This window comes from Tranquillimonas alkanivorans, from assembly GCF_900115595.1.
Taxonomy (GTDB): Bacteria; Pseudomonadota; Alphaproteobacteria; order Rhodobacterales; family Rhodobacteraceae; genus Tranquillimonas; species Tranquillimonas alkanivorans.
In genome coordinates this window covers 1-41,084 of the sequence record NZ_FOXA01000020.1, presented here as the reverse complement: position 1 = coordinate 41,084, position 41,084 = coordinate 1, and the positions used below count along the sequence as shown (strand labels likewise).

Annotated in this window: 37 protein-coding genes and 1 pseudogene; 24 read left to right on the top strand and 14 right to left on the bottom strand. The window is 66.9% G+C overall.

Annotated features, from left to right (window positions below; genetic code table 11):
- Window positions 1-279, top strand: a 279-nt coding sequence (locus BM162_RS17505) for an integrase core domain-containing protein (RefSeq protein WP_143096198.1), incomplete at its 5' end; no start/stop codon positions are given.
- A gap of 771 nt (window positions 280-1,050) precedes the next feature.
- Here BM162_RS17505 and BM162_RS17495 read toward each other — a convergent pair.
- On the bottom strand, window positions 1,051-1,899 hold the full coding sequence (locus BM162_RS17495) for a DeoR/GlpR family DNA-binding transcription regulator (protein WP_093424683.1): 849 nt from the start codon (window positions 1,897-1,899) through the stop codon (window positions 1,051-1,053).
- Between the two features lie 161 nt (window positions 1,900-2,060).
- Between BM162_RS17495 and phnD the strand changes: the two genes are divergently transcribed.
- The 4 genes from phnD to phnE (BM162_RS17475) are packed head-to-tail and all read left to right on the top strand — an operon-like array spanning window position 2,061 to window position 5,473.
- A complete protein-coding gene (phnD, locus tag BM162_RS17490; RefSeq protein ID WP_093424681.1) occupies window positions 2,061-3,041 on the top strand; it encodes a phosphate/phosphite/phosphonate ABC transporter substrate-binding protein in 981 nt (326 codons plus the stop codon).
- A 58-nt stretch (window positions 3,042-3,099) separates the two neighbouring features.
- Window positions 3,100-3,885: a phosphonate ABC transporter ATP-binding protein gene (phnC, locus tag BM162_RS17485; protein WP_093424686.1), complete on the top strand. Its 786-nt coding sequence runs from the start codon at window positions 3,100-3,102 to the stop codon at window positions 3,883-3,885.
- Window positions 3,882-4,673, top strand: coding sequence for a phosphonate ABC transporter, permease protein PhnE (gene phnE / locus BM162_RS17480; protein ID WP_093424680.1), 792 nt, complete (start codon window positions 3,882-3,884; stop codon window positions 4,671-4,673). The genes phnC and phnE (BM162_RS17480) overlap by 4 nt, the downstream gene beginning before the upstream one ends.
- Window positions 4,670-5,473: a phosphonate ABC transporter, permease protein PhnE gene (gene phnE, locus BM162_RS17475; RefSeq protein ID WP_093424678.1), complete on the top strand. Its 804-nt coding sequence runs from the start codon at window positions 4,670-4,672 to the stop codon at window positions 5,471-5,473. Before phnE (BM162_RS17480) ends, phnE (BM162_RS17475) begins: the two co-directional genes overlap by 4 nt.
- Before the next feature lie 64 nt (window positions 5,474-5,537).
- Here phnE (BM162_RS17475) and BM162_RS17470 read toward each other — a convergent pair whose 3' ends face one another.
- On the bottom strand, window positions 5,538-6,776 hold the full coding sequence (locus BM162_RS17470) for a glycerophosphodiester phosphodiesterase family protein (protein ID WP_093424677.1): 1,239 nt from the start codon (window positions 6,774-6,776) through the stop codon (window positions 5,538-5,540).
- Between the two features lie 207 nt (window positions 6,777-6,983).
- On the opposite strand from BM162_RS17470, the gene BM162_RS17465 reads away from it, so the two are divergent.
- The 8 genes from BM162_RS17465 (at window position 6,984) to BM162_RS17435 (ending at window position 17,194) form a co-directional block, all read left to right on the top strand.
- On the top strand, window positions 6,984-9,173 hold the full coding sequence (locus BM162_RS17465; RefSeq protein ID WP_143096197.1) for a cyclic nucleotide-binding domain-containing protein: 2,190 nt from the start codon (window positions 6,984-6,986) through the stop codon (window positions 9,171-9,173).
- 148 nt (window positions 9,174-9,321) lie between these two features.
- Window positions 9,322-9,471 carry a hypothetical protein gene (locus tag BM162_RS22930; RefSeq protein ID WP_177215234.1) on the top strand — a complete coding sequence of 50 codons (150 nt, stop codon included), beginning with the start codon at window positions 9,322-9,324 and terminating at the stop codon, window positions 9,469-9,471.
- Between the two features lie 311 nt (window positions 9,472-9,782).
- On the top strand, window positions 9,783-11,681 hold the full coding sequence (locus BM162_RS17460) for an alpha/beta hydrolase family protein (RefSeq protein ID WP_143096196.1): 1,899 nt from the start codon (window positions 9,783-9,785) through the stop codon (window positions 11,679-11,681).
- Window positions 11,682-11,746: 65 nt separating this feature from the next.
- Window positions 11,747-14,086, top strand: a complete 2,340-nt coding sequence (locus BM162_RS17455) for a pyridoxal phosphate-dependent decarboxylase family protein (protein WP_093424672.1) — start codon at window positions 11,747-11,749, stop codon at window positions 14,084-14,086.
- Between the two features lie 28 nt (window positions 14,087-14,114).
- Complete coding sequence (locus BM162_RS17450) at window positions 14,115-15,017, top strand: hypothetical protein (protein ID WP_093424670.1); 903 nt, start codon at window positions 14,115-14,117, stop codon at window positions 15,015-15,017.
- Window positions 15,014-15,832 carry an adenylate/guanylate cyclase domain-containing protein gene (locus BM162_RS17445; protein ID WP_093424668.1) on the top strand — a complete coding sequence of 273 codons (819 nt, stop codon included), beginning with the start codon at window positions 15,014-15,016 and terminating at the stop codon, window positions 15,830-15,832. The genes BM162_RS17450 and BM162_RS17445 overlap by 4 nt, the downstream gene beginning before the upstream one ends.
- A gap of 66 nt (window positions 15,833-15,898) precedes the next feature.
- On the top strand, window positions 15,899-16,600 hold the full coding sequence (locus BM162_RS17440) for a Crp/Fnr family transcriptional regulator (protein WP_093424667.1): 702 nt from the start codon (window positions 15,899-15,901) through the stop codon (window positions 16,598-16,600).
- A gap of 72 nt (window positions 16,601-16,672) precedes the next feature.
- Window positions 16,673-17,194, top strand: coding sequence for a DUF6647 family protein (locus BM162_RS17435; protein ID WP_093424665.1), 522 nt, complete (start codon window positions 16,673-16,675; stop codon window positions 17,192-17,194).
- Window positions 17,195-17,332: 138 nt separating this feature from the next.
- Here the strand turns inward: BM162_RS17435 and BM162_RS17430 are convergent, their stop codons facing one another.
- Genes BM162_RS17430 through BM162_RS17420 form a run of 3 tightly spaced genes read right to left on the bottom strand, consistent with a single transcriptional unit; the run spans window position 17,333 to window position 19,399 of the window.
- The gene (locus BM162_RS17430) at window positions 17,333-17,731 is read right to left on the bottom strand and encodes a RidA family protein (RefSeq protein WP_093424664.1); all 399 of its coding nucleotides are present in this window, start codon (window positions 17,729-17,731) and stop codon (window positions 17,333-17,335) included.
- A complete protein-coding gene (locus tag BM162_RS17425) occupies window positions 17,728-18,150 on the bottom strand; it encodes an acyl-CoA thioesterase (protein WP_093424662.1) in 423 nt (140 codons plus the stop codon). Before BM162_RS17425 ends, BM162_RS17430 begins: the two co-directional genes overlap by 4 nt.
- A 4-nt stretch (window positions 18,151-18,154) precedes the next feature.
- Complete coding sequence (locus tag BM162_RS17420) at window positions 18,155-19,399, bottom strand: acyl-CoA dehydrogenase (RefSeq protein ID WP_093424661.1); 1,245 nt, start codon at window positions 19,397-19,399, stop codon at window positions 18,155-18,157.
- Window positions 19,400-19,721: 322 nt separating this feature from the next.
- On the opposite strand from BM162_RS17420, the gene BM162_RS17410 reads away from it, so the two are divergent.
- The 7 genes from BM162_RS17410 (at window position 19,722) to BM162_RS17380 (ending at window position 27,801) form a co-directional block, all read left to right on the top strand.
- Entirely contained in the window at window positions 19,722-22,010 is a 2,289-nt protein-coding gene (locus BM162_RS17410) for a bifunctional salicylyl-CoA 5-hydroxylase/oxidoreductase (protein WP_093424658.1), read from the top strand.
- Window positions 22,011-22,094: 84 nt separating this feature from the next.
- On the top strand, window positions 22,095-22,835 hold the full coding sequence (locus BM162_RS17405; RefSeq protein WP_093424656.1) for an SDR family NAD(P)-dependent oxidoreductase: 741 nt from the start codon (window positions 22,095-22,097) through the stop codon (window positions 22,833-22,835).
- A complete protein-coding gene (locus BM162_RS17400) occupies window positions 22,832-23,293 on the top strand; it encodes a MarR family winged helix-turn-helix transcriptional regulator (RefSeq protein ID WP_245759322.1) in 462 nt (153 codons plus the stop codon). The genes BM162_RS17405 and BM162_RS17400 overlap by 4 nt, the downstream gene beginning before the upstream one ends.
- Window positions 23,293-24,105 carry an enoyl-CoA hydratase family protein gene (locus BM162_RS17395; RefSeq protein WP_093424655.1) on the top strand — a complete coding sequence of 271 codons (813 nt, stop codon included), beginning with the start codon at window positions 23,293-23,295 and terminating at the stop codon, window positions 24,103-24,105. The genes BM162_RS17400 and BM162_RS17395 overlap by 1 nt, the downstream gene beginning before the upstream one ends.
- A 68-nt stretch (window positions 24,106-24,173) precedes the next feature.
- Complete coding sequence (locus BM162_RS17390) at window positions 24,174-25,313, top strand: acyl-CoA dehydrogenase family protein (RefSeq protein ID WP_093424653.1); 1,140 nt, start codon at window positions 24,174-24,176, stop codon at window positions 25,311-25,313.
- On the top strand, window positions 25,313-26,149 hold the full coding sequence (gene kynA, locus BM162_RS17385; protein ID WP_093424652.1) for a tryptophan 2,3-dioxygenase: 837 nt from the start codon (window positions 25,313-25,315) through the stop codon (window positions 26,147-26,149). Before BM162_RS17390 ends, kynA begins: the two co-directional genes overlap by 1 nt.
- Window positions 26,150-26,178: 29 nt before the next feature.
- Window positions 26,179-27,801 carry an AMP-binding protein gene (locus tag BM162_RS17380; protein ID WP_093424650.1) on the top strand — a complete coding sequence of 541 codons (1,623 nt, stop codon included), beginning with the start codon at window positions 26,179-26,181 and terminating at the stop codon, window positions 27,799-27,801.
- 377 nt (window positions 27,802-28,178) lie between these two features.
- On the opposite strand, the gene BM162_RS17375 is transcribed toward BM162_RS17380, so the two are convergent.
- Genes BM162_RS17375 through BM162_RS17345 form a run of 7 tightly spaced genes read right to left on the bottom strand, consistent with a single transcriptional unit; the run spans window position 28,179 to window position 34,462 of the window.
- A complete protein-coding gene (locus BM162_RS17375) occupies window positions 28,179-29,414 on the bottom strand; it encodes a flavin-dependent oxidoreductase (RefSeq protein ID WP_093424649.1) in 1,236 nt (411 codons plus the stop codon).
- Between the two features lie 4 nt (window positions 29,415-29,418).
- Window positions 29,419-29,865, bottom strand: a complete 447-nt coding sequence (locus tag BM162_RS17370) for a cupin domain-containing protein (RefSeq protein ID WP_218153120.1) — start codon at window positions 29,863-29,865, stop codon at window positions 29,419-29,421.
- 27 nt (window positions 29,866-29,892) lie between these two features.
- Entirely contained in the window at window positions 29,893-30,582 is a 690-nt protein-coding gene (locus BM162_RS17365) for an ABC transporter ATP-binding protein (RefSeq protein WP_093424646.1), read from the bottom strand.
- Window positions 30,582-31,337 carry an ABC transporter ATP-binding protein gene (locus tag BM162_RS17360; RefSeq protein WP_093424645.1) on the bottom strand — a complete coding sequence of 252 codons (756 nt, stop codon included), beginning with the start codon at window positions 31,335-31,337 and terminating at the stop codon, window positions 30,582-30,584. Before BM162_RS17360 ends, BM162_RS17365 begins: the two co-directional genes overlap by 1 nt.
- A complete protein-coding gene (locus tag BM162_RS17355; protein ID WP_093424644.1) occupies window positions 31,334-32,326 on the bottom strand; it encodes a branched-chain amino acid ABC transporter permease in 993 nt (330 codons plus the stop codon). Before BM162_RS17355 ends, BM162_RS17360 begins: the two co-directional genes overlap by 4 nt.
- Window positions 32,326-33,243 carry a branched-chain amino acid ABC transporter permease gene (locus BM162_RS17350; protein WP_093424643.1) on the bottom strand — a complete coding sequence of 306 codons (918 nt, stop codon included), beginning with the start codon at window positions 33,241-33,243 and terminating at the stop codon, window positions 32,326-32,328. Before BM162_RS17350 ends, BM162_RS17355 begins: the two co-directional genes overlap by 1 nt.
- Window positions 33,244-33,271: 28 nt before the next feature.
- Window positions 33,272-34,462, bottom strand: coding sequence for an ABC transporter substrate-binding protein (locus BM162_RS17345; RefSeq protein ID WP_093424641.1), 1,191 nt, complete (start codon window positions 34,460-34,462; stop codon window positions 33,272-33,274).
- Between the two features lie 375 nt (window positions 34,463-34,837).
- Between BM162_RS17345 and BM162_RS17340 the strand changes: the two genes are divergently transcribed.
- The 4 genes from BM162_RS17340 to BM162_RS17325 all read left to right on the top strand — a co-directional run bounded on the left by BM162_RS17340 (window position 34,838) and on the right by BM162_RS17325 (window position 39,608).
- Window positions 34,838-36,604: an Ldh family oxidoreductase gene (locus tag BM162_RS17340; protein WP_093424639.1), complete on the top strand. Its 1,767-nt coding sequence runs from the start codon at window positions 34,838-34,840 to the stop codon at window positions 36,602-36,604.
- Between the two features lie 41 nt (window positions 36,605-36,645).
- On the top strand, window positions 36,646-37,647 hold the full coding sequence (locus tag BM162_RS17335) for a sialic acid TRAP transporter substrate-binding protein SiaP (protein WP_093424637.1): 1,002 nt from the start codon (window positions 36,646-36,648) through the stop codon (window positions 37,645-37,647).
- Between the two features lie 90 nt (window positions 37,648-37,737).
- Window positions 37,738-38,316: a TRAP transporter small permease gene (locus BM162_RS17330; protein ID WP_093424636.1), complete on the top strand. Its 579-nt coding sequence runs from the start codon at window positions 37,738-37,740 to the stop codon at window positions 38,314-38,316.
- Window positions 38,317-38,327: 11 nt separating this feature from the next.
- The gene (locus tag BM162_RS17325; RefSeq protein ID WP_093424635.1) at window positions 38,328-39,608 is read left to right on the top strand and encodes a TRAP transporter large permease; all 1,281 of its coding nucleotides are present in this window, start codon (window positions 38,328-38,330) and stop codon (window positions 39,606-39,608) included.
- A gap of 32 nt (window positions 39,609-39,640) precedes the next feature.
- Here the strand turns inward: BM162_RS17325 and BM162_RS17320 are convergent.
- Together BM162_RS17320 and BM162_RS17315 are read right to left on the bottom strand one after the other, a co-directional pair.
- Window positions 39,641-40,138: pseudogene (locus tag BM162_RS17320) on the bottom strand (CaiB/BaiF CoA transferase family protein); the annotation flags it as partial.
- The coding region (locus BM162_RS17315) for an acyl-CoA dehydrogenase family protein (protein ID WP_093424634.1) at window positions 40,138-41,084 on the bottom strand (947 nt) is incomplete at its 5' end. The pseudogene BM162_RS17320 and the gene BM162_RS17315, both read right to left, overlap by 1 nt.

Here is a 41,084-nt window from a genome sequence, read left to right as displayed (position 1 = left end):
GCCCGAAAGGTCCGTGAATGGATCGAAGCCGTGGGCGCGAAAACTGCCTTCATAGAGCCCGGATCACCGTGGGAGAACGGCTATTGTGAGAGCTTCAACGCCCGCTTCCGCAACGAGCTGCTCGACGGGGAGATCTTCTACTCGCTCCGCGAGGCCCAGATCCTCATCGAACAATGGCGGCGCCACTACAATACCATCCGCCCCCATAGCGCCCTGGGCTACAGACCGCCTGCCCCGGAAGCCATCGTCACCGTCGACCGAAGGAGGGCAATGCATTAACAATCAACCTGGACCACTCGAACGGGGCAGTTCACTGCTGTTCAAGGCGGCGACGACCTTGCTCGGTCGGGTGCAGAAGTTCTCGGCGTTGAAGAGATGGGCGCTTCGACTTGCTGGACGACGGGGATTTGCCAAGGCGGCCGTTGCAACCGCACGGAAGCTCGCGGTGCTGATGCTGACATTGTGGAAGAACGAAACCGAGTTCAAATGGAAAGAGGAGGCCATAGCCTGACCTGGATTCCCGCCCCGGCGGCGGGAAGCGAAGTCCCGAAGGGGCGGAGGTTGGTCGATCTCGCGCGGGCCGATGGGATGCGGAGCATTCTGCACAACCCAATCCATACATCGGAGACGACCGCCACCGGACACCATGCTGAGGCGCAAACCACGCGACCTCGAAGAGAACCATGACCCTGGACGGACGAACTGCTTCCCAACTTGACAAGGCCGCAATCAGAGAACCGGCCCGTGGCGTCATGGAAGGCCACGTTCAGAGGCCTGACACACGTCCGATCGAAGACCCCGCCGAAAGACCGAAGATCACGCCTGCCAACAGGGGGCATCCACACACGTTCTCCAATGATCAACTCATGGAAATGGTGAAACGCCTGCTGGTCGGCCCTCGGTCGCCGGGTGGTCGTGCCCCGGCCGCGCAGCAAGCCGCGGGGGCGCCGGTCACCTCGCCTTCCTGCCGTCGTTGTGCGGAGTGAAGTGCCGGGTCACCCTCAAGTCCGCTTCGTCCGCATGTTGTTTTGCCGCCCGTGCGTGGCCGCTTCACGGGGGCCCTGCCGAGGCTGCAGCGTTCTGCTCTTCCGCTTCAGGGAGAGGATCGTCGCCGGTCGAGATCACATCGACATCGGCCCGGTCCAGCGCTCTGGCCAGTTCGCCTTCCGGATGACGGTCCGAAAGAACCGCCGTCAGCCACTCAAGCCCGTCTACAACCGAGAAGTCCACGCGGGAGAACTTGCTAGAGTCGACAAGGAGATACCGCTGGCGGCACTGACGCAGCATCGCCCGCTTTACCGGCGCGAATTCATCGATCGCCTCGGTCACTCCGGGCACGGCAATCCCGGAGGCGCCAATGAAACAGCGATCGGCGTTGTACCGGCCGATGAAATCGGCCGTTTCGGTGCCGACAGTTGCGGCCTCTTCGACCATGAAGCGCCCGGGTGCGAGGAGTACCCGCGCGTTCGCGTTCCGGCCGAGCGACATTGCCACCTGCACGCTGTTCGTCAGGGCGGTCAGAGACTTCGACGAGTATGCCAACACCTGAGCCAGCGCCAGGGTCGTCGCGCCGGCGTCGATCATCAGCGTTTCGCCCTCTTCGATCAGCGAGGCTGCCGCCCTCGCAATCTCCTCGCGTTCGGCAAGGCGCTCTTTCCGGCGGTCGTCGAGGTGCCGATGGCTGCCGGGAAAGGGTGCCGAGGCGCCTCCGTAGGCGCGGTGCAAAAGGCCATCCCTGCTGAGATCCTCGATATCACGCCGGATGGTTTCCGTGGTGACGCCGAAACGAACGGCGAGGTCCGAAATTCGCACGTGTGGCTGGAGCTTCAGGTCGAGCAGAATCCGCTCGCGCCGCTCACTCTTGCGGAGCCTTCGGTCGAAATTACTGAAGTCAGCCATTCATAACGGTTCTGCGAAACCCCGGGTTCGCGGCGACCATAGTGGGAAAGATGCACGTTTTCCACGCTCGGTTGTTGCAAGTCGCAACATTCGATGCTGTCCTAGCCCGCGAAGGCTGCTTTCGCAGCCGGACAAATCGACAACGGAGGAGGAAAGACCCGATGAAGGACATCATTCTGAGCGGCGGAGCGCTGGCCGCGGCCGTGGCGCTTTCGGCAACGTCGGCGTTCGCGCAGGAAGACTGCGAGCGCGGCCAGCTCGACGCGATGTATTGCGACACCAACGGTGACCTTGTCGCCGACGCGCCCGCGGACGAAAGCGAGCTGCGCGATCCCGGCACGCTGGTCTTCGCATATACCCCGGTCGAGGATCCGGCCATCTATGAAGACATCTGGGAGCCGTTCATCGAGCACCTGGAAGAGGTCACGGGCAAGGACGTGCAGTTCTTCGCCGTGCAGTCGAACTCGGCCGAGGTCGAGGCGATGCGCTCGGGCCGCCTGCACATCGCCGGCTTCTCGACGGGCCCGACCCCCTATGCCGTGAACCTCGCCGGCGCGGTGCCCTTCGCGATCATGGGCGGCGACGACGGCCGCTTCGGCTACACGCTGCAGCTTTACACCCAGGCCGACAGCGACATTCAGGAACCCGCCGACCTGGCCGGCAAGCGCGTGGCGCATACCTCGCCGACCTCGAACTCGGGCAACCTTGCGCCGCGCGCGCTGTTCCCGGACCTCGGCGTGGTGCCGGGCGAGGACTACGAGGTCACGTATTCCGGCTCGCACGACCAGTCGATGCTGGGCGTGGTTGCCGGCGACTATGACGCCGCTCCGGTGGCCTCGGAGGTGGTCGAGCGGATGGCCGAGCGCGATCTCTACGACCCCGAGGACGTACGCCTGGTTTGGGAAAGCGACCCGTTCCCGACGACCTCGTACACCTATGCCCACGATCTGGCGCCCGAGCTGAAGGACAAGATCGAAGAGGCGTTCTTCTCGTTCGACTTCGAGGGCACCGCCCTGGGTGAGGAATTCACGGGCGTGAGTAAGTTCATCCCGATCACCTACGAAGATCAGTGGGCCGTCATCCGCCAGATCCAGAAAGCCAACGGCGTCGAGTACACGCCCGAGGGCCTGGCGGCGGAATAATCCGGCAACGACAATGGGCCCGGCCGGGACAGGCCGGGTCCGCAACAGAGAGATCCAGATGCTGAAGATCACCGAACTGGTCAAACGCTACGGCAGCGGCGACCCGGTCCTGAAAAACCTAAACCTGACGATCGAAGGCGAAAGCGTCGTCTCGATCATCGGCTCATCCGGCGCGGGCAAGAGCACGCTTCTGCGCTGCATCAACCGTCTGGTGGAGCCGAGTTCGGGCAGCATCGTGCTGAACGGCACGGAACTGACCAAACTTCGGGGTCGCGAACTGCGCGCCGCCCGGCGCAAGATCGGCATGGTGTTCCAGGGCTTCAACCTGGTCGACCGCCTGACGGTCATGGAAAACGTGCAGTCCGGACGGCTGGGATACATCTCGACCTGGGCGGCGGTCATGCGGCGCTATCCCAAGGAGGACATCCGCCGCGCCTATGAGTTGATGGAGCGGGTAGGCATCGCACACTACGCAGACAAGCGCGCCGACGAGCTGTCGGGCGGCGAGCGCCAGCGCGTGGGCGTGGTCCGGGCACTGATGCAGAAGCCCGAGATCCTGCTGGCGGACGAACCGACCGCGTCGCTCGACCCGAAGACGTCCGAGCAGATCATGGGCCTGCTGCGCGATCTGGCGGGCGAGCTGAAGCTGCCAGTGCTGATCAACATCCACAACGTGGCGGAGGCCAAGGAATACACCGACCGGATCGTCGGCATGCGCTACGGCCGGATCATCTTCGACGACCTGCCCGAGAAGCTAGATCAGGACGCGATGGACAAGATCTATTCCGGCAGCCCCGCCGCCGACCGCGCGGGCACGCCGGGCGAGATGCGGGAGGCGTCATGAGCACGGCGCGCGACACCTGGCATCGCCCGCCGTTCATCGCCAACCCGATCCTGCGGTGGGCCGTTTATCTGGGCGTCGGGGTTTACGTGCTTTGGACCATCGCGACGCTGCCCATCGACTGGGCGCGGGTGGCCGAGGGCCTGGAGCGTGCCCAACGCATCTTCGGCGGGGCGTTTCCGCCGAGCTTCGCGCGCAGCGGGCTGCTGATCGACGGGTTCCTCGAAAGCCTCAAGATCGCGATCCTCGCCACATTCGGCGGCGTGCTGCTGTCGATCCCGATCGCTTTCATGGCGGCACGCAACATCTCGCCCCTGCCGATCTACTACCTGGGCCGGGCGCTGATCATCATCGCACGCAGCTTCCATCCCGTGATCGTGGCGATCATCTTCGTCAAGGCAGTGGGCTTCGGCCCGTTCGCGGGTGTGCTGACGCTGGTTGTCTATTCCATCGGCTTCGTCGCCAAGATGCTGGCCGAGCGGATCGAGGAGATCGATTTCGGGCAGGTCGAGGCGATGCGCGCCGCCGGCGCGCCGTACCTCTCGACGCTGTTCTACGCCATCTTCCCCCAGATCATGCCGCGCCAGATCGGGCTGACGATCTATCAGCTCGACAGCAACCTGCGGGCCTCGGCCGTGGTGGGCATCGTCGGCGCGGGCGGCATCGGCTCGACCCTGGCCAACGCCTTCGGGCGCTACGATTATGACTTCGCCCTCGCCATCACCATGGTGATCGTCGGCGTGATCCTCGTCTCGGAAGCCGTGAGCGGGCAGATCAGGAAGCGGATATGACACTTTCAGACCTTCACCGGGACGATTGGGCCCGCTTCACCCCGCGCCAGCGTATGCAGCGCTATGCCATGTTCCTGCTGGGCGCGCTTGCCGTGGGCTGGGCGCTCGGCAGCATCGACGTGATCTGGGCCTGGGTCTGGGACGCGCCGGTGCAGATGGGCGACCTGTTCGGCCGGATGATCCCGCCGGACCCGACGAACCTGGACACCATCCTGTGGGTGCTGTGGGAGACGGTGAACATCGCCACCATCGCCACCGCGTTCGCCGTCCTGATCTCGCTCCCCGTGGCCTATCTTGCGGCGCAGAACACCACGCCGAACCGAGCCACGCTGTGGCTCGGCCGGTTCATCCTGGTGTCGTCGCGGTCGATCAACACGATCATCTGGGCGCTGTTGTTCGTGGCCATCTTCGGCCCTGGCATCGTTGCGGGCATCGTGGCGATCATGTTCCGCTCGATCGGGTTCATCGGCAAGCTGCTGGGCGAGGCGATCGAAGAGATCGACAAGCGCCCGGTCGAGGCGCTGGAAGCCACCGGCGCGTCGCGGTTCAAGATCATCGCCTATGCCATCGTCCCGCAGGTCATGCCGACCTTCTGGGCCGTCAGCATCCTGCGCTGGGACATCAACCTGCGCGAGTCCACCGTGCTGGGCCTGGTCGGAGCGGGAGGCATCGGCATCATCCTGCAGGGCGCCATCGACACCTTCAACTGGCCCGAGGCCGCGACCGTGCTGCTGGCCATTCTGGTTCTGGTGATCCTGGGCGAGATCGTCTCGGCCTTCCTGCGCCGCCGCATTCTCTGACCAGCAGGCCGAAGACCTTGTGAAAGAACTGGCGCGGCGCCCTCGGGCACCGCGCCTTTTTTCATCATAGGCCGTGGCAATTGGCGTAGTAGGTCACCGTCGCCGGCCAGTCCGAGAACACGCCGGCCACGCCCACGTCCTGCGCCAGAACGTCGAGCATGGTGAAGTAGTCGGCGTCGCTGTCGATCGCGTCCTCGACCGACTGGAAGTACCAGCCGCCTCCGTTCGCCAGCGGGCCCGAGCGTTCGAGCGTCCAGGTGATGATGTTCAGCCCGGCGTCGTTCGCCGCCTCGGCATAGGCGGAAGGCACAATCTTGCCCGCATCATCCAGCGTCACCAGCATCCACATCGGCGGCGCGATGTAGTTCACGCCCATGTCCGCCAGTTCCTGCATCGAGGGCTGGAACGTCGCGGGATCGTTCGGGTCGACGATCCCACCGTCGCCCTCGGGCACATCGTAGCGGTCATCGAGGTAAACCGCCTGCGCACCGAACTCGGGCTCGTTCTCGATCCAGTAGCGCACGTCGTCCAGGTTGAACGACTGCGGCCAGACGTCGGCGGGCGGCACATCGGCGGCCTTGTACTCTTCGATCAGCTTCTGGGCATAGTCCTCCTGGCTGAAGCCGTCGAAGGGCATCTCGACCGACGGCGACTTGAGCTCGGGGGTGAATTTCGCGCCGAGCGAGCGGAAAAGCTCGATAGATTCGGCGTGGGTCATCAGCTCCGCCCCATCGGTGTAAAGCTCGGTGCGCCACGGAGCGGTGCCGCCTAGGTATTCCTGCGGCGTTTCGGCCGTGGTGTCGGCGGCGTCCATCTTGGGCTGCAACGTGCGGAACTCGGCCAGCGTGATGTCCGAGGTCCGGCACTCGGCCGTGGCGCCCCCGTCGGGCGTGGCGGCGGTGAAGGGCTGGGTGCACCTCTCGGCCAAGTCCGTGACCAGGATGTTGGTCGTGGTGTGGAGGTCGTTCTGCGCGTGGCGGCAGACGAGTTCCTTGTCGGCGGTGAAGGTGACGTCGCACTCCAGAATGCCCGCGCCCTGCCGCGCGGCTGCCCGGTTCGACTGGACCGTGTGCTCGGGGAACATCAGCGGCGCGCCGCGGTGCCCGACCGAGAACGCCGTGCGCTGCGGCGTTTGCCCCATGCAAGAGGCCAGCTTCTCCTTCAGCGGGCCATCCTCCATCTTGTCGATCAGGTAATACGGGCGCTGCCCGTAGCTCATCGCGGTGTCCGGCTGCGGGCCTTGCTCTTGCGCGAAGGCCAGCGACGGAGCGATGGCTGTTGCCACGAATAAGAGTCGCTTCATAAGTTTCCTCCCTAATTGCCGCCGGAGGCCCGGAATGGGGCGCAGTCGCGCGCGGCTCGCCGATGCTCTCACAGCTCCATGACTCGCGCAAAGCCTCCCGCAATTCGTTCGGAGAAAGCGCGGCCATCGCGGTCGCAGGTTGTGCGAACTTCTCCGCGTGGACTACGATCCGGGTCTGCGTGAGTGTCCCTCGTTCCGGGAGGTCCGGTGAGAACGTATCCGCCTGCGCCCTCGGCGCTGTCTTGGCCGATGATGCAGGGCTCCGGCGCCGGCCTCGCCGCGGGAATCGTCATCGGACTGAACCAGATCGGCAGCGCGGTGGCGCTGTCCACGCTCGTGTTTTCCGGGCCGGCCTCGTCGGGCGGCACGACGGGCGCGGCGCTGTTTCTGTTCGCCGGACTTGTGGGGACCGCGGCTGTCCTGCTCGCGCGCGACTCGCCGAAACTGGTCTTCGTCGGAACGCATATCGCGCCGGTGGCCGTATTGATGCCGGCAATCGTCGCGGCGACCGAGGCTTCGGCGTCTCCTGTCGCCGTGTTCACGCTGCTCGGGCTGACGGCCCTCGTTGCGGGGACGGCAATGATCCTTCTGTCCGTCTTCGATCTTGGGCGGATCGTGCGGCTCATGCCTTACCCGGTGGCGACCGGCTTTCTCGCCAGCACGGGGCTTCTGCTGATGATAGCGGCGGTCCGGCTGGTCGCGCCGGATCTTCAGGAAATGCTGCGCGATCCCGCCGGAACAGACGGTTTACGACTCCTGAACGTAGGGGCGGCCGTGGTACTGGCCGGGGCGCTCTTGCTCGCGGGGAGGTGGCGACGCGGCGTGGGGCCCCTCCTTTGCCTCGGCCTGGCGGCGTGCACCTTCTTCGGTGTCCTCGGGCTGAGCGGCATCGGCATCGAGGAGGCGCGCGCCAGCGGCATTTTGTTTCGGCCAGGTGCCGCGCACCCTGATCCCGCCTTCGGTGCAGGCGCGGTGCTGGGCCTGGCGCCGGACCTCCTGATCTCGTTCGGACCTGTCATCGCGGCCGCAGCCCTGGTTGCGGTGATGAGCATGATCCTGAACATGAGCGGGATCGAACTTGTCCTGAGTTCCGACATCGACACCCGGCGCACGCTCTTTCGCACGGGCGTTGCGAACCTCGTTGTGGGGGCACTGGGCGGAAGCGTCTGCTACGCAGCGTCGAGTTCGGCGATCGTCGCCAAAGCCTTCGGCGCCCGAAGCAGGATCGCCCCGATCGCGAGCAGCGGGACCCTGCTTCTGGGCATTCTGGCGGTCGGGCCTGTCATCGCCCTCACCCCGCGCTTCATCGCGGCCGGGCTGCTGCTTAGTATCGGCGCCACCATCTTCTGGAGCTGGTTCGGCGCGCAGAGACGCCTCTTGCCCCGGACGGATTGGTTCCTGAGCGGCTTCATCATCCTGGTTTCGGCGACGTTCGGGATGCTGACGGCGATCGGTTTCGGCCTGCTTGCTGCCATCGCCATCTTCGCCGTCACCTATGCACGGCTCCCGGTGATCGCCGCCGCGGCGGACCTGTCGCGGCGGAGCAGCGCGGTGGACCGGGGGCCGCGCGAACGCGAGTGGCTCGACCTGCATGCCCATCGGGGACAGGTGCTGGCGCTGCAGGGGTTTCTCTTCTTCGGATCGATCGAGCAGGTCATCGCCCGCGCCCGTGGACTGCTCTCGGCGACCCATCCCCCGCGCTACATCGTTCTCGACTTCAAGCACGTGAGCGGCATGGACGCAGCCGCGCTCGCCGGTTTCCTCAAGCTGGAGCGCAACGCCGCCACCCACGGAGCGCGCCTCATCCTCTCCGGCATGAACGCGGCCACGGCGGCCGTGTTCGACCGTCACTCGGACGCGACCGGCAGCCGGGCCTTCCGCCAAAGGGCCGCGTGCGCCGATGCCGCCCTCGAGCACGTCGAAGACGCGCTGCTTGAGGACATGCCCGCCGGTCCCGGCCCCGAGAACGCGGCATCCGCGCTCGCGGCGCTCTCCGGCTCGAAGGACACGGCGCGCCGCTTGCTTTCCACGATGTCGCGGGAACAGGTGAACGGCGGCACGCGCCTGATCCGCGAAGGTCAAACCGACACGGACGTCTTCGTGGTCGATGCGGGCCGGTTCAGGATCGAGACCGCCGGGCCGGACGGCGGCAGGTTCCGCATACGCTCGCTTCGCGCCGGGGCCATACTCGGAGAGATCGCGGGCTACAGCGGCCTGACACGGAGCGCGGACGTGGTGGCCGAAGGGGACGCGGTGGTCTACCGCATGGGTGCGGCGCAGCTGGAGAACCTGTTCCGGATCGACCCGGAACTCGCCGCCCTGTGGCACCGCATGATGGCCACGGAGCTGGCGGGAAAACTCCTGCGCACCAGCGCAATGCTTCACCAGTTCGACTGAAGCCGAGAGCGGCCGCCCGGACCGGGAAGTAAAGTTTCCGACCCGGAGTGTGAGCCGCGTCACAGATCGCACCGGCCTTTCGGGCAACAGTATCTCCATCAGCCGGTCGAGCCCGCACCAGGCACGGCCCCCAGACAGGAGAGGCTCCATGTTCAACATCTATGCCGACAGCTTCATGACCGCGACCCGCACTGACGCCCGCCGCCAATCGCGCAGGAAGGCGCAGCCGGAGCGTGAGGCAGAACACTTCAACCCGGGCCCCATGCGTGCGCTGCCCGGGGTCAAGACGCGGCGCTGACCGTCCCCTCCCCGGCGCCCGCACCGGTCCGAGGCCTTCCCGGGCCGGCCCATTTTATCAGATGAGCCGACGACAAGTGTTGCCGTAACGTAATGATCTGCTTTAGCCTTCCCTGGCGTAAATTTGTTAATCGATTCAGAAAAACTCGTATGGGGCAGGCACGGCAGACACGCGCGTACGGAGAATGGGCGTCACCCATTCCCGCGTCCGCTCTCGCGGAAGGCGCCCGCAAGATTGAGCAGATCTGCCTCGACGGCGATGTCATTACCTGGATCGAGATGCGGCCCGACGAAGGCGGGCGGAGCGCCGTGATGCGCTGGTCCCCGGGCGGCGCGGCGACGGACGTGCTACCGCGATGGTTTGACGCCCGCACGACCGTCAATTCCTACGGCGGCGGGGCGATGGCGTCGCGCGGCGGCGTCCTGGTCTTCACGCAGTACTCGGCCGACGCCTTCCCAAAGACACGAGACCAGCGGGTTCACCGCCAGGACCCCGGCGCCCTGCCGGTGCCAATCACGCCGCCGGTCGCCGCGAGCTACGCCGATCTCGAGATCGATCCGGCCCAGGGTGTCGTCTATGCCGTTATGGAAGAAACCAATGTCGTCACGAACGGTCAGCCGACCCAGTCCCTGATCGCCCTCGACCTGGCCGCAAAAGCGCCACCGCGCATTCTGGCGCAGGGCAGTGATTTCTATGCCGCGCCGCGCTTGTCGCCCGACGGCCGGAAGCTGGCCTGGATCACCTGGAACTATCCGTCGATGCCCTGGGAGGGCACCGAGCTGTGGGTGGCCGACATCGACCCGTCCGGCGCGCTCCGCAATCCACACAAGGTCGCCGGCGCGCCTGCCGCGCACGTCGACCCGATGCTCAACCCGGTGCTGCAGCGCCTCATGCGGTTCTCGGACGAAGCGGTCGTGCAGCCGCTCTGGTCGCCGGCCGGACGCCTCCACGCCGTTTCGGACCGGGTCGAAGTGAACGGCGACCGCTGGGCCAATATCTGCCGCGCCGAGGATGGGCGCCTCGCGCCAGTCACGCGGGAAGCCGCCGAGTTCGCGGGCCCCGCCTGGCAGCTGGGCGGGTCGTCCTACGGCTTCGTCAGCGAGACCGAAGTCGTCGCCGCGATGAGCCGGAACGGCACGTGGACGCTTGTGCGGGTGAACACGGAGACGGGCGAGACGCAGCTTGTCGACACGCCCTTCTCGTCGATCGAGCACCTGCACATCGGCAACGGCGCCGCGGTCTTCGTTGGAGCCTCGTTCACCGCGCCGGCCGCGATCTACCGGATGGACCTGGCGACGGGCGAGACCGAGCTTGTCCGGGCAACGAGACCCGCGCTCGACGAGGACGTGCAGGCATGCATCCGCGCACCGCGCTCCATCACCTTCCGGTCCGGCCCCGACGGAGCCGGCCAGTCGCACGCCTTCCACTACGCGCCCCTTAACCCGCACTTCGAGGCGCCCGAGGAAGAGAAGCCGCCGGTGATCGTCGTCATTCACGGCGGACCGACCGGCGCGGCCAAGCCGGCGCTCGATCTGACGATCCCGTTCTTCACCTCGCGCGGCTTCGCGGTGCTGGACGTCAACTATCGCGGCAGCACCGGCTTCGGCCGGAGCTTCCGGCGCGCGATCTATGGCGGCTGGGGCAAGGTCGATGTCGAGGATTGCCTCGGCGCGGTCGCGGCCCTCGTCCGCGACGGCAAAGCGGATCCCCATCGCGTCCTTTCCCGCGGCGGTTCATCGGGCGGCTACACGACGCTCGCGCTCGCCACCTTCACCGATCTGCTCAGCGCCGCGGCCAGCTATTACGGGATCTCGAACCTCGAGATGATCGCGCGCGTCACCGATAAGCTCGAGGCGCATTACGCCGAGTTGCTGCTCGGCCCGTATCCGTCGGCTTCGAAGCTCTTCCGCGAGCGCTCGCCGCTCTTCCATGCCGAGCGGATCGACTGCCCGATCATCCTGTTTCAGGGGACGGAGGACCCTGTCGTGCCGCCAAAGCAAGCGCGGGTCCTGATCGACGAGATGAAGGCGCGCGGGCTGCCGCACGCCTACGAGTTCTACGAGGCCGAGAGCCACGGCTTCCGCCGAACGTCTTCCATCGTAGGGTCCGTCGAAGAGGAGCTGTCGTTCTACGGCATGATCCTCGGCTTCACGCCGGACGGACCGCTGAAGGCGCCCCAGCTTCGCAACCGGGGAGACGCAGACACCTGACGCCGGCCCCCGGGGGAGAACGCATCGGACTTCCGGCGCCGGGAACGACAAAGAGGGAGGACGCCGTGACCGACCGCCACCGCAGCCACGATCTGCACAGATCGATGGACGCTTTCCGTCGGCGCCATCCCGACAAGCTAAGCCTCGACCGGGTGGTCCCCGTCGGCACGCCATCGGCCTGGTTCCTCGGCCCGAAGGGAGAGAACGAGGCCGTGCTGCGGCAGATGATCGAGCACGCGATCTCCTCGCACCTCGAGGCCCGCCGCGCCTATGCGCCGGACGATCCGAGGATGGCCCCCGATGCCGTCTTCGCCAGAGACAACGATGCCCGCAGGAACGCCATTGGCCTGCTGCACGCGCGGCTGGACGAGGTGCTGGCGCATCTGCGCGGGTCGATCCCTCTGTCGAGCTACCGCAACCAGTCGCACATGTACTGGGACACGACGCTGCCCGCCGTGATCGGGCACTTCGTCGGGCTTCTCTATAACCAGAACAACGTGGCGGCCGAGGCCTCTCCGGTCACGACCCTGCTCGAGATGTCGGTCTGCGACGACCTCTGCCGCATGCTCGGCTTCCGCAACCCCGAGGAGGAGAGCGACCTGCCCCGGCCCTGGGGCCACATCACCTGCGACGGCTCTGTCGCCAACGCCGAGTCCATCTGGGCGGCGCGGAACCTCAAGTATCTGCCGGTCACCCTCGCGGACGCCGTGCGCCACAATGACCGGCTCAAGGCAGCGCGCGGCGTCACGCTCCGCACGCTCGACGGGCGGCGCAGGCGGCTTCTCGACCTCAGGACCTGGGACCTCCTGAACCTGCCCGTGGACGAGGCTATCGGGCTGTCGGAGCGGATCGCCGCAACGGGGGGCATTCCGTCCGACACCATCGCGGCGGCGATGGAGGGGCGGACGGTGGCCGATATGGGGATGATGGACTTTGCGCGGAGATTCCTGCCCGACACGCCGGCGCCCGTGATCCTTGCGCCGGCGACCGCGCACTACTCCTGGCCGAAGGGCGCCTCGCTCGTCGGGCTCGGCCGGACGAGCGTGCTGCCTGTGCGCGTCGACCTCGACGGGCGGATGGACACCGCCGACCTGCGCCGCCACCTCGACCGATGCCTGGCCGAAAAGCGTCCCGTGCTCGAGGTCGTCGCTGTCCTCGGGACCACCGAGGAAAGCGCCGTCGACCCGCTGTCCGAGATTGCTGACATCCGCGACGAGTACCGCGAGATGGGCCTTGAGTTCACCCTGCATGCCGACGGCGCCTGGGGCGGCTACTTCGCCGCGATGCTGCGCCCCTCGGCGCTGGAGCGCGAGATCGAGGCGCGCGGCCTTCGCGGCACCGACGAGGAGGCGCGGTTGCTTTCCAGATACCTGGGTGTGCAGGAAGCGCACGAGGGCTCCGAAGCACGGCCGGACCTCGACGACGTCTTCTTCGCGCACGATGCAGGCATGGGACCGGGCATGATGCTGGGTGACTACGTGACGCGCCAATACGAAGCCTTTCCTCGCTGCGACACCATCACGGTCGACCCCCACAAGGCGGGCTTCGTGCCCTACGCCGCGGGCGCCCTCGTCTACCGGAATGGCGCGATGCGCGAGGTGGTCACGTTCACCGCGCCGGTCGTCTTCCACGGCGGCACCGTGCCGACCGTCGGCGTCTACGGGATAGAGGGGTCGAAGCCGGGCGCCGCGGCGGCAGCCGTCTACCTGTCGCACGCCGTCATTCCGGCCGACCAGGCGGGGTATGGCCGTCTGCTCGCGAAGTGCATGTTCAACTCCAAGCGCTTCTTCTGCGCCCTGATGGCCGCCTTCGGACCAGAGGATGCCGTGACGCTGACGCCGTTCCAGCGCCTGCCGGCCGAGCGTGACGGCGGCACTGCGGCGGAGATCGAGGAGCAGCGACAGCTGATTGCCCGCCAGATCGCCCCGGTCGCCGACGACGCGCTGGTCGAGAAGCTGTTGCACGACGGCGAGTTGATGACGCTGTTCCGCCGCCTCGGATCGGACCAGACGATCTGCGCCTACACGTTGAACTTTCGTACCGGCGACGGCCTGAACCGGGATCTGGAGCTGATGAACGAACTGAACGAAACCTTGTTCAAGCGCCTGTCCGTGCAGGAATTCGGTGGCGACAAGGTCCCCTCGGCGCCTCTGTTCGTGACCGCGTCGAGCTTCGAGCCGGGCACTTACGGACAGGATTTCGTCGACGATTTCGCCACACGCTGCGGTGCCGCTCCGGTGCCCGGACTGCCGGTGCAGTTCCTCGTCTCGACGCAGCAGAACCCGTTCATGACCTCGACGCAAAAAGGTGACCGGACGCCGGAACTGGCAGACACGCTCAAGCGCACCGCGCTCCAGGTCGCAGGCGACCTGCGCCGACGACACGGCCTGCCCGAGCCCGCCTGACGCATCCTCAACGACGGGAAAACGCCCGATGCTCCACAAGCACACCGCACATCATCACGCAAGGCCGTCGGACTTTGTCACAAACGTTCCGCATCAGCATGCCTTCACGCTGGTGGGCGAGAAAGCGGTCTTCGCGGTCCATATGACGCAGTACCACCACGAAGAGCATAAGTACCAGCTGGTGATGAAAATCACGCTGCCGTCAGAGGCGCATTCGAAGCTGGCCTCGGCACGCGCCCGGTTTCCGGCCGATACCTTCATGCTTTGCAACGACGACGGCGACGAGGATCTCTTCATGATCCCGGACCTGCCGGCGCGGCGCGTGCGCAGCTTCCGGGGAAACGTCTTCCAAGGTCTGCCCCCCTTTACCGAGGCCGACGAGGCCGAGCCGCATTTCTTCCCGTGGGACAAGAAGCGGACGCGCCCGCTGATCGCGGACATCGAGGTGCAGGTGGAGCGGATCGTCACCTTCCGTCCCTTTGCCCATCACCTCAGCCAGCCGGACTTCGCGACATACCTGCTTTGGGGCGAACACGGCGAGGCGCACATGACCAGCCTGCAGACCGCACGGCTGAGCACCGGACCTTTCGAAGCCCCCATGTTCGGCCCGGATTACGACCACGTCATGAGCCTGCGCGAGGCGCCGGACTGGCTCGACGCGCCACTGCTCGAGGCCGGGATCGTTGTCTCGGTCCCGGCTCTTCGACTGAAGGACGTTGAGACGGGCGCCCCGACCGTGCCCTGCGGCGTGCCCTTCGCGGACGGTCAGAAGCTCGATCTCCTCTACCGCGGGATGGGTCAGACGCGTGCGGTCACGGCCGGACGCACCGTCCTTGCCGCGACCGCGGTTTGCAACAGCGAGGGCATGGACGTCTGCCCGCCCGAAACGTCGCTGATGATGAGTGCCACGCCAAGGGACCTGCTAAGATGAACATGATACCGGGAACGGGGGAATTCACGCGTGAGGACGGGAACGAGGAACTCTGGTACCAGGTGTTCCAGCTCGGGCACCCGGTGCTGACCGGCAAACAGAGACGCTATTCGCTCCTGCCGGGACGCGGGCGTTGCAAGATGTGCCGTGCGCCGCTCACCGGTCTCGGCGGCTGGATCGCGCGGCGGACGGGACTGGCGCCGTCCTCGCGCAATCCGTTCTACTGCAATGCCTGCGACGGTTTCCTGAAAGCGTTTCCCGGCGGCGCCGAGGTCGACCTGTCGATGCTCTTCTGCGACCTGCGCAACTCGGTCACGCTCTCCTCCTCGATGGCGCCGAAGCAGTTCAAGGAGCTCATCACCCTCATGCGCGAGACGATCGTTCCGGTGCTGTGGCGGTCCGAGGGCTTCGTCCTGCAGTTCCAGGGCGACGCGGTGATCGCCGTCTGGCCGCCGGGCTTCAGCGGGCCGGACTACGCGAGCAAGGCGGTCGAGGGCGGCACGCGGCTGCCGGAGGTGCTGTCGCGGACCCGGTTCGCCGGGCAGGAAATCCCGGTAGGAATGGCTCTGCACACGGGGCGGGCTTATCTCTGCACCGTGGCCTCGGTGAACGGCGACATGCAGGAGGTAAGCGCGTTCGGCTTCGACGTGAACGTGGCCGCGCGGCTCGCTGCGGCTGCCAATGCCGGTGAAGTCCTAATTAGCGAGCGGGCGCTCGAGGCGGCGGGCCAAAGCGTCGAACCGGCCGAGTTGCGGTCCTACGACCTGAAGGGCATTGGCGACCGCGTGCGGGCCGCGCCCCTCCGCCAGGCCTGAGGGCCTCGTCGCCGGCACTTCGCAGCCGGGTGGCGGCACAGGGATATGCGTCGGACGGAGGGATAGATGACCCGCTTGACCGACACTTGCGTCCAGGCGCTCCGGCGCTGCCAACTGTTCGCCGATCTCGACGAACAGCCTCTCTCGTCGCTCGCGAGCTACTGCAGGGCCACCGATCTCCCGGCCGGGCGCTTGCTGTTCGCCCGGGGCGACCCGGCCGACGGACTCCGGGTGATGATGCAGGGATTGATCCGCGTTTGGCTCAACGACGCTGACGGCAACGAGCTCACGCTGGCCCTGCTCGGTCCGGGCGAGGCTTTGGGAGAAATGGCGCTCATCGACGGCGGCCCGCGCTCGGCGAGTGCGACGGCGCTCGGCCCCGGCCGGGCGCTGTATCTCGACGCGCGGGATTTCGCGAGGGTGCTCGAACGGGAGCCCGCGATCGCCCGGCATCTCGTCGAACTGCTGGCCGCGCGGCTGAGAGCGAGCAACGACGCGATGCTGGACATCGCCTTTCTTCCCTTGCGCACGCGGTTGTGCCGCAAGCTGCTCGACCTCGCCGAGCTTCATGCCCGCCCCGCACCGCCGGGCGCCGTTTTCCGACGGATCTTCTCGCAGACCGACCTCGCGCAGATGCTCGGCGTCAGCCGCGAGGCCGTGAACCGCCAACTTAAGGCAATGCGCCACGACGGAGACATCCGGTTCGAAGGCCGTCGCCTCGCGATCTCGGACCTGGCTCGGCTTGAGGCGATAAGCGAGCTGATGTGAAGCGCGTCACAGCCCGCTACGGGGCGATGCGGCATCCTTCTGTTGGAGCGAAGGCCACGAGGAGGAAAGCTGATGCACATCCCGTTTTCGACCACGGCGTGCCGGGCCGCCGGCATCGCCATCGCCGCGATCACCTGCGGGGTGGTCAGTGCAGAGCCCGTCTCGACCGGGTCCGATGCCGAACGCCTGCTGTCTGCACTGGAGGAGTGGCTCGACCAAAACAGCGCCTACGCCCGTCCGCCAAGTGCCCCGACTATCCGGGTAATTCCCCCGGCGATCGCGGCCGACCTCGCCGGAGGGCTGGAGGCCGGTCATCTTGGGCGGCTCCGGGGACTTTTCGATCCGGAAACATCGACGATTTACCTTGTTTCCCCCTGGGACGTGAGCGATCCGGAGGACGTGAGTGTCCTTCTGCACGAACTCGTCCACCACCGTCAGGCCAAGCAGCACTGGTACTGCCCCGCCGAACAGGAGTGGGACGCCTACAAGCTTCAGGCCGCCTGGCTCACCGAACTCGGCATCAAGCCGGACTTCTACTGGCCTGCCATCCTGCTCAGCGCAAGCTGTGGTCCCAGGGACGTGCATCCCGGTTGAGTGAGCCCAGCGCCGTTAGTCGCGAAAACCGCGTCACGTGTGGCCTGTTGTCGGATCTGCCTGCAGCAGTGGCTTCGAGCCGCGATCGGAATTTGCTGATCGCCAGATCGAAGCCTCACTCAGTCCGGCGCGGCCGGACTAGGTCGGCAGAACCGCCGTCGCCTCGATCTCAAGCAGCGCCTCGTCCTCGACGAGCGCACTGACCACGACCATCGTCATCGCGGGGAAGTGGTAGCCCATGACCTCGCGATAGGCGGCTCCGACCTCTTTCTGGCGGGCGAGGTACTCCTGCTTGTCGGTCACGTACCACGTCAGGCGGACGATGTTGGTCACGTCACCCCCGGCCTCGCGCACCACGTCGGCGATGTTGCGCAGCGCCTGCGTCATCTGTCCGATGAAGTCGTGCGTCTCGAACACCTGCCGGGCGTTCCAGCCGATCTGGCCGCCGACATACAGCGTGCGCCCCTCGGCCAGGATGCCGTTGGCATAGCCCTTGGCCGGCTTCCAGCCCTCGGGCTGTACGTTGATCGTGGTCACGCGGCGTCCTCCATGAAACTCTGCAATCTTGCGCGCTTGTCGTCGGGCCAGCGGCGCGACTTCATCCTGTCCAGGTCCACCAGCACCAGCGTCGCCTCGGCGGTCACACGCAGCACCCCGTCCTCGCCGGTGGCCCGGATATCGAGGTCGAGGCTCGCGCCGCCGACACGCCGGATGTCGAGCGACCAGTCCAGCCAGTCCCCCAGGCGCGAGGGCGCCTGGAAGTCTGTGGTGATGCGGCCCATCGGCACGCCCAGCCGCTCTTGCCCGTGCATGATCCGCCACGGCCAATCCAGCGCCTCGTCGAAGAAGTGCTCGATGGCCGCGTTGATCATCTCGTAGTAGCGGGGATAAAACACGATCCCCGCCGGGTCGCAGTGCTGGAACATCACCGCGTTGCGATGGGTGTAGGCCGCCATTCTATTACATGAACGCCTGAAGGCCGGTGATCGCGCGGCCCAGGATCAGGGCATGCACGTCGTGGGTGCCCTCATAGGTGTTCACCGCCTCGAGGTTCAGGACGTGGCGGATCACCGGGTACTCGTCCGAGATGCCGTTGCCGCCCAGCATGTCCCGCGCCTCGCGCGCGATGGTCAGCGCCTTGCCGCAATTGTTGCGCTTCATCAGGCTGATCAGCTCGACCGGCGCGCGGTGCTCGTCCATCAGGCGGCCCAGCCGCAGGCAACCCTGCAGGCCCAGCGAGATCTCGGTCTCGGCATCGGCGAGTTTCTTCTGGATCAGCTGGTTCTGCGCCAGCGGGCGGCCGAACTGCTTGCGGTCCATCGTGTATTCGCGCGCGGCGTGGAAGCACGCCTCGGCCGCGCCCATCGCGCCCCACGAAATGCCATAGCGTGCGCGGTTGAGGCAGCCGAACGGGCCGGCGAGGCCCTGCACCTCGGGCAGCAGGTTCTCTTCCGGGACGAAGACCTCGTCCATCATGATCATGCCGGTGATCGAGGCGCGCAGGCTGAACTTGCCCTCGATCTTCGGCGTTTCGAGCCCCTTCATCCCGCGGTCCAGGATGAAGCCCTTGATCTTGCCGTCATGGCCATCCGACTTCGCCCAGACGACGCAGACGTCGGCGACGGGCGAGTTGGAGATCCAGTTCTTCGCGCCCGACAGCAGGTAGCCGCCGTCCACCTTCTTCGCCCGCGTCGTCATGCCGCCGGGGTCCGAGCCGTGGTCGGGTTCGGTCAGGCCGAAGCAGCCGATGAATTCGCCGCTGGCGAGCTTCGGCAGGTATTTCTTGCGCTGGTCCTCGGTCCCGTAGGCGAAGATCGGGTGCATGACGAGCGACGACTGCACCGACATTGCCGAGCGATAGCCGGAGTCGACGCGCTCGACCTCGCGCGCGATGAGGCCGTAGGAGACATAGTTCGTCTCGGCCCCGCCATAGGCCTCGGGGATGGTGGGCCCGAGCAGGCCGAGCTCTCCGAGCTCAGACATGATCTCGCGGTGGAAGATCTCGTGGCGGTTCGCCTCGACCACGCGCGGCAGGAGCTTTTCCTGGCAATAGGCGTGGGCGGCGTCGCGGATCATCCGCTCTTCCTCAGTCAGCTGATCCTCAAGCAGAAACGGATCGTCCCAGACATAGGCCGGCGCCTTCGCGCGCGCTGATTCCGGGGTGTTCACGTGCGCCTGTTCGGCATTGGCATCCTTGGCGGACATGGCGGTTCTCCTTGGCTATGGCGGTCGCGCCGACGAACTTCGCTGTTTCAGGCGCGGAAAACTCTCTGACGTCTGCGCCGCTCAGGCGCGGGTTTCGACGAACGCGGGCGCCGGGTCAACGATGACTGGCGCGGCATTTCCGAGCGGGCGCCGCGCGCCCCGAAGCCTCCTGCCTTCCAAGATCATTCTCCCGGCCATGATTACCCTCTTCCTTGCCGATACTTTCCTCGCCGGCTCCTGAAATTTCAAGCATAAAGTTTCAGGCTTGAAATGTATGCGGAACGGTGAGAGGCTGCTCGCGACACTCCACGAGGAGAAAGCCATGAAGACCATCTGTCTCGGAGGCGGCCCGGCAGGCCTCTACTTCGCCATCAGCATGAAGCTGCGCAACCCGGAGCACGAGATCACGGTGCTCGAGCGTAACAAGCCCGACGACACCTTCGGCTGGGGCGTCGTGCTGTCGGACGAGACGCTCGAAAACCTCGCCAGGAACGACGCGAAGAGCGCCGAGGCGATCCGCGAGCACTTCGCCTACTGGGACGACATCGCGGTCATCAAGGACAAGCTCAAGATAACCTCGACCGGGCACGGCTTCTGCGGCATCGGGCGCAAGCAGATGCTTATCCTGCTGCAGGAACGCGCGCGCGAACTGGGGATCGAGCTGAAATTCGAGACCGAGGTCGAGGATATCGAAGCTCTGATGAAGGAGTACGACCTGGTCGTGGCCTCCGACGGCATCAACTCGAAGACGCGCACGCACTTCGCCGAGCACTTCAAGCCCGAGATAGATCGCCGCGCCTGCAAGTTCGTCTGGCTGGGGACCCACGCAAAGTTCGACGACGCCTTCACCTTCATCTTCGAGAAGACGGAACACGGCTGGATCTGGGCGCACGCCTATCAGTTCGACGACGACACCGCGACGTTCATCGTCGAGTGCTCCGAGCCGACCTGGGAGGCCATCGGCTTCGACAAGATGGGCCAGGAAGAAACCATCGCGACCTGCGAGAGGATCTTCGCCGACCACCTTGGCGGGCACAGCCTGATGTCGAATGCCAAGCACCTGCGCGGCTCGGCCTGGCTGAACTTCAACCGGGTGCTGTGCGAGAAATGGCACCACGAGAACGTCGTGCTGCTTGGGGATGCCTCGGCCACTGCGCACTTCTCGATCGGGTCCGGCACCAAGCTGGCGCTCGAGTCGGCCATCGCGCTGGCCGAGTTCGTGAACACCGAGCCGACGCTGGAGAAGGCGTTCGAGCGGTATCAGGAGGACCGTCGGCTCGACGTGCTGCGGCTTCAGTCCGCGGCGCGCAACTCGACCGAGTGGTTCGAGGAGGTCGAGCGATACCTTCAACTCGACCCGGTGCAGTTTAACTACTCGCTGCTCACCCGCTCGCAGCGGATCAGCCACGAGAACCTGCGCCTGCGCGACGCCGCGTGGCTGCGCGAGGCCGAAGAGTGGTTCCAGGCCCAGGCAGGCGCCAACGGCGTGCACCGCGCGCCCATGTTCGCGCCGTTCCAGTTGCGCGACATGCGGCTGAAGAACCGCGTCGTCGTCTCGCCCATGGCGCAATACAAGGCCGTGGACGGCACTCCGACCGACTGGCACTTCTCGCACTACGCCGAGCGCGCCAAGGGCGGGGCCGGGATGGTGTATATCGAGATGACCTGCGTCTCGCCCGAGGGACGCATCACGCCGGGCTGCCCGGGCCTCTACAAGCCCGAGCACGAGGCCGCGTGGAAGCGCCTGACCGACTTCGTGCACGCCGAGACGGACGCCAAGCTCTGCATGCAGATCGGGCATTCCGGCCGCAAGGGCTCCACCCAGCTGGGGTGGGAGACGATGGACGCGCCGCTGACTGCGGACAACTGGGCGACGATGTCGGCCTCGGCCCTGCCCTGGGCCGACGCCAACGAGCCGCCGAAGGAAATGGACCGCGCCGACATGGACATGGTGCGCGACCAGTTCGTCGAGGCGGCGAAGATGGCCGACCGCGCCGGCTTCGATATGATCGAGCTTCACGCGGCGCACGGCTATCTGATCTCGTCCTTCATCTCGCCCATGTCGAACATCCGCACCGACGAGTACGGCGGCAGCCTCGAGAACCGCATGCGCTATCCGCTCGAGGTCTTCCGCGCGATGCGCGAGGTCTGGCCCGAGGAGAAACCGATGTCGGTCCGCATCTCGGCCACCGACTGGGTCGGAGAGCGTGGCGTGGACGGCGAGGAGGCCGTGGAGATCGCGCAGATGTTCCGCGACGCGGGCGTCGACATCGTGGACGTCTCGGCCGGACAGACCAGCATCGAGGCGCGCCCGGTTTACGGCCGGATGTTCCAGACGCCGTTCTCGGACCGCATCCGGAACGAGCGGGGCATCCCGACCATGGCGGTCGGCAACATCTATGAGCCCGACCACGTGAACTCGATCCTGATGGCCGGGCGCGCGGACCTCGTCTGCCTTGCCCGTCCGCACCTGGCGGACCCGTACTGGACGCTGCATGCCGCAGCCGCACTCGGCGACGAGGAAACGGCGTGGCCCCTGCCCTATCTGCCGGGCCGCGACCAGATGCAGCGGCTCGCGCAGCGGGGCGAAGGTCTGGGCATCCGGGTCTGAGCGTGTACAAGGGCCGCCTGTACCCCGCGCCGGAGGCCTACGCCGGCGCGGACAGGCGGACCTGAGGAGGCACAAGTGCAGAGTATGGAAGGCAAAAGCGTTCTGGTGACAGGCGGGGGCACCGGCCTTGGCGCCGACCTGGCCCGCGGCTTCGCGGCAGCCGGCGCGCGGGTCTGGGTCGCCGGGCGCACCGCCGCGCGGCTGGAAAGCGTGGCCGCGGAGCACGCCGAGATCCACGCGGTCGAGGTGGACGTGACCGACGAGACCTCGGTCGAGGCGATGTTCGACTTCACCGGCCCTTGCGAGGTGGTGATCGCCAACGCCGGCGCCTCGGCCAGCGCACCCTTCGCCCGCACCGAGCTCGATGCCTGGCGGTCCATGGTGGACGTGAACCTGACCGGCGCGTTCCTGACCCTGCGCGAGGGCGCGCGGCGGCTGAAGGACCCGGACTGGGGGCGGCTGATCGCCGTGGCCTCGACCGCCGGGCTGAAGGGGTACCCGTATGTCTCGGCCTATGCCGCCGCCAAGCACGGCGTCATCGGCATGGTGAAATCCGCCGCGCTGGAGATGGCGCGGTCAGGCGTGACGGTGAACGCACTGTGCCCCGGCTTCCTCGACACCGAGATGACCGAGCGCAGCATCGAGAACATCATGGAGAAGACGGGCATGGACGCCGCCGCCGCGCGGGCCCAGCTCGAGAAGATGAGCCCCCAACGCCGGCTGATCCGGCCCGAGGAGGTGACCGCCGCCGCGCTGTGGCTCTGCGGCCCCGGCTCGGAAGGCGTGACCGGCCAGGCCATCGCCATTGCCGGGGGCGAGGTATGAACGAAATGAAGACGCCCGCCGCCCTTTCGCCGCTGTCCAAGCAGCGGCTGCGGGTGTGGCTGCGTCTTCTGCGGGCCCATCAGGTGATCGACACCCGCGTGCGCGAGGGGCTGAGGTCGGACCACGGCTCGACCCTGCCTCGCTTCGACGTGCTCGCCGCGCTCGACCGGCACCCGGACGGGCTGAGGATGAGCGAGCTGTCGGCCAAGCTGCGCGTGTCGAACGGCAACGTGACGGGCATCGTGGAGCGGCTGGCGAGCGACGGGCTGATCGAGCGGGTCGCCATCCAGGGCGATCGCCGCGCGACGCTGGTGCGGCTGACCCCTGCAGGCAAGGATCGGTTTGCCGGCATGGCCGCCGAGCACGAGCGCTGGATCGACGAGATCCTGTCGGACTACGACGAAGACGAACTCAGGACCATGAACGCGCTGCTCGCGCGGATCGGAGAGGACGACTGATGACCGAGATGGCGGCGCTGAAACCCCAGCACTTCCAGTGGAGCGTCGAGGACCGGATCGCCACGGTGCGGCTGGACCGGCCCGACCGCAAGAACCCGCTGACCTTCGACAGCTATGCCGAGCTGCGCGACACGTTCCGCGCCCTGCCCTACGCCACCGACGTTGACGCGGTGATCTTCGCCTCGAACGGCGGCAACTTCTGCTCGGGCGGCGACGTGCACGACATCATCGGCCCGCTGGTGGGCATGGAGATGAAGGAACTGCTGGCCTTCACGCGCATGACCGGAGATCTGGTCAAGGCGATGATCCACTGCCAGAAACCGATCGTCGCGGCGGTGGACGGCGTCTGCGTCGGCGCGGGCGCAATCATCGCCATGGCGTCGGACCTGCGGCTGGCGACGCCCGAGGCGAAGACGGCCTTCCTGTTCACCCGCGTGGGACTTGCCGGCTGCGACATGGGCGCCTGTGCCATGCTGCCCCGCATCATCGGACAGGGCCGCGCGGCAGAGCTTCTTTACACCGGCCGGTCGATGTCGGCCGAGGAAGGGCGCGACTGGGGGTTCTGGAACGCGCTGCACGGCGCCGACGATCTGGAGGCCGAGGCGCAGAAGCTGGCCCGCCGCATCGCCGCCGGACCGACCTTCGCCCACGGGATCACCAAGACCCAGCTGAACCAGGAATGGAACATGAGCCTGGACCAGGCGATCGAGGCCGAGGCGCAGGCGCAGGCGATCTGCATGCAGACCCGCGACTTCGAACGGGCCTATCGCGCCTTCGTGGCGAAGGAGAAGCCGGTCTTCGAAGGCGACTAACGCGCGGCCGGAGAGGCCGGGACCGCCTCCGGCGGGAGTATTTTGAGCAAGAAGAAGCAGGGGGCGCGATGAGCGACCGTTCCTTTCTAGACTGGCCGTTCTTCGAGGACCGCCACCGCGCGCTTTCCAAGGAGCTCGAGGCGTGGTGCGCGGCGAACCTGCCGGTGGACCACGGCGACACCGATGCAGCCTGCCGGGGGCTGGTGGCGGCGCTGGGGCAGGCCGGGTTCCTGACGCATTCGGGTGCGGCGGCGGGCGAGACACTGGATGTCCGCTCGCTCTGCCTGATCCGTGAGACGCTGGCGCGGCACGAGGGGCTGGCCGACTTCGCCTTCGCGATGCAGGGGCTGGGCATGGGACCGGTCTCGCTCTTCGGCACCGACGAGCAGCGAGCGTGGCTGGAGAAGACGCGCGCGGGCGAGGCGATTTCGGCCTTCGCGCTGTCGGAGCCCGCGAGCGGCTCGGACGTGGCAAACATCACGACCGAGGCGCGGGCGGACGGCGACGGCTTCGTGCTGAACGGCGAGAAGACGTGGATCTCGAACGGCGGGATCGCTGACGTCTATACCGTCTTCGCCCGCACCGGCGAGGGGCCGGGCGCGAAGGGTCTGTCGTGCTTCCTGGTGCCCGCCGATACGCCGGGGCTGGAGATTGCGGAGCGCATCGACGTGATCGCGCCGCACCCGCTGGCCCGGCTGAGGTTCGACGACATGCGGCTACCGGCTTCGGCCTTGATCGGGGAGCGCGGCAAGGGCTTTCGCATCGCCATGTCCACGCTCGACGTGTTCCGCTCGACCGTGGGCGCGGCGGCGCTCGGCTTCGCGCGGCGGGCGCTCGACGAGGCATTGTCGCGCACGCGGGACCGGCACCTGTTCGGTGCGCCGCTCTTCGATCTGCAGATGGTGCAGGGGCACGTGGCGGACATGGCGCTCGGCGTCGATGCCTCGGCACTGCTGGTCTATCGCGCGGCCTGGACCAAGGACATGGGCGCGCCGCGCGTCAGCCGCGAGGCGGCGATGGCGAAGCTGCACGCCACCGAGACCGCGCAGAAGGTCATCGACGCGGCGGTGCAGCTTCACGGGGGCGACGGCGTGCGCTCGGGGCACATCGTCGAGAGCCTCTACCGCGAGATCCGCGCACTGCGTATCTATGAAGGGGCCAGCGACGTGCAGAAGGTCGTGATCGCGCGCCAGACGATGGGGATGTGATGGCCGACGCCTATGATCCCGCCAACGAAGGCGCCCGGATGGATTACCGGGACCGGATGGCCTATGGCGATTACCTGAAGCTCGACGAGATCCTGCACGCGCAGGCACCGCTGTCCGACGCGCATGACGAGCTTCTGTTCATCATCCAGCACCAGACGTCGGAACTGTGGATGAAGCTTGCCATCCACGAGCTGTCGAGCGCCCGGGCCGCCATCGCCGGAGGAGGACTGGAGCAGGCGCAGAAGTCGCTGTCGCGCGTCAGCCGCATCTTCGAGCAGCTCAATGGCGCCTGGGATGTGCTGCGCACGATGACGCCCAGCGACTACACGACCTTCCGCGACCAGCTGGGCGAAAGCTCGGGCTTCCAGTCGCACCAGTACCGGATGATCGAGTACGCGCTCGGCAACCGGAACCCCGCCATGCTCAGGCCCCATGCCCACCGCCCCGAGGCCCTGGCCGCGCTGGAGGCGGAGCTCGCGCGGCCGTCGATCTATGACGTGGCGCTGCGCGTCGCGTCGGAGGCGGGTCTGCCGGTGCCGCAGGAGGTGCTGGGGCGCGACGTGTCGAAGACGCACCAGCCCAGCGAGGCGGTGGAGGCGGTGTGGGAGGCCGTGTATCGCACGCCGACCGAGCATTGGGCACTCTACGAGCTGGCCGAGAAGCTCGTGGATCTCGAGGACTATTTCCGCCGCTGGCGGTTCAATCACGTCACGACCGTGGAGCGGGTGATCGGGCTCAAGCGCGGCACCGGCGGGACGGGCGGGGTCAGCTATCTGCGCAAGATGCTCGAGGTGGTGCTGTTCCCCGAGCTCTGGACCGTGCGCACCCGGCTGTGACGGCAACGAAAGACAGGGAGGAGGCGCCCATGCAACTTGGGCCGACAGGACATACCGACACATTCGCGCGGGACAACCTCCCGCCCGAGGACCAGTGGCCCGACATCATGCTCGACGGGTTCGATTATCCCGAGTGGATGAACGCAGGCGTCGAATTGACCGACCGCATGGTCGAGCGCGGCTTCGGCGACCACACGGCGCTGATCGGCAACGGGCGGCGGCGGACCTACAAGGAGCTGGCCGACTGGACCAGCCGCCTGGCCCGCGCGCTGGTCGAGAACTACGGCGTGAAGCCGGGCAACCGGGTGCTGATCCGCTCGGCCAACAACCCGGCGATGGTCGCCTGCTGGCTGGCGGCGACGAAGGCGGGCGCGGTGGTGATCAACACGATGCCCATGCTGCGCGCCGGGGAACTGGCCAAGATCGTGGACAAGGCCGAGGTGACGGTCGCGCTGTGCGACACGCGGCTGATGGACGACCTCGTGACCTGCGCCAAGGACAGTCGGACGCTGAAGACGGTGGTCGGTTTCGACGGCACCGCCAACCACGACGCCGAACTCGACCGCGCGGCGCTCGACAAGCCGGTGACGTTCGAGGCGGTGAAGACCGGCCGGGACGACGTGGCGCTGCTGGGCTTCACGTCGGGGACGACCGGACAGCCCAAGGCCACGATGCACTTCCACCGCGACCTGCTGATCATCGCCGACGGCTACGCGAAAGAGGTGCTGGGCGTGCGGCCCGAGGACATCTTCGTCGGCTCGCCGCCGCTGGCCTTCACCTTCGGGCTCGGAGGTCTCGCCGTCTTCCCGCTGCGCTTCGGTGCCTCGGCGGTGCTGCTCGAGAATGCCTCGCCGCCGAACCTCATCGAGATCATCCAGCGCTACGGCGCGACGGTCTGTTTCACCGCGCCGACCGCCTATCGCGTGATGCTCCAGGCAATGGAGGAAGGGGCGGACCTGTCGAGCCTGCGCGCCGCCGTCTCGGCCGGCGAGACGCTGCCTGCGCCGATCTACCAGCAGTGGATCGAGAAGACCGGCAAACCGATGCTGGACGGGATCGGCGCGACCGAGATGCTGCACATCTTCATCTCGAACCGCTTCGACGACCACCGCCCGGCCTGCACGGGCAAGCCGGTCACCGGCTACGAGGCGAGGATCGTGGGAGAGGACGGCGCCGAACTGCCGCGAGGAGAGGTCGGGCGTCTGGCCGTGCGCGGCCCCACGGGCTGCCGGTATCTCGCCGACGAGCGGCAGAAGGAGTACGTGCGTGATGGCTGGAACCTGACCGGGGACTCCTTCGCGCAGGACGAGGACGGCTATTTCCACTTCGCCGCGCGCAGCGACGACATGATCCTGTCGTCGGGCTACAACATCGCGGGTCCCGAGGTGGAGGCGGCGCTGCTGGCGCACGAGCTGGTTTCGGAATGCGCCGTGATCGGCGTGCCGGACGAGGCGCGCGGCCAGATCGTCGAGGCGCACGTGGTGCTGGTTCAGGGAGCGTCGGCCTCCGACGAGACGAAGAAGCTGCTGCAGGACTTCGTGAAGGCCACCATAGCGCCCTACAAGTACCCCCGGTCGCTCCAGTTCACCGAAGCGCTGCCGAAGACGCAGACCGGCAAGATCCAGCGCTTCCGGCTGAAGCGGGAAGACTGAGCGCGCGGCGCTCGCTGGTCACGCAATCACCGGTGGAAGCTTGGAGGCGCCCGCCTTGCTGCGGGCGCTTTCTGCAGCAGCGTGGAAACTCGGTTTGTCCTCGCGCAGCACCTCCTTGCTCGACTGGCGTAGCAGAGCCGTCTCGCGGCGCTAGCGGCTCGACCGCCCGACAACGGGTCGAGCGCCTAGTTGGGGAGACGGCCTGCCGATGCTCATTGGTCCGGCACGTCCGACGGGGCGGACCGGCTTCGGCGCACACGGAAAAGACGGGCCAGGATGCCGGCGCCCAGTGCGTCCGGAACTTCCTGCCCGCCACCACGATCTTGCTGCTTTACCGCGTGCCGCCTTGTCCACCGCCCGATGGGCGGAGACGCGGTTCAGCCGCGCCTGACGTTCGCGTATCCGGCCATGGCGGCGTAGCCGCCCACGATGGCCTTGCGGGCTTCGTGTCCGAGCACATGGTTCACGTCCTTGAAGCCCGCGGGCGCGCGTTTCTCGACCTCGTCGATCACGCGCTCCGGCCCGCCGGTACGGTTGTCGCGGACGACCTTTGCCGTCTTGGGCAGCCGCTCCTTCTCGTATGACCAGAGCGCCGCGCGCGGATGCTCGGCCCGGGCGATGTTGTCGGCGAGGCATCGCGCGTCAAGGATTGCCTGGCTCGCCCCGTTCGAGCCCACGGGGTACATCGGGTGCGCCGCATCGCCGAGAAGCGTGACCCGTCCGAAGGTCCAGCGCGGCAGGGGATCACGGTCGGCCATTGGATATTCGTAGATCGTCTTCGTGGCCCGCACGAGCGCGCCGATGTCCATGTTCGGAACGTGGAAGCGCAGCGCGTGGGGCAGCACGCGCGACAGCGGGACCTGACGCGACGAGCTGTCGGGCGGCGGCGGCGATACGGCCGGGTCCTTGATGCGGACGTTGACGACCCAGTTCATCAACTGCCGCCCTTTCGTGGCCGGCGCGATGGGATAGAGCACGAGCTTGCCGCCGAGCCCCCCGCCGATGGCCATGCTCTCGCCGTCCTTCCAGACGGGCCAATCGGTCGCGCCGCGCCACATCACCACCCCCTGCCACGAGGGCGGCCCCTCACCGGGATAGAAAACACGGCGCCCGGCCGAGTGGATGCCGTCGGCGCAGATCAGGACCTCGCCACGCGTGGTCAGACCGGCACCGCCCTCAATGCTGTCGGTGAAGTGGGCGGTCACGCCGCCCTCGTCCTGCACGAAACCGGCAAGGCGCCGGCCCGTCGTCAAGGCGCCGGGACCAAGACGGTCGATCACGGCGTCGTGGAGGACCTTCTGAAGCCGCCCGCGATGGATCGAGAACTGCGGAACCTCGTGCCCGGCATGCGTGCCGCGCAGTTCGGACCAGACCTCCTGCCCCTGCTTCGTCAGGTACGAAAGCTTGCGCGTGCGGATGCCGACCTTGTCGAGCTCGGGCAGAAGGCCAAGCTGGTCGAGTTCCTTGATGGCGTGCGGCAGGACGTTGATGCCGACGCCGACCTCGCGCACCTCCCGCGCGGCCTCGTAAAGCCGCACGGGAACGCCGCGCGCATTCAGCATCAGGGCGGTCGTGAGGCCACCGATCCCGGCGCCCGCGATCAGGATGCTCATGCGGTCACTCTTCCTCGGGCGGCAGGAAGTCGACCTCGTGCTCGGCCGAGACAGCGACCACGTCGGCCGGGTTCGCGTCGGGGCCGAGGTTGTGCAGCGCCCAGAACAGGTCGAAGAGCTTGCGCGTGGGCGAGACCCAGAAGAAGCACTTGATGGTCCGGTCGGTCTTGTTGAAGATCCCGTGCGGGATGCCACGCGGCAGGCGGATCACGTCACCCGGCTCGGCATACGCCTCGACCCCGTTCAGCAAGAGGTCGAACCGCCCCTCGAGGACATAGATGAACTCGTCCTGCGTGGGATGGATATGCGGGGGCACGAAGGTGCCCTTGGGGAGCGTCGCGTGCCACGAGAACGACGCCTCGCAGTTCTGCTTGGGCACGTAGGTCTGTCCGAGGATGTTCCAGGAGATGTCGTCGATCCCCGAGTTCGCCTTGGTTACGCCGGGCAACATGGTCATGCGTCTTGGTCCTTTCCCTGGTCAGACATGAAGGAAGCGATCCTTGACCTCAGGCGTGGCGAGGATCTCGTCGTTGGTGCCGGTCCACACGACCTGGCCCTTTTCGATCACGATGTGGCGGTCGGCGAAGCAGGTCAGCGCGTCGACGTTCTTGTCGATCACCAGGATCGCCTCGCCCTCGTCCTTGAGTCGGGTGAGCACCGACCAGATGTCGGCGCGGATCAGCGGCGCCAGCCCCTCGGTCGCCTCGTCCAGCACGATAAGGCGGGGGTTGGTCATCAGCGCCCGCCCGATGGCAAGCATCTGCTGCTCACCGCCGGAAAGCTGCGAGCCCATGTTCCGCTTGCGCTCGGCCAGGCGCGGGAACAGGTCGTAGATCCGGGCGAGCGTCCACTTGCCCCCTGGCCGAGCGGTGGCGACCAGGTTTTCCTGCACGGTCAGCGTGGGGAAGATCTGCCGTCCCTCGGGCACCAGTCCCAGGCCGGCCAGCGCGATACGGTGCGGCGAGGCTCCGGTCAGGTCCTCGCCCTCGATGCTGACACGGCCGGCGCGCGGCTTCAGCAGGCCGAAGATCGACTTGATCGTGGTCGTCTTCCCCATGCCGTTGCGGCCAAGCAGCGTGACGACTTCACCCTTCTGCACCGAAAGATCGATGCCGAACAGGATGCGGCTGTCGCCATAGGCGGCTTCGAGCGCTTCCACGTGAAGCATCAGGCGACCTCCTCTTCTTCCTCGCCCAGGTACGCGGCGCGGACCTGCGGGTCTGAGCGGACCTCCTCGGGCGTACCGGTGGCGATGATCCGGCCGTAGACCAGGACCGAGACACGGTCGGCGAGCCTGAAGACCGCGTCCATGTCGTGTTCGATCAGCACCATCGTGAAGCGGCTCTTGAGCCGCGCGAGCCCCGCGACGAAGGCATCCGCGTCCTCCCCCCCGACCCCGGCGAGCGGTTCGTCGAGCAGCAGCACCCGCGGCTCGGTCGCGAGCGCGATGGCCAGTTCGAGGCGCCGGTGCTCCCCGTGGCTGAGGGCCGAGGCCTGCACGTCCGCCCGGTCGGCCAGACCGGCTTCCCCAAGCGCCGCCATCGCCCGTGCATTGAGCGCCGCGTCGCCTGCCACCGGCGAGAAGAAGCGGAACGACGAGCCAGACCGCGCCTGCACCGCGACGGCCACGTTCTCGAGCACGGTGAAATGCGGCAGGACCTGCGTGATCTGGAACGAACGTGCCAGACCCAGATGCACACGCTTGGGCATCGACAGCCGCATGATGCTCTGCCCGTCGAGCAGGATGTCCCCGCTGTCCGAAGCGAGCTGCCCGGACAGCTGCGAGATGAAGGTCGTCTTGCCCGCGCCGTTCGGACCGATGATCGCGTGCAGCTCGCCCGACCGCACGTCGAGCGACACGTCGTCGGTGACCTTCAGCGCGCCGAAGCTCTTTTTCAGGTGGCGGATCTCAAGGCTGCTCATGACTTGCGCCCCCTGTTCGCGACCTGCTTCACCAGCCCGGCGATGCCGTTGGGCGAGTAGAGCACCATCAGCACGAGGAAGAGCCCGAACCACAAACGCCAATGCTCGGTCAGCGCTCCCAGCGCCTCTTCCAGCAGGAGCGCGGCGACGGCGCCGCCGATGGCGCCCGACAGCGTGCCGATCCCGCCCAGCACGACCATCACGATCAGCTCGCCCGACCGGTGCCAGGACATGAACGCGGGCGAGACGAACTCGGCCTGGTTGGCCAGGAACACGCCCGCGATCGAGGTCATGCACCCCGAGATCACGAAGGCGGCCAGCTGGAAGCGGAAGGGCGAGTAGCCGATCGCCTCCATCCGGGTCGGGTTCTCGCGGATGCCGGTGAGGACCCGTCCAAAGCGCGAGCCCACGATGCGGTGGCAGGCCCAGAACAGCGCCACCAGCGTCGCGAGCGTTGCGTAGAACAGCGCGAAGTCGTTCTCGAGCATGTCGCTGCCCAGAAGCGTCGAACGCTGAGCGAGTCCGTAGCCGTCGTCGCCGCCATAGGCGGAGAGCGAAATGAAGAAGAAGAACGCCATCTGCCCGAAGGCGAGCGTGATCATGATGAAGTAAACGCCCCGCGTCCGCAGTGAGATCGCACCGGTGACCAGCGCGAAGAGCGCCGAGACCAGGATCGCGGCCGCGGTCTGCAGGAAGATGTCGTGCACGCCATAGCTCGACAGGATCGCCACCGCATAGGTGCCAAAGCCAAGATACGCCGCGTGCCCGAACGACACCATCGCCCCGTAGCCGAGGATCAGGTCCAGCGCCATCGCCGCGATGGCGTAGGCAAGGATGCGCGTGCCGATCAGCACAAAGAACGGGTCGTCCAGCGCCGCGGCGACGGGCGGCAGCGCCGCGAAGATCGCGAAAAGCACCACCGCCGCCTTCACCCGCCCCGCGAGCGGGCGGCGCATCGGGGCCGCGTGGGGTATTGTTGCGTCCGCCATCAGCCGCGCCCTCCGAACATGCCTGCGGGTTTGGCGAAGAGGATCAGCGCCATCAGGATATAGACGAGCATCGGCGCGAGCATGCGGCCCGCCTGCCCCGCCGCGGCCGGGTCCAGCACCTCGCGCAGGAGTATGGGGCCGAACACGCCGCCAAGCGTGTCCACCAGCGCCACCAGGATCGCGCCGAAGAAGGCGCCCTTGATCGACCCGATGCCGCCGATCACCACGACCACGAAGGTCAGGATCAGCACGCTTTCACCCATGCCGGTATCCACCGACAGGATCGGCGCGACGAGCGCGCCTGCCAGGCAGGCCAGCACGGCGCCCAGGGTGAAGACGACGGCGAACAGCCGCCCGATGTCGACCCCCAGCGCCGAGACCATCATCCGGTCGGTGGCCCCGGCCCGCAGCAGCATGCCGATACGCGTATGGTTGATGACCACGTAGAGTCCGGCGGCCACGGCAAGGCCGGCGACGATGATCGCGATGCGGTAGACGGGGTATTGCAGCGGCCCCATGAGCGGGACCGATCCGGACAGTATCTCGGGCATCGGCACCGCAAGCGGCGAGACGCCCCAGATGATCTTGACCGCCTCGCTCGCGATCATCACCAGCCCGAAGGTGGCGAGCACCTGGTCCAGGTGCGAGCGGGCGTAAAGCCTTCGGATCACCACCCATTCAAGGACGAGCCCCACGACGACGGCAGCGGGCAACATGAGGGCGAGCCCCCACCAGAAGCTGCCCGTCGCCGCGGCGAAGGTGGCGATCAGGTAGGCGCCCACCATGTAGAGGACGCCATGGGCGAGGTTGACCACGTCCATGATCCCGAAGACGAGCGTCAGTCCGGCGGCGATGAGGAAAAGAAGAACCCCGAGCTGCACGCCGTTCAGGAGCTGGAGCACGAAAAGATTGGTCATATGCGCGGCCTCCCTCGCCCGGTCCAGCTCACTCCATCGTGCAGTTGGCGGCGTAGTTGTCGACGTAGTCGTCGAAGATCTTCTCGCGCACCGAGGTGCCGTAGAAGCCGTCGTCCCGCTTGACGGCTTCGACGAGGTAGAAGTCCTGCACCGGGTACTGGTTCACGCCGAAGCTGAAGTCGCCACGGGGGCTGTCGAAGTCGGCTTCAAGCAACGCGGCGCGCAGCGCCTCGCGGTCGCTCAGGTCCGCACCGGTCTTGCGGATGGCGCTGTCGATGAGCTGCGCCGCGTCGTAGGCCTGCATGGCATACGTCCCCGGCAATGCGCCGTACTTCTCGATATAGGCCGAGACGAACTCCTCGTTCGCCGGGTTGTCGAGGTCCGGCGCCCAGTTGGCACCGCCCAGCAGCCCAACGGCGGCATCCTGCGTCGCGGGAAGCGTCGTCTCGTCCACGGTGAAGGCGGACAGGAACGGGATCGAGGTGAGCCCGGCCTGGTCGTACTGCTTGACCAGGTTCACGCCCATGCCGCCGGGCATGAAGGTGAACAGCGCGTCGGGCTGGAAGGCGGCGATCTGCGCCAGCTCGGACGAGAAATCGAGCTGCCCAAGTTCCGTGAAGACCTCGCCGGCAAAGCCGCCGGTGTACGAGTTCTTGAAGCCCGCCAGGCTGTCCTTGCCGGCCTGGTAGTTCGGCGCCATCAGGAAGACGTTCTGGTAACCTTCGCTCTCGGCGTAGGCGCCCATCACCTCGTGGTTCTGGTCGTTCTGATAGGACGTGACGAAGAAGTTCGGGTGGCATTCCTCGCCCGCGAAGTTCGAGGTGCCGGCGTTGGTCGAGATGAGGATGGTGCCGGTCTCGGTCACCGGACGGTGGATCGCCACCAGCACGTTCGAGAAGATCGGCCCCACGACGAAGTCCACCTCGTCCCGCGCCACGAGCTCGCGCGCCTTGTCGGCGGCAAGGTCGGGGCGCTGCTCGTCGTCCACCACGACGATCTCGGTCTCGACGCCGCCGAGGTCGCCCACCCGGTCGGCGTAGAGCATGAAGCCGTTGCGGGCCTGCTCGCCCAGTGCGGCGGCGGGACCGGACAGGGTGTAGACAAGGCCGATCTTGAGCGTGTCGTCCGTCGCCGAAGGCAGCGCGTCCTGCGCGACGGCCGCGCCGGCCAGCGCAAGCGGCGCCGTGGTCGCGGCCAGAAGCGTGGTCTTGAAGGTCATTTAGGATTCTCCCGGTTGGTCGGTCTGGTTATTGCGGGCCGCGCCGTCTGTCGGGCGTCGTGCCTTTTGGATCTGCCGTCGGCGGCAAGTCGCGTATCGTGCTCCGGCATCTCCGTTGTCGGCCCGTGTCGCAGAGGAGCGCGGATCGTTCGGCCGGTCAACGGCAAGTCGATCCGGCCACGCCCGCTCCGCCTCTCAAGCATGAAAGCGCGGCGGTGATGTTATTTCAAGCTCAAATATTTTTTGCTTGAAGCAATGAGCAGGAGACGCCGCTTCGCCCCCGCGGCACAGAACCATCCACGTCTTACGAAACGTTAACCTGAGGGCTTGCGCCGCTCGGTATATGATATACCGTGCACTCAGGGAGGACATGACGTGACGGCAGGTGTGGCTGCAGAGGCGCGGATCGAGCGCCAGAAGCTATCGGAACGGGCGCGCGAGGCGATCCGTGACAGGATCGTTCGGGGCGAGTTCCCCCTCGGCCGCAAGCTGCTGGAATCCGAACTCGTCGAGCTTTTGGACATGAGCAAGAGCCCGATCCGCGAGGCGCTGCTCCAGCTCGAGCGCGAGGGGCTGGTCGAGATGTCGCCCAACCGCAGCGCGCGCGTCTTCTCGATGGGCGCGGCCGAGATCGCGGACTTGGGCGAGCTTCGGCAGATGCTGGAACTTCAGGCGATGCGCATGGCGCTCTCGCGCAACCCCGGCCCGTTGCAGGCGGCACTCGAAGAAGTCGTGACGCGGATGGAGGAGGTGCTGCTGGCGGGCGACACCGACGCCTACAAGCTGCTCGACAACGAGTTTCACCACGCGATCTTCCGCAACTGCGGCAACAGCTATCTGGAGGCGAACTTCCGGATGCTGTCTTTCCGCGTGCAGGCGCTGCGCAACCGGCTGTCGCTGGACGACGACCTGAACCGCAAGTCGCTGAAGGAGCACCGCGAGATCCTGACGGCCGTTTCGGCGGGGCAGGCCGACGCGGCGGTGAGCGCGCTGCAGACACATATTGGCGACACGACGCATGCCTACCTCGCCAAGGTCGCGGCCGAGGCGCGGCCGCAGGCGGATGATTTGGCCCCGGTGCGGGTAGACCTTGAAGAGATGGAGAGATTTTCGCGCGCAGCACTGCAGGCAGTGGGCGCAGACAAGTCGACGGTGGACGCGGTGACGAAGGCGCTGCTGCATGCCTCGGCCCACGGGGTGGACACGCACGGCTTCCGGCTGCTGCCGCACTACCTGCAGGGCCTGGCCGAGGGGCGGCTGAACCGCACACCGAACATCACGGTCGCGCACGGGAAGGGCGGCGCCTGCGTGCTGGATGCCGACGACGCGCACGGCGCACGGGCCGCCTATGCCGCCGTGGATCGGGCGGTGGACCTGGCCCGGACGCACGGGCTTGGCGCGGTGGCGATCCGCGGCTCGTCGCATTTCGGCGCGGCGGGGGCCTATGCCATCGAGATCGCGCGGCACGGCATGATGGGGCTGGCCTTCTGCAACTCGGACAGTTTCGTGCGGCTGCACGGCGGGGCCGAGCGGTTCCACGGCACCAATCCCATCGCCGCCGCCGCGCCGTCTGGCGACGGCGATCCATGGCTGCTCGACATGGCGACGAGCGCCATTCCCTTCAATCGGGTGCAGCTCAACCGCAGCCTCGGCGCACCGCTGCCCGGGGACGTGGCCTCGGATGCCCACGGCATCAACGTCACCGACCCGTCCATTGTCGAGATGCTGGCCCCGCTAGGCGGCGCGCTCTTCGGCTACAAGGGCGCGGGGCTCGCCGGGTTGGCCGAGGTCTTCTCGACCGCCTTCTCGGATGCGCCGCTCAGCTTCGAGCTTCCGCCGATGATCAGCGACGACATGGCGACGCCGCGCAAACTCGGCGCGTTCGTCATGGCGCTGGACCCCGAGGCTTTCAGCGGCCGCGTGGCCTTCGAGGGCATCATCCGCCGCTACCTCGCCGCCATCGCCGCGTCGTCCGCCGCGCCGGGCGAAACGGTCATGGCGCCCGGCACGCGCGAATGGGCCGAGGCGGCGCGCCGCAGCGCGCAGGGCATGAAGCTTGACCGCACGTCCGTCGAAGCGTTCGGGCGCTTCGCCGAGAAGCACGGGATCGACCCGCTCCGGATCCGTTCGGGAGGGCCGTGACACCCCGTGGCGCTCCGTCATCAACCAGGGAGGAGAAACCGATGACTCTGAAGCTGACCCACACCATCGCGCTGGCCACGACCGCGGCCGCCGCGCTCACCGCCGGAGGGCCGGTCGCGGCGCAAGAGGCCGACCGGATGCTCAAATGGGCGCATGTCTACGAGGCGAGCGAGCCCTATCACACCTGCGCCGTGGCCGCGCACGACGAACTGGTCGAGGCGACCGAGGGCCGCTATGGGATCGAAGTCTTCCCGGCATCTTCGCTGGGCAAGGAGGTCGACATCAACGAGGGCCTCGGCCTCGGCACCGTCGACATCATCTATACGGGCCAGCTGTTCGCCGGCCGCGCCTATGGCCCCATCGCAATCGGCGGCGCCCCCTACATGTTCCGCGACTACGAGCACTGGGACGCCTTCCGCAACTCCGACCTCTTCGAAGAGCTGAGCCAGGGCTACACCGACGCCACCGGCAACCACATCGAGTCGCTGACCTATTACGGCAACCGCCACGTGACCTCGAACAAGCCGATCACGGCGCCCGGCGACATGGAGGGCCTGAAGATCCGCGTGCCGAACGCGCCCCTCTACATGATGTTCCCCGAAGCCGTGGGCGCCAACCCCACCCCCATCGCCTTCGCCGAGGTCTACCTCGCGCTTCAGCAGGGCACGGTGGACGCGCAGGAAAACCCGCTGCCGACCATCCAGGCAAAGAAGTTCTATGAGGTGCAGTCGGACATCAACCTGACCGGTCACATCACCGACGCTCTGCTGACCATCGTGGGCGGTCCCACCTGGGGCAGCATGGACGCGGCGGACCAGGAGGCTCTGTCGGCCGCCATCGACAACGCCGCCGTCTGCGCGACCGAGGCGATCCGCAACCAGGAGGCCGAACTGGCCGACTGGTTCCGCGAGCAGGGCGTGAACGTCAACGAGGTGGACCGCGGACCCTTCATCGAGGCGGTGAAGGCCATGCACATGGGCGACATGGCGACCTGGGACCAGGAAACTTACGATCGGCTCCAGGCCATCGGCCAGGATTCGTGATCCGCGCGCGGGCGGCCTGGCGCCGCCCGATCTGATCAGCCGGCCCCCGGACAAGCGGGGGCCGGTTTCCATGCCCACAGGACCGGACGGATGAACAAGAGGCGAGAGCAGATCCAGGAGACAGAGGAAACGCACCCGGCGCTGCACATCGAGGAAGAGGATATCGACCTGTCGGACCTGAAATGGGACGATACGCTGGTCATGGTGATCTTCTGGGTGCTGGCCTTTGTGGTCTTCCTTCAGTTCTTCACCCGCTACGTGCTCAACGACTCGCTGGGCTGGACCGAGGAGATCGCGCGGTTCCTGCTGATCGCCGTGACCTTCACCGGCTCGGTCATGGCGGTGCGCAAGAGCGCGCACATCGCGGTGGAGTTCCTGTACCGCTGGGTCCCCCGACCCCTGCGTCGGGTGGCCCAGACGCTGATCGACCTCATTTCGATCACCTTCTACGGCAGCCTCGCTTACCTCTCCGGCCAGCTCGCGGGGCGGACGCGGCAGATGATGGTGTCGATCGACGTGCCGAAGTCGGTCGTCTACTGGTTCGTCGCCGCCTGCTTCGTCGCGATGACCGTCTATGCCATCCGCAACGCGTGGCTGCACCTGCGCACCGGCACCAGCAAACTCATCGACCCCGAGCAGCACGAAGACGCCGTGCGCGCGATGGACTAGGAGCGCGACCCGTGGACATCCTTTTTCTCTTCGTCATTCTTTTCGGGCTGCTGATCTTCGGCGTGCCCGTCGCCATCGCTCTGGCCGGCTCGTCCGCCATCTACATCATCAGCAACGGCATGCCGCCGCCGATGGTGGTGGCGCACCGCATGGTCAACGGCGTGGACAGCTTCCCGCTGCTCGCCGTGCCGTTCTTCATCCTGGCGGGCAACCTGATGAACACCGCCGGGATCACCGAGCGGATCTTCAACTTCGCGCTGTCGCTCGTGGGCTGGATGCGCGGCGGGCTGGGGCACGTGAACGTCGGCGCCTCGGTCATCTTCGCAGGCATGTCCGGCGCGGCGGTGGCTGACGCCGGCGGTCTGGGCGCCATCGAGATCAAGGCCATGCGCGACGCCAAATACGATCCCGGCTTCGCCGTGGGCGTGACGGCGGCATCCTCGACCATCGGGCCGATCATCCCGCCGTCGCTCCCGATGGTGATCTACGGCGTCGTCGCCGGCGCCTCGATCGGGCAGCTTTTCGCGGCGGGCTTCATTCCCGGCATCGTCATGGCGCTGTCGCTGATGCTGATGGTGGCCTTCTTCGCGCGACGCCGGGGCTTCCCGCGCGACCAGAAATTCGAAATCTCGATCCTGTTCTCGTCGTTCGGGCGCGCGTTCCTGTCTCTGATGACGCCGGTGATCATCGTGGGCGGCATCTTGTCGGGCGCCTTCACCCCGACCGAGGCCGCCGTCGCCGCCTGCGCCTGGGCGATGTTTCTGGGTCTCGTGATCTATCGCACACTGACCTGGCGGCGCTTCCTGCGCGTGACCTTCGACACGATCGAGACGACGTCTGTGGTGCTTTTCGTAGTGGGCGCGGCGGCGATCTTTGCCTGGATCCTGACTTCGAACCGGGTGCCGGAGGCAGTGGCGGGAATGCTGCTGTCGGCATCGGATCGCCCTTGGGTCATCCTTCTTCTGATCAACCTGATCCTGCTGATCGTCGGCTGCTTCATGGAGACGGTGGCGGCGATCACCATCCTCGTGCCGGTGCTGCTGCCGGTCGCGGTCGAACTTGGGGTCGACCCGGTGCACTTCGGTGTCATCATGGTGCTGAACCTGATGCTGGGACTTCTGACACCACCCGTGGGCATGGTCCTCTACGTCCTGGCGCGAGTCGCCAAGATTCCGTTCGAGCGCTGCGTCGTCGCCACCGCGCCGTTCCTGATCCCGCTGGTTGCCGTGCTGGTTCTGATCACCTTCGTCCCTGCCGTGACCATGTGGCTTCCGACGCTGATCTACCGTTGACGTTGGCGCCGGGCGGAATGCCGCCCGGCGCCCGGCTCTCCGGTGAGGTCCATGATCCCGCACATGCCCTGGATCAGGAAGTCGTAGCCCGGCTGACGCGCTCGCGGCCCGTCCTGGCCAAACCCCGTGACCGAGGCGTAAACCAGCCCCGGATTGGATTTGGAGAGGCTGTCGTAATCCAGCCCGAACTTCGCCAGGCCGCCCACCTTGAAGTTCTCGATCACCACGTCGGCGTCCGAGATCAGCGACTTGAGCCGGGCAAGATCGGCCGGATCCGAGAAGTCGCAGGTGACCGAGGTCTTGCCCCGGTTGGCGGCGTGGAAATACGCCGCCACGGTCTCGGTCGTTCCGTCCGGCCGGGGCCGCTCGAGGAAGGGCGGCCCCCAGCGCCGGGTGTCGTCGCCCTCTGGCGCTTCCACCTTTATGACTTCAGCCCCGAGGTCGGCCAGCGTCTGACCGATCCACGGACCGGCCAGGATGCGGGCCAGTTCGACCACCTTCAGCCCGGCAAGAGGTGCGTCCTGCGCCATCAGAAGAATGCCTGCAGCCCGGTCTGGGCGCGGCCCAGGATCAGGGCGTGCACGTCGTGCGTGCCCTCGTAGGTGTTCACCGTCTCGAGGTTCTGGGCATGCCGCATCACGCCGTATTCGATCTGGATGCCGTTGCCGCCGTGCATGTCGCGCGCGGTTCTCGCGATCTCCAGCGCCTTGCCGCAGTTGTTGCGCTTGATCAGGCTGATCATCTCGGGCGCGAAGCTCCCCTCGTCCATCAGACGACCCACGCGCAGCGCCGCCTGAAGGCCCATGGCGATCTCGGTCTGCATGTCGGCGAGCTTCTTCTGGTGCAGTTGGGTGGCGGCCAGCGGGCGGCCGAACTGCGTGCGCTCCAGCCCGTAGCGGCGGGCGCGGAACCAGCAATCCTCGGCCGCGCCCATCGAACCCCAGGCAATGCCGTAGCGCGCGCGGTTCAGGCAGCCGAAGGGTCCGCTCATGCCCGAGACGCCGGGCAGCAGGGCGTCCTCGCCCACCTCCACGTCGTCCATCACGATCTCGCCCGTGATCGAGGCACGCAGGCTGAGCTTGCCGTCGATCTTGGGCGCGGACAGACCCTTCATCCCCTTCTCCAGCACGAAGCCGCGCACCTTGCCGTCATGGGCTTCGGACTTGGCCCAGACCACGAAGACGTCGGCGATCGGGGCGTTGGAGATCCACGTTTTCGCCCCGCGAAGGAGGTAGCCGCCAACGGTCTTGATGGCGCGGGTCTTCATGCTGCCGGGGTCGGAGCCCGCGTCGGGCTCGGTCAGGCCGAAGCAGCCGATCATCTCGCCGCTCGCGAGCTTCGGAAGGAGGCGGCGCTTCTGATCCTCCGATCCGTAGGCCAGGATCGGGTGCATCACCAGGCTCGACTGCACCGACATCATGGAGCGGTAACCGGAATCCACGCGTTCGATTTCTCGCGCCACGAGGCCGTAGGACA

What these genes read in the sequence shown, in the direction of transcription:
- BM162_RS17495 (WP_093424683.1), bottom strand. Translation starts at nt 1,899, where the DNA reads ATGGCTGACTTCAGTAATTTCGACCGAAGGCTCCGCAAGAGTGAGCGG.
- phnD (WP_093424681.1), top strand. Translation starts at nt 2,061, where the DNA reads ATGAAGGACATCATTCTGAGCGGCGGAGCGCTGGCCGCGGCCGTGGCG.
- phnC (WP_093424686.1), top strand. Translation starts at nt 3,100, where the DNA reads ATGCTGAAGATCACCGAACTGGTCAAACGCTACGGCAGCGGCGACCCG.
- phnE (WP_093424680.1), top strand. Translation starts at nt 3,882, where the DNA reads ATGAGCACGGCGCGCGACACCTGGCATCGCCCGCCGTTCATCGCCAAC.
- phnE (WP_093424678.1), top strand. Translation starts at nt 4,670, where the DNA reads ATGACACTTTCAGACCTTCACCGGGACGATTGGGCCCGCTTCACCCCG.
- BM162_RS17470 (WP_093424677.1), bottom strand. Translation starts at nt 6,776, where the DNA reads ATGAAGCGACTCTTATTCGTGGCAACAGCCATCGCTCCGTCGCTGGCC.
- BM162_RS22930 (WP_177215234.1), top strand. Translation starts at nt 9,322, where the DNA reads ATGTTCAACATCTATGCCGACAGCTTCATGACCGCGACCCGCACTGAC.
- BM162_RS17460 (WP_143096196.1), top strand. Translation starts at nt 9,783, where the DNA reads ATGCGCTGGTCCCCGGGCGGCGCGGCGACGGACGTGCTACCGCGATGG.
- BM162_RS17450 (WP_093424670.1), top strand. Translation starts at nt 14,115, where the DNA reads ATGCTCCACAAGCACACCGCACATCATCACGCAAGGCCGTCGGACTTT.
- BM162_RS17445 (WP_093424668.1), top strand. Translation starts at nt 15,014, where the DNA reads ATGAACATGATACCGGGAACGGGGGAATTCACGCGTGAGGACGGGAAC.
- BM162_RS17440 (WP_093424667.1), top strand. Translation starts at nt 15,899, where the DNA reads ATGACCCGCTTGACCGACACTTGCGTCCAGGCGCTCCGGCGCTGCCAA.
- BM162_RS17435 (WP_093424665.1), top strand. Translation starts at nt 16,673, where the DNA reads ATGCACATCCCGTTTTCGACCACGGCGTGCCGGGCCGCCGGCATCGCC.
- BM162_RS17425 (WP_093424662.1), bottom strand. Translation starts at nt 18,150, where the DNA reads ATGGCGGCCTACACCCATCGCAACGCGGTGATGTTCCAGCACTGCGAC.
- BM162_RS17420 (WP_093424661.1), bottom strand. Translation starts at nt 19,399, where the DNA reads ATGTCCGCCAAGGATGCCAATGCCGAACAGGCGCACGTGAACACCCCG.
- BM162_RS17410 (WP_093424658.1), top strand. Translation starts at nt 19,722, where the DNA reads ATGAAGACCATCTGTCTCGGAGGCGGCCCGGCAGGCCTCTACTTCGCC.
- BM162_RS17405 (WP_093424656.1), top strand. Translation starts at nt 22,095, where the DNA reads ATGGAAGGCAAAAGCGTTCTGGTGACAGGCGGGGGCACCGGCCTTGGC.
- BM162_RS17400 (WP_245759322.1), top strand. Translation starts at nt 22,832, where the DNA reads ATGAACGAAATGAAGACGCCCGCCGCCCTTTCGCCGCTGTCCAAGCAG.
- BM162_RS17395 (WP_093424655.1), top strand. Translation starts at nt 23,293, where the DNA reads ATGACCGAGATGGCGGCGCTGAAACCCCAGCACTTCCAGTGGAGCGTC.
- BM162_RS17390 (WP_093424653.1), top strand. Translation starts at nt 24,174, where the DNA reads ATGAGCGACCGTTCCTTTCTAGACTGGCCGTTCTTCGAGGACCGCCAC.
- kynA (WP_093424652.1), top strand. Translation starts at nt 25,313, where the DNA reads ATGGCCGACGCCTATGATCCCGCCAACGAAGGCGCCCGGATGGATTAC.
- BM162_RS17380 (WP_093424650.1), top strand. Translation starts at nt 26,179, where the DNA reads ATGCAACTTGGGCCGACAGGACATACCGACACATTCGCGCGGGACAAC.
- BM162_RS17375 (WP_093424649.1), bottom strand. Translation starts at nt 29,414, where the DNA reads ATGAGCATCCTGATCGCGGGCGCCGGGATCGGTGGCCTCACGACCGCC.
- BM162_RS17370 (WP_218153120.1), bottom strand. Translation starts at nt 29,865, where the DNA reads ATGTTGCCCGGCGTAACCAAGGCGAACTCGGGGATCGACGACATCTCC.
- BM162_RS17365 (WP_093424646.1), bottom strand. Translation starts at nt 30,582, where the DNA reads ATGCTTCACGTGGAAGCGCTCGAAGCCGCCTATGGCGACAGCCGCATC.
- BM162_RS17360 (WP_093424645.1), bottom strand. Translation starts at nt 31,337, where the DNA reads ATGAGCAGCCTTGAGATCCGCCACCTGAAAAAGAGCTTCGGCGCGCTG.
- BM162_RS17355 (WP_093424644.1), bottom strand. Translation starts at nt 32,326, where the DNA reads ATGGCGGACGCAACAATACCCCACGCGGCCCCGATGCGCCGCCCGCTC.
- BM162_RS17350 (WP_093424643.1), bottom strand. Translation starts at nt 33,243, where the DNA reads ATGACCAATCTTTTCGTGCTCCAGCTCCTGAACGGCGTGCAGCTCGGG.
- BM162_RS17345 (WP_093424641.1), bottom strand. Translation starts at nt 34,462, where the DNA reads ATGACCTTCAAGACCACGCTTCTGGCCGCGACCACGGCGCCGCTTGCG.
- BM162_RS17335 (WP_093424637.1), top strand. Translation starts at nt 36,646, where the DNA reads ATGACTCTGAAGCTGACCCACACCATCGCGCTGGCCACGACCGCGGCC.
- BM162_RS17330 (WP_093424636.1), top strand. Translation starts at nt 37,738, where the DNA reads ATGAACAAGAGGCGAGAGCAGATCCAGGAGACAGAGGAAACGCACCCG.